The organism is Spiroplasma eriocheiris (assembly GCF_001029265.1).
Lineage (GTDB): Bacteria > Bacillota_I > Bacilli_A > Mycoplasmatales > Mycoplasmataceae > Spiroplasma > Spiroplasma eriocheiris.
In genome coordinates this window covers 346,030-403,700 of sequence record NZ_CP011856.1, presented here as the reverse complement: position 1 = coordinate 403,700, position 57,671 = coordinate 346,030, and the positions used below count along the sequence as shown (strand labels likewise).

52 protein-coding genes (2 of these 52 only partly in view) are annotated in these 57,671 nt (G+C 31.2%); 2 read left to right on the top strand and 50 right to left on the bottom strand.

Annotated features, from left to right (window positions below):
- The 27 genes from mgtA to SERIO_RS01795 form a co-directional block, all read right to left on the bottom strand.
- A protein-coding gene (gene mgtA / locus SERIO_RS01915; RefSeq protein ID WP_236682170.1) for a magnesium-translocating P-type ATPase crosses the window boundary here: on the bottom strand, positions 1-2,293 show its 5' portion. 431 nt of this gene lie to the left of the window's left edge; the window shows 2,293 of its 2,724 coding nt (coding positions 1-2,293); its start codon is at positions 2,291-2,293; its stop codon lies off the left edge, out of view.
- Positions 2,294-2,397: 104 nt separating this feature from the next.
- Positions 2,398-3,039 (bottom strand): MBL fold metallo-hydrolase, encoded by a 642-nt coding sequence (locus SERIO_RS01910; RefSeq protein ID WP_047791224.1) that lies wholly within the window; start codon positions 3,037-3,039, stop codon positions 2,398-2,400.
- A 21-nt stretch (positions 3,040-3,060) separates the two neighbouring features.
- Entirely contained in the window at positions 3,061-3,768 is a 708-nt protein-coding gene (locus tag SERIO_RS01905) for a hypothetical protein (protein ID WP_047791223.1), read from the bottom strand.
- A gap of 75 nt (positions 3,769-3,843) precedes the next feature.
- Positions 3,844-4,686 carry a Cof-type HAD-IIB family hydrolase gene (locus tag SERIO_RS01900; protein WP_047791222.1) on the bottom strand — a complete coding sequence of 281 codons (843 nt, stop codon included), beginning with the start codon at positions 4,684-4,686 and terminating at the stop codon, positions 3,844-3,846.
- Between the two features lie 76 nt (positions 4,687-4,762).
- The gene (locus tag SERIO_RS01895; protein WP_053040807.1) at positions 4,763-7,651 is read right to left on the bottom strand and encodes an Mbov_0399 family ICE element protein; all 2,889 of its coding nucleotides are present in this window, start codon (positions 7,649-7,651) and stop codon (positions 4,763-4,765) included.
- Positions 7,652-7,673: 22 nt separating this feature from the next.
- On the bottom strand, positions 7,674-10,481 hold the full coding sequence (locus tag SERIO_RS01890) for an Mbov_0397 family ICE element conjugal transfer ATPase (RefSeq protein ID WP_047791221.1): 2,808 nt from the start codon (positions 10,479-10,481) through the stop codon (positions 7,674-7,676).
- A gap of 17 nt (positions 10,482-10,498) precedes the next feature.
- Positions 10,499-10,708, bottom strand: a complete 210-nt coding sequence (locus tag SERIO_RS06500; RefSeq protein ID WP_148553407.1) for a hypothetical protein — start codon at positions 10,706-10,708, stop codon at positions 10,499-10,501.
- A gap of 12 nt (positions 10,709-10,720) precedes the next feature.
- Complete coding sequence (locus SERIO_RS01885) at positions 10,721-12,742, bottom strand: VirD4-like conjugal transfer protein, CD1115 family (protein ID WP_047791220.1); 2,022 nt, start codon at positions 12,740-12,742, stop codon at positions 10,721-10,723.
- Between the two features lie 32 nt (positions 12,743-12,774).
- Entirely contained in the window at positions 12,775-13,938 is a 1,164-nt protein-coding gene (locus tag SERIO_RS01880) for an Mbov_0396 family ICE element transmembrane protein (protein ID WP_047791219.1), read from the bottom strand.
- A 32-nt stretch (positions 13,939-13,970) separates the two neighbouring features.
- Positions 13,971-14,288 (bottom strand): Mbov_0395 family pilin-like conjugal transfer protein, encoded by a 318-nt coding sequence (locus tag SERIO_RS01875; RefSeq protein WP_047791218.1) that lies wholly within the window; start codon positions 14,286-14,288, stop codon positions 13,971-13,973.
- Positions 14,289-14,335: 47 nt separating this feature from the next.
- Positions 14,336-14,884, bottom strand: a complete 549-nt coding sequence (locus tag SERIO_RS01870) for a hypothetical protein (protein ID WP_047791217.1) — start codon at positions 14,882-14,884, stop codon at positions 14,336-14,338.
- A 105-nt stretch (positions 14,885-14,989) separates the two neighbouring features.
- Complete coding sequence (locus tag SERIO_RS01865; RefSeq protein WP_047791216.1) at positions 14,990-15,205, bottom strand: hypothetical protein; 216 nt, start codon at positions 15,203-15,205, stop codon at positions 14,990-14,992.
- Between the two features lie 373 nt (positions 15,206-15,578).
- Positions 15,579-18,113, bottom strand: a complete 2,535-nt coding sequence (locus tag SERIO_RS01860) for a vitamin B12-dependent ribonucleotide reductase (protein WP_047791215.1) — start codon at positions 18,111-18,113, stop codon at positions 15,579-15,581.
- 135 nt (positions 18,114-18,248) lie between these two features.
- Entirely contained in the window at positions 18,249-18,587 is a 339-nt protein-coding gene (locus tag SERIO_RS06820) for a phospho-sugar glycosidase domain-containing protein (protein WP_257787436.1), read from the bottom strand.
- 10 nt (positions 18,588-18,597) lie between these two features.
- On the bottom strand, positions 18,598-19,299 hold the full coding sequence (locus tag SERIO_RS01850; RefSeq protein ID WP_047791213.1) for a MupG family TIM beta-alpha barrel fold protein: 702 nt from the start codon (positions 19,297-19,299) through the stop codon (positions 18,598-18,600).
- A gap of 85 nt (positions 19,300-19,384) precedes the next feature.
- On the bottom strand, positions 19,385-20,290 hold the full coding sequence (gene murQ / locus SERIO_RS01845) for an N-acetylmuramic acid 6-phosphate etherase (protein WP_047791212.1): 906 nt from the start codon (positions 20,288-20,290) through the stop codon (positions 19,385-19,387).
- A 71-nt stretch (positions 20,291-20,361) separates the two neighbouring features.
- Positions 20,362-22,092: a PTS transporter subunit EIIC gene (locus SERIO_RS01840; RefSeq protein ID WP_047791211.1), complete on the bottom strand. Its 1,731-nt coding sequence runs from the start codon at positions 22,090-22,092 to the stop codon at positions 20,362-20,364.
- 115 nt (positions 22,093-22,207) lie between these two features.
- Positions 22,208-23,044 (bottom strand): MurR/RpiR family transcriptional regulator, encoded by an 837-nt coding sequence (locus SERIO_RS01835; protein WP_047791210.1) that lies wholly within the window; start codon positions 23,042-23,044, stop codon positions 22,208-22,210.
- A 15-nt stretch (positions 23,045-23,059) separates the two neighbouring features.
- Positions 23,060-23,266, bottom strand: coding sequence for a hypothetical protein (locus SERIO_RS01830; protein WP_047791209.1), 207 nt, complete (start codon positions 23,264-23,266; stop codon positions 23,060-23,062).
- A 149-nt stretch (positions 23,267-23,415) separates the two neighbouring features.
- The gene (locus SERIO_RS01825; protein WP_047791208.1) at positions 23,416-24,120 is read right to left on the bottom strand and encodes a hypothetical protein; all 705 of its coding nucleotides are present in this window, start codon (positions 24,118-24,120) and stop codon (positions 23,416-23,418) included.
- Positions 24,121-24,127: 7 nt separating this feature from the next.
- A complete protein-coding gene (locus SERIO_RS01820; protein WP_047791207.1) occupies positions 24,128-24,463 on the bottom strand; it encodes a hypothetical protein in 336 nt (111 codons plus the stop codon).
- A gap of 269 nt (positions 24,464-24,732) precedes the next feature.
- A complete protein-coding gene (locus tag SERIO_RS01815; protein ID WP_047791206.1) occupies positions 24,733-25,173 on the bottom strand; it encodes a hypothetical protein in 441 nt (146 codons plus the stop codon).
- A 173-nt stretch (positions 25,174-25,346) separates the two neighbouring features.
- Entirely contained in the window at positions 25,347-25,481 is a 135-nt protein-coding gene (locus SERIO_RS06815; protein WP_257787435.1) for a hypothetical protein, read from the bottom strand.
- A 104-nt stretch (positions 25,482-25,585) separates the two neighbouring features.
- The gene (locus SERIO_RS01810) at positions 25,586-26,590 is read right to left on the bottom strand and encodes an NAD(P)H-dependent glycerol-3-phosphate dehydrogenase (RefSeq protein WP_047791990.1); all 1,005 of its coding nucleotides are present in this window, start codon (positions 26,588-26,590) and stop codon (positions 25,586-25,588) included.
- Positions 26,591-26,603: 13 nt separating this feature from the next.
- Positions 26,604-27,920, bottom strand: a complete 1,317-nt coding sequence (gene der / locus SERIO_RS01805; RefSeq protein WP_047791205.1) for a ribosome biogenesis GTPase Der — start codon at positions 27,918-27,920, stop codon at positions 26,604-26,606.
- 1 nt (position 27,921) lies between these two features.
- Entirely contained in the window at positions 27,922-28,593 is a 672-nt protein-coding gene (cmk, locus tag SERIO_RS01800; protein WP_047791204.1) for a (d)CMP kinase, read from the bottom strand.
- Positions 28,594-28,611: 18 nt separating this feature from the next.
- Positions 28,612-29,313 carry a hypothetical protein gene (locus SERIO_RS01795; RefSeq protein WP_047791203.1) on the bottom strand — a complete coding sequence of 234 codons (702 nt, stop codon included), beginning with the start codon at positions 29,311-29,313 and terminating at the stop codon, positions 28,612-28,614.
- Between the two features lie 107 nt (positions 29,314-29,420).
- Here SERIO_RS01795 and SERIO_RS01790 point away from each other — a divergent pair, with 107 nt between their 5' ends.
- A complete protein-coding gene (locus tag SERIO_RS01790) occupies positions 29,421-29,672 on the top strand; it encodes a ferredoxin (protein WP_047791202.1) in 252 nt (83 codons plus the stop codon).
- Between the two features lie 28 nt (positions 29,673-29,700).
- On the opposite strand, the gene SERIO_RS01785 is transcribed toward SERIO_RS01790, so the two are convergent.
- From SERIO_RS01785 to typA, 16 genes are all read right to left on the bottom strand, one after another.
- Positions 29,701-30,081: a hypothetical protein gene (locus tag SERIO_RS01785; RefSeq protein ID WP_047791201.1), complete on the bottom strand. Its 381-nt coding sequence runs from the start codon at positions 30,079-30,081 to the stop codon at positions 29,701-29,703.
- 75 nt (positions 30,082-30,156) lie between these two features.
- Entirely contained in the window at positions 30,157-31,470 is a 1,314-nt protein-coding gene (locus SERIO_RS01780) for a hypothetical protein (protein WP_047791200.1), read from the bottom strand.
- 191 nt (positions 31,471-31,661) lie between these two features.
- The gene (locus SERIO_RS01775; RefSeq protein ID WP_047791199.1) at positions 31,662-32,309 is read right to left on the bottom strand and encodes a hypothetical protein; all 648 of its coding nucleotides are present in this window, start codon (positions 32,307-32,309) and stop codon (positions 31,662-31,664) included.
- A gap of 25 nt (positions 32,310-32,334) precedes the next feature.
- Positions 32,335-32,991, bottom strand: a complete 657-nt coding sequence (locus SERIO_RS01770; protein ID WP_047791198.1) for a helix-turn-helix domain-containing protein — start codon at positions 32,989-32,991, stop codon at positions 32,335-32,337.
- Positions 32,992-33,156: 165 nt separating this feature from the next.
- A complete protein-coding gene (locus tag SERIO_RS01765; protein ID WP_047791197.1) occupies positions 33,157-33,666 on the bottom strand; it encodes a dUTP diphosphatase in 510 nt (169 codons plus the stop codon).
- On the bottom strand, positions 33,653-35,215 hold the full coding sequence (locus tag SERIO_RS01760) for a VWA domain-containing protein (protein WP_047791196.1): 1,563 nt from the start codon (positions 35,213-35,215) through the stop codon (positions 33,653-33,655). The genes SERIO_RS01765 and SERIO_RS01760 overlap by 14 nt, the downstream gene beginning before the upstream one ends.
- A gap of 15 nt (positions 35,216-35,230) precedes the next feature.
- Positions 35,231-36,706, bottom strand: coding sequence for an AAA family ATPase (locus tag SERIO_RS01755; protein ID WP_047791195.1), 1,476 nt, complete (start codon positions 36,704-36,706; stop codon positions 35,231-35,233).
- A 12-nt stretch (positions 36,707-36,718) separates the two neighbouring features.
- Positions 36,719-37,390, bottom strand: coding sequence for a hypothetical protein (locus SERIO_RS01750; RefSeq protein ID WP_047791194.1), 672 nt, complete (start codon positions 37,388-37,390; stop codon positions 36,719-36,721).
- A gap of 18 nt (positions 37,391-37,408) precedes the next feature.
- Positions 37,409-40,390, bottom strand: a complete 2,982-nt coding sequence (locus SERIO_RS01745; RefSeq protein WP_047791193.1) for a hypothetical protein — start codon at positions 40,388-40,390, stop codon at positions 37,409-37,411.
- A 35-nt stretch (positions 40,391-40,425) separates the two neighbouring features.
- Positions 40,426-41,154 (bottom strand): hypothetical protein, encoded by a 729-nt coding sequence (locus tag SERIO_RS01740; RefSeq protein ID WP_047791192.1) that lies wholly within the window; start codon positions 41,152-41,154, stop codon positions 40,426-40,428.
- Positions 41,155-41,181: 27 nt separating this feature from the next.
- Positions 41,182-41,928, bottom strand: a complete 747-nt coding sequence (locus SERIO_RS01735) for a hypothetical protein (RefSeq protein WP_047791191.1) — start codon at positions 41,926-41,928, stop codon at positions 41,182-41,184.
- Between the two features lie 12 nt (positions 41,929-41,940).
- Positions 41,941-42,603: a hypothetical protein gene (locus SERIO_RS01730; protein WP_236682169.1), complete on the bottom strand. Its 663-nt coding sequence runs from the start codon at positions 42,601-42,603 to the stop codon at positions 41,941-41,943.
- 126 nt (positions 42,604-42,729) lie between these two features.
- Entirely contained in the window at positions 42,730-44,973 is a 2,244-nt protein-coding gene (locus SERIO_RS01725) for a hypothetical protein (RefSeq protein WP_047791190.1), read from the bottom strand.
- A gap of 65 nt (positions 44,974-45,038) precedes the next feature.
- A complete protein-coding gene (locus SERIO_RS01720; protein ID WP_047791189.1) occupies positions 45,039-47,117 on the bottom strand; it encodes a hypothetical protein in 2,079 nt (692 codons plus the stop codon).
- A 268-nt stretch (positions 47,118-47,385) separates the two neighbouring features.
- Positions 47,386-47,853, bottom strand: a complete 468-nt coding sequence (locus SERIO_RS01715) for a hypothetical protein (RefSeq protein ID WP_047791188.1) — start codon at positions 47,851-47,853, stop codon at positions 47,386-47,388.
- Between the two features lie 185 nt (positions 47,854-48,038).
- Positions 48,039-49,868 (bottom strand): translational GTPase TypA, encoded by a 1,830-nt coding sequence (gene typA, locus SERIO_RS01710; protein WP_047791187.1) that lies wholly within the window; start codon positions 49,866-49,868, stop codon positions 48,039-48,041.
- A 264-nt stretch (positions 49,869-50,132) separates the two neighbouring features.
- Here typA and SERIO_RS01705 point away from each other — a divergent pair, with 264 nt between their 5' ends.
- The gene (locus SERIO_RS01705) at positions 50,133-50,324 is read left to right on the top strand and encodes a hypothetical protein (protein WP_047791186.1); all 192 of its coding nucleotides are present in this window, start codon (positions 50,133-50,135) and stop codon (positions 50,322-50,324) included.
- 26 nt (positions 50,325-50,350) lie between these two features.
- Here the strand turns inward: SERIO_RS01705 and SERIO_RS01700 are convergent, their stop codons facing one another.
- The 7 genes from SERIO_RS01700 to lplA all read right to left on the bottom strand — a co-directional run.
- Positions 50,351-50,740, bottom strand: coding sequence for a hypothetical protein (locus tag SERIO_RS01700; RefSeq protein ID WP_053040806.1), 390 nt, complete (start codon positions 50,738-50,740; stop codon positions 50,351-50,353).
- 18 nt (positions 50,741-50,758) lie between these two features.
- A complete protein-coding gene (locus SERIO_RS01695; protein ID WP_047791185.1) occupies positions 50,759-51,844 on the bottom strand; it encodes a DUF3137 domain-containing protein in 1,086 nt (361 codons plus the stop codon).
- A 71-nt stretch (positions 51,845-51,915) separates the two neighbouring features.
- Positions 51,916-53,301 (bottom strand): dihydrolipoyl dehydrogenase, encoded by a 1,386-nt coding sequence (gene lpdA / locus SERIO_RS01690; RefSeq protein ID WP_047791184.1) that lies wholly within the window; start codon positions 53,299-53,301, stop codon positions 51,916-51,918.
- Positions 53,302-53,316: 15 nt separating this feature from the next.
- Complete coding sequence (locus SERIO_RS01685; protein ID WP_047791183.1) at positions 53,317-54,606, bottom strand: dihydrolipoamide acetyltransferase family protein; 1,290 nt, start codon at positions 54,604-54,606, stop codon at positions 53,317-53,319.
- A gap of 14 nt (positions 54,607-54,620) precedes the next feature.
- Positions 54,621-55,610, bottom strand: a complete 990-nt coding sequence (locus SERIO_RS01680) for an alpha-ketoacid dehydrogenase subunit beta (RefSeq protein WP_047791182.1) — start codon at positions 55,608-55,610, stop codon at positions 54,621-54,623.
- Positions 55,610-56,713: a pyruvate dehydrogenase (acetyl-transferring) E1 component subunit alpha gene (gene pdhA, locus SERIO_RS01675; protein ID WP_047791181.1), complete on the bottom strand. Its 1,104-nt coding sequence runs from the start codon at positions 56,711-56,713 to the stop codon at positions 55,610-55,612. The genes SERIO_RS01680 and pdhA overlap by 1 nt, the downstream gene beginning before the upstream one ends.
- A 32-nt stretch (positions 56,714-56,745) precedes the next feature.
- Positions 56,746-57,671, bottom strand: partial view of a lipoate--protein ligase gene (lplA, locus tag SERIO_RS01670; protein ID WP_047791180.1) — the 3' portion only. The gene runs 64 nt beyond the window's last position; the window shows 926 of its 990 coding nt (coding positions 65-990); the start codon falls outside the window, past its right edge; its stop codon occupies positions 56,746-56,748.

The following is a 57,671-nucleotide window of genomic DNA, read 5'->3' as shown; positions in this document are numbered from 1 at the left end:
CAAAAGAAATTAATCCTTTTGTGTTTCATCCGCGCGGTTTTTTAATAAAATCAGGATGAACATTATCAAAAACAACAGCCACTTGTGAAATATCATATAATAAATTTTGAAATAAAATTTGAATGGGGGCCATTGGCGCAAAAGCTAACCAGGCTGAAGCAATTACTAAACTTAGCATTAATCCAAAATTGGCCGCCACCGTTACTTTAATATATTTAATAATATTAGCAAAGATTCGTCGACCCTCAATTATCCCATTTTCTAACACTAATAATGATTTTTCTAAAAGAATAATATCTGCTGCTTCTTTGGCAATATCAGTGGCATTATCAACCGAAATTCCCACATCACTTTTGCGTAACGCAATCGCATCATTAATTCCATCTCCTAAGAAACCAACTTTATGTTTTTTCTTTTGTAATAATTCAATGATCCGGGCTTTTTGAAAGGGAGTTAATTTTACAAAAATATTAGTTTTATTTAACACTTCCATTAACTGTTGGTCACTCATGTTATCAATTTCTTCGCCATCTAAAATTCCATTAATTTGAAAACCAATTTGTTGACAAACAGCTAAGGTTACTTGCTGACTATCACCTGTTAAAATTTTTGTTTCTACTCCATATTTTTTTAATAATTTTAAAGTACTAATTACATCTTTTTTAATTAAATCTTTAAAACATAAAAAACCTAAAAATATTAACTGTTGTTCAGCTGCCAATGTTAAGGGCTCATTTCCTTCGTAATTTTGATAAGCAAGCGCAATAATCCGCATCCCTTGTTGATTTAGTTGTAATGCATCATCTAATAATTTAATTTTAGTATCACGATCTAGTTTTTTAACAAGTCCTTTATCAAAATAATATTCAGAAATATTAAGAATTTCTTCAAAAGCCCCCTTGGTAATTAGAACTTGTTTCTGAGTTATTTTTTCTTGCATTAAAACTGACATACGCCGACGAGTAAAATCAAATGGTAATTCTCCTTGTAGTTGATATTCCAACGGTAAATTAGTAATAAAACGGCTTGGGGGATAGTTAATAATTGCTTCATCAATTTGATTTTTCATTCCAGTTTGAAAATAACTATTTAAAAAAGCATATTTTAAAACCTGGGGGCTTTTAATCATCGCATAATTATAATAACGATCTAAAATAATTTTATCTTCGGTAAGAGTTCCGGTCTTATCCGTACATAACACATCAATCGCTCCTAAATTTTGAACTGCGTCTAGTTGTTTAATGACAACTTTTTGTTTTGCTAGTTTCTTACTCCCCTTTGTTAAGTTAGCAGCCACAATCATTGGTAACGATTCAGGAGTTAACCCGACCGCCACCGACATCGCTAAGACCAGGGCATCTAACCATGCTTGGGTGCGAATTCCATTTAAAACTAAAACAACCGGGACCATCACCAAAATCATTAAAATAATTAACCGAGTAATTTTTGCTAACCCAATATTAAAACTATTAGTAACTTTTGTTGTTTTAATTTCTTGGTTAATTGACCCTAAATAGGTGTTTTTTCCGGTTCCAATCACCACCCCAATCGCGCTCCCTGCACTAACACTTGTTCCCATAAAACAAATATTATTTAAATCAAAAATATTCGCCGCTTGGGTGAGATTATTATTACTTGTTTTATAAACAGGAGTTGATTCACCATTTAGCACAGCTTGGTTAACTAAAAAGTTATTAGCATAAATAATTTTAATATCACCAGGAATAATATCACCAGTTGATAAATAAATAAGATCGCCAACTAATAAATTATCAACAGGGATTTTTATTGAACGGTTGATTAAATCAGCAATGGTTATACTTGTAATTTGGTGAGTACCCAGATCATAATCGCGAATTACAGCAGTTGTTTTGGTCACTAAGCTAGCTAATTGTTTCGTGGTGCGAAAAGATTTATAGTCTTGGACAATTGAAATAATCGCACTTAAAAACATCATTACTGCAACAATGATGGCACTCGCTAAATCTAAATTATCTTGATAATTACCAATAATATATTTAGTAAGGTTAAAAAGACAAATAAAAATTAATAATAAGTTAAACGGATTAAGAAAAGTAAATATTATTTGTTTAAAAAAATTAAAACCTTTTGTTTTAATAGCATTGGAACTTTGAGCCTCCAAAGCAGCTGATATCATTATTGATTGATAGCCAATCGAAGGAACTGCTAAATTATTTTTTAAATCAGCAAGCGTAGTGGTATTAGCAAGGTCTTGATAAGAAGTCTTAAGATTATTATCAACAGAATTATGCATTTTTTTCTTGGTACACATCTTAACAAGTCCTTTCTAAAATCTCCTATCTACATAATAACATTAACCAATAATTTTCAAACAAAAAAATAAAAAAACAAAAGCTTTCTTTTGTTTTTTATTGATTATTTAGTAATAACTCCCTGGTCAAGGGCATCTTGCATTAGAAATGGTTTGTTATGACCAGGAAGGACATGCCATTGCGGTTCTAAATTAGTAATTCGTTTTAACTCAGTAATGAAATATTTGTCATTACATAATTTGCCGGTATAACCTTCTGATGTTTTATCTGGTAATAAACTAAAACCAGTTGTTACTAAGTTTAAATCTTTAATGCGTAACACTTGGGTTCCTGCAGTATGACCAGGAATATTAAACACCTCAATATCATAACCAATTTCATGGACAACACTATCACCTTCCAAGGCTACAAGGTTTGTTAACGGATAGTTAATTGCTAAACCAATGAATTCTCCTGTGACATCATCCACCGTTTTTTGGGATAATAATCGCAAATCAATTTTTTGCAGATAAATTTTTAAATCGGGATATTCTCGCAAGACATTATCTAAGCCTTCATAATGGTCAATATGACCATGACCAATAAATAATGCTCGTAAAGTAATATTTTTTTCTTTTAAATAGCGAAGGGCTGCGGATGTTGCGTTCGAAGCGTCAATCATAATTGCTTCATTATTATCATTGATGATTAAATAAACATTTTGATTATCATATGTCGAATCAATAAAATTCTTCATTTTTGCCATTATTACTACCCCTTTTCAACTCTATAAACTTGGATTAAATTCTTCTGTTAAATAAGAACTATCTTCTAAATAAGTAATTGTATCATCAATTAAAAATAGTGACGCGTTGATTGATTCAATACTATCAATCACCTTGGTTTCTTTAATTTTTTCTAAGTTATTCATAAATATTTTTGATAACAATGCGTGACCTTCTTCTAAAATAATTAAACTATAGCCAAATCATTTCGCAATTCCTAAGCACATCCCACCTAAAACATGAGTAATAAACTCTAGGGTTTTACTATTATCTTGATTTTTATCATAAAATGATAATTTAATAAAGTTTGTTTTAACAACTTCGTTAATAATTGTTACTAAAAAGTTACTAAAATCAGTGGCTGAAACTAAGTCATCCCCATTTTTTAATCTTTCATCATCAACTTTCACAAAGATGTTCATTACTGCTTTATAAAGTGCTTTAAAAGATACAACTTCTTTAAATTCAACAGTAGGAAAAAGATCATGATAACGCTTAAATCCCTCTTTGGTCCCATGGACAGCATATAAATATAAATTTTCAAAGACAGCCTGACTTGGGCGGTATCATTTAAAACGCAAGGTAACTTTAATGTTTTCATCCGTATCCAATTGCTTTTGTAACATTCTTTGTGTTAATTCAATAGCTGGGCGATAATTTAGTTTCGCGTCCTTTTTTGCTAAAACTTTAATCACATATGTCTTTTCCATTTGCTAAAAAATCCCCTTTGCTTTATATTCTACATTAAATTATAGCACAAACAACTGCTGAAAATAATTGATTTCTTAATTATTAAAAAGATATTTATTAATTGCTTTGGCAACCCCATCTTGATCATTACTATCAGTAAGAGCATCCGCAATCGCTTTCACGTCATCATCAGCATTAGCAACTGCAACCCCAATGGCTGCTCATTTTAACATTTCAATATCATTATGTTCATTTCCAATCGCCATTACTTGAGAACGATCAATATTATATTGTTGACAGATTTGTTGAATACCCCAGGCTTTTGTAATATTCTTATTAGTAATTTCAAAATTTGTCCGGTTATTTCTAATTTCTTGACAAATTTCAAACTTATCATTTCATTTTGCTAATAATTTCTCAACAACAGCAACTGGTCCTTCAATAAATAACTTTCCACCAATAATTTCTTGATTATTATAAGGAACTAATTCAACTTGACCATGCAAATCCTGTAGATTTGAAAAGTAACGGTTGGTAATACCATCTGCTAATTCTTTATAATAAATCTTAATTCGGTTAAAATTACTTGCTGACTGGTCAAACAAGATCATTGTCGTAAGGGGAGAATCAATAATTTCTTGACATAATAAGCCAAAATCAGAACCTCCTAACGGATTTGTAGCAATAATATCATGGGTTTGGTTATTAGCAACCACAGTGCCATTAAAAGCTACCGTAAAATCATTAATATCATTTAAGGCTAATTTATCAATAATTTCCTTAATTTGATATAATGGGCGTCCCGAAGCAATTACTAACTTAATATTATAATCAGCCAATTTTTTTAAAGTTGTTAAAGTTGTTAAACTCATCTCATGTTTAGAGTTCAACGCGGTTCCATCTAAATCAATGGCCACCAGTTTAATATTACTATCCATGTTGTCCCTCTTTTTTCTCATTTCTATAACCTATTATATATGATAATTAAAAAGTTCTGAAAAAAAACTAGAAAAGTTATTTTCTAGTTCCTTTAATTACACGTTTCCCCCCAATCCCTTTTTTCCGTTTATATTTAACATAAATAATTGTAACGATAACAATTGTTGAAGTCCCAATAATTAATGGTAAAAACCAAGCTAAATTACTAGATTTACTAATTCAAGAACCGGGATTATCTGGAAATGGGGTTGGAGTCGGCGTTGGAGTTGGGATTGGTGGCGGTCCAGGTGGAGTAGCATTGGGGTCATTAATTAAATCAAAACTAGTGCTGCCTACGGCAATTAACGAAGTATCAACTGCTTGAATAATAATGGTTAAATGAGTTTTTCCCAACGCATCAGGGTGATTATTACTAATAAACTCTGCTAAACTTTTATCATTTAATGGTTTAACCACATAATCAGTTTGGTAGACAATTTGGTATTTTCCTTCTTTTAAAACATTACTAATATATCCTAAAATTCATTTTTTAAGATCAGCAGGATTTTGTTTAGTAAAATCAAAGGTTTGATCAGCAAATTTAATTTTTGATAGATCCGTTGCTTTTGTGGGGTCATATTTTTTATTATTTCCAACCTTCATTAGATGGTGGTTAATAGCTAATGTAGAAGTTGGCAAGGCCCGAACGTCAATCGTTAACCATGCTCATCCATCAGAACCATAATTAAATAAGGGGTCTAATTGTTCATTACACTCACTTAAAATTTGACCATTAATATAAATTGCATAATCAATATTATAAACTAATTTATATTTTTTTAACCGTTCTTCAACTTCACTAACAATAGTGGCTTTTGCCGTTTCAATATTAGTAGCATTCATTTTTACCGCTCCCGCTAATTCCGCAATTGATGATAAATCAGTAAAATTATGTGGGTGCGGATCTGGAGGAATTCGTTGGGTTGCCGTATTAGAAACATACTCTTTTCAATAAGCAACTGTTTGTTCAAATGATAAATTTTGAATTGCTTTACTATCAAAATTATAATAAGTCATTAAATAATTTTTTAAATGTAAACCATGGATTGTGGTTCAAAAATCAACCGCAATATTGTCCGGTAAGGTATCTAAAAAACGTGGGTATTTATTTTCAAAGGTAGGACCAATATTTACAAATTTTTCATATTTTTGGTCATCTTCTGTTGTAATAATGTAATGCCATAAACCAGAATTTGATCAATAAAGATCTTGATTACTAATTTGACATTTTTTTTGACTTGCATTGGGGTTTGCATAAGGTTCTAATTGATTATTCTTATCTGCTCCTTCTCGTTCAATAGTTTTAACTTTAGTTGGGTCAAAATTTTCTTTAACCCCTTTGCCGGAAACTGATCCTTCGGAAATAAATCCTTCATCAAAATCAGCCTTATTTTTAATAAATTGACCTTGATTATCTAAGGGATCTAGCGCAAAAGCATAGTCAGATTTTCGTTTAACTCAAATAATTTGAGTTTTAGTCCCTGTTTTAGGATTAATTTCGGGATCATATTTTGGGTTAGGTTTTCCATCAGGGAGTGTTGGAGTAATCAATGTATTTTGATCAGGATGATTTTTAGGATCCCATGCATATCATTTTAATTGTAAAGTGGGAATTAAGTTATCAATAACTACTTTAACATTATATTGGGCACCAGGACCACTTTTTCTAATTAAAGAAATATTATAAACATTCATAGCAGGTTCTGAGCCTTTACTTTTTGACTCGGAAGGTGGAATTACTGTTCGATTATCCTTTAAAGTCATTGTAAATTTATTATCAAGAACTGGAACTTGCTCACCATTCACTGTCATTAATTCAACTGGTTTATTATTGTCATCTAGTTTAGCATCAAACTCTGTACTAACAGTAGTATGATAAATTAATGTTTTAGGATTCTTATCAGTGGCTGGAATAATTTTGGGAGTATCATCAATTAATTTTGTTGGATCATTAGGATCAACAACTTTCCCGGGAAAGAAATTTAACCGATCTGCCATTTGTTTTTCTCAATAGGCAGGGGTTAATGAAATTGAAATTGGGGTTTGAAAAGTTCATACTTGTTGTTCTTTCGTTGGTGGATAAATGAACTTAATCGTTGTGGTTGCTGTTTTAGTTTCGTCATTAAAAGCATATTGTTGAACAAATCCTTTTCAATTATCATATTCATATCCCATCGCATTTTGCAAGACAGCATCTAATTTGTTAGTTTCATTAGGAATATTATTTGCATCTTCTAAACTTCCGGAAAAATCAGAATCTAAAGTAATTGGGGCAGATAATGTTTTTGCAATTTTATTTTTAAAATCATCTAAACTAAAAGTTGAATTAATTGTCGCATTATAAACTTGAATTTGCGCATTAGCATCATGTCCAGACCACATTGCCCCAGTAAAAGCTGTTAATTGAAGATATAAATAACTGCCATCTTTTATTAAAGTAAGTTTTGTTTCTCCTTCAACTTCTGCTAAATGTAAACTTGGATCATCATAAGAAATAATATAAAAAGCACTATCTTGATAACTTAAATCACTTGTTTGGACATCATAACTTTGTACCACCTTAGGTGATAATCATCCTCCTCCTAAACTAGAATATAGGGAAAAAGTAATTTTAGGATAATAAGTTACAAATTTATCCCACGTTGCTTCATAAGCATCTCATTTTAAAAATTTAATTTCATCCGATGAATTGGTATGCTCACCCCACGCGCCTAGTCCATTAGTATGGGAAGAAATATTTGGTGAATTTATTGACGATTGAATATTTAAATGAAAGGGGTTGGGACTGGCTCCAACTTTAGTTGTTAAACTATTATCAGAAGTTTTATCTTGATAGTTATTAAGAACAGGATGTGGAAAAAAACTCGGCGCGGCACTGGTTAAAACTACAAAACCAAGGAAAGATAAAAAATATTTAGATTTCATAAGCTTCAACTCTTTTCATTAGTTATTTTAAATTACTTGTTGGTTTTGAACCAAAGTATTTTTTTAAGGAATCATCAACAAACAAAACATCATGGTTATGATTAATATTTTCAACATGTTCATTTGTGGGAACAACCCCATTAACAAAAGCTAAGGCTTCTGCTTCGGAAACATCAATCTTTAAGCAATGACGTTCATAGCCAGAAACAATAAATAACATCTGTCCTTTGCTGGCCCGCGCGATATATTCTTGCTCTTCGGTTGAGAGTCCCCCATAAGCATGGTAGACTTCTTCAACTTCTTTCAAATCACTGGGTGCCAGGTTCATTATCATTGAATACTGGGTATTATTAATCATCGCTGTTGTTTTCTTTTTTATCTCTTCGGTTCCTGTAAAATCATTCCAATTTTGTGTAGTAATAATCATCGCTCCATTATATTTTCGAATTCGTTTTACCATTTGATACATAAAATTTAAAGCAACGGGATTATCCTTATCAATCGCTAAGTGGGCTTCATCAATAACAACCACAATTTTATTATTTTTTTCAAAACGATTTCGTTTAACTTCTCCTTTAACAAAAGCTAGAATTAGATATAATTGGGCCGAAGTTACTTTTTGAATATCTTGGTCAAATAAGGTTCAGACATCATAAACAATAAAGTTAGAATTTAAGTTTAAAGTGGTTGGTCCATTTCATAATGTTGCATACTGGCCATCACCCATAAAATCATAATAAATTAGTTCCTTTAAATTACTCAAGATTGGATCATCATGGTCCGCAATAGATTGACAAATTGTTTCATACAAATCACTAAAAGTTGGAAACTCAGTGTTTTTTAACTTGCTAATTTCAGTGTTATTATTAATATTAAAACGTTGGTATGTTTTTTGGATTTGATTAATTAATAAACGACGTTCACGTTCCGTTAGTTCTTTATATAAGGTTTTAAATCACTGGTCTAGTAAGCGTAAATGGTTTGAAATTGGAGCAGCTTTTTCTTCATCTAATTCTTTTTCCACTGCATCAATAATGGTATTAATATCATCATTATCATCCCGGAAACTATTGTCTAATACTTGTAAGGGATTAATCCGTCCTACTGTCGCATCACCGGTATCAACTCATTGGCCATCATAGAATAAACATAAATCTTTATATTCTCGTTCAGGGTCAATAGCAATAACAGTTCGCCCCATATTTAGATGGAACGCAATTTCTTTTTTCGTAGTATATGATTTCCCTGATCCCGAGGTCCCAATAATAATTTTATTATGGTTTTTGCGTTTATCAGTTAATTTAAACTGGTCAAAAACAATTACGTCATTAGTACTATTTTGTCCTAAATATAATCCTTGTTCATCATCCAAACCACCATTAATAAAGGGAAATGAACTTGCTAAAGTTAAACAAGGCATTTCACGACCACTCTGTTCCATTAACGGGTCAAATCCTTTTGGTAGAAAAGCACTATAACCTTCTAATTGGCGGTAAGCTAAAGGATTAACTTTAATGTCTAATTCTTTTAAGCTTCGTTTTAACCGGGCTTCAGATTCATGTAATAATTTCATATTTAACCCATAGTTTAAAAATAAAATATCAACATTTTTAACAACTTCATTCGCTCCCGTAATTGCTTCAATTAAATCTTCATAGGCATTTATTTCATAAGCTTGTTCACTACGATCAACATTTGATTTGGTCATCATTGCTTTGGTACGCGCATTATTAACTGCCTTGTTTAAAGCCCGTTTAATCCGAGCAGAGTCAAGAGGACTAATATTTCAAATAATTGCTTGTTCATTATTAGCTAAATTAGCCCCTCAGCCATAACGAGCAAAAATTGAATAATCATAGACTCCAAAGACAGAACTATAAACATTATCAGCTTTAAAATAATTCCGTCTAATTTGAAATTCATTGAAAGCTAATAAATTTTCTAAACTATCTTGATGTTTTTCATATTCCGCTTTACTAATTTTTTCACCATAAGGATTAAATACTAGTTTAATGCTATTAACCAAGTCATAACCAGCTAGCAGGTCTACCTTAAAATTATTAAGTTCTAATTTTGCTTTGATAACTTCAATATATTCATGGAGTTTTTGGATTTTATCAGCATAAACATAAAGATAAAAGACTTTTTTAGTTTGAATTTCATTGTCAGCTGTCAAAGTGTCATTTTTCATATGACGAATATAAGATTGGTTTTCAAATAGTCGGGCATTTAAACCTTTTGGTGAATAATTATTGTTAATATTTTCCCGAATTTGACGAACTGTTTCTTCATAAAATTCAATTGTATCGGCAAACGAAATTGGTAAATCAACTTTAACAATTGAAAAACTAAAATCAAATAATTTAAAGGTTGCTTGCAGTTCCTTAATTTTTAAATCCTGAACATCGGGGTTTAGCAAGGTAATATTGTAACCCTTAATTTCAAAACCCGCAATAAAATGGTTTTTCCCATTAACTTTTTGGGTTTTAATATAATTTTCATCAACAATACAATCATATGGAACTAAAAACCCAGTATTATTTTGGACGGAGTCTTTCCGATAATGTTTTTTTTGGGCAAAAAATTTAAACATTAAAAATAAGGCATATCATCCCTTAACACCTGGCATAATTGGTAATAATAAGGGAACCGCTAAAATAGCAAATAAGATACAACAACTAATTTTAACCATTTTACTAATTGGTAATCCAATAATAAACAAAGTACTTAAACTAATTCACATAATAATAATTAGAATTTCAACTAAGCCAATCCCCCGCCAAAATTCTAATTTTGTCTTGCGGACATTCTTTGGAATTAAATTGTCCATTTTTCCACCTCCTTGGGCTATTTTGTACAAAAATATATTATTAGCAAGATGATAAAGATTCCTAAACAAGTGAAGATAAAGTAAAACGAACAACGGCGCATTAACCGGTTATGGGATGTTTCAACTTCATATTTTTTTTGAATTCGTTTTTTCCGAAATCAAACTATTAAACTGACAATCATTGCTGCTAATGATAAGAACAAACATATCGATAATCAACCAGCCATTTTAACCACCTTCTACTTAGTTAATTCATAAATTTCTTCAATTTTTTCCGTTAAACTTTTTGATATTCGAGGATCAATTTCTTCATTAATTAAAATTTCTTCAATCTCAATTGCTTTTCCTTCGACTTTAATAAGTTTTTCTTTTTCTAGTAATAATTCCATGGTTTGGTTAGTTCCTCCACCGCCACTATCACTAGAAGCGTCATCATTTTCGGCTGCTAAGATATAAACATAATCTTTCCCAAAAATTTCATCTGTCAAGGGAACAGATTCCTCATCAGCAACTTTTCCCATTGCATAACACGGAGATTTTCACATTGGCATTAATTTGGCTTTTAATGGTTTTTCTTTAGAATATACCACAACCGCATGGCCTGTTGGTAGTTGCATTAAATCAGCTGGTTTAATTAAACTAACTCCTGATAAGGAGCGAGTTCCACTTGCTTGTTTTTTTTCTAATAAAACTTGGTTGCTCCGTGATTTTGAAACAATTGTGCGTTCCCCAATAATTTCTGAATAATATTTTGCTGTTTCAATGTCCATTGTTTGTAAGAAAATATGCATACTACAGTTATTATTAATTGTCCGGGCCATATTTTCACCATATTTATCAACTAACTGGGGTTTATCTTGAATAATTAATACTCATCAGATATTTCGCCCCCCAGACACTGAAATTTTTGCCCCCATATCAGGAATTTTCGGAATATTAGCAAATTCATCTAAAATATAATAAAATGGTTTTTCTAATTTTCGGTTCGCTAAACTAGCTTGTTCAATCAAAATTTTATATGATTGAGAAATAAAAAGACTGGCAAAGATATGACGATCTGTCCGGTCATCGGGAACCACTAAGAAAACAGCAGTTGGACAATTAGTTAAAGTTTGTAAATCTAATTCATTTTTACTAATTAGAGTTCTTAAGATTGGGTCACTAAATTTTTCTAACCCTGTTTTAATACTTTGCAAAATTGAACCAGTTGTTTCCTTCGCCCCATCCAATAACCCCGAAATTGCAATCCGAGCAGGATGAGAAATATCTAATTTTTTAAAATAATTAAATAATTTATCTTTGTTATTAATAATTGGAATAACTGAAGCAAGGTTAAATTTTTTTTCATCAAAACTGTTATTTTCACGCATATCATATAAAATTGCTAACAAAATCCCTTTGACAGCTCCACTCGCTGATTCTTGTCAAAACCGATCCTTGGGATCACTTCATGGGTATAAAGTGGTACAAATATCTGATAAGTAATCTTGAGCTTTTTGTTGCCAGTAATAATATTTAGATGACTCTTGGTCAGTTCCATTACTATCTTTATACTTGCGTTCTAATTCACACCCTTTTACTCAGGCTTGATAAATTAATGTTAGGGGATTTCAACCGACTGATAATTCTGGACTTCGTAAATCTAACTTTAGAACTCGATAACCATTATCGGCAAAAACTTTAGAGTTAGTTTCAAATAGTTCTCCTTTGGGATCAGAAATAATAACTCCTGGCTTAACCTCTGATTGTGCAAATAATTGTAAGGTTGGAATAACAACCCCCTGTGTTTTCCCACTCCGAGTCCCCGCAACAACCATTGTATGGGTTTCTTTCCGAATATTAGCCATAAAATTTTTATTTTTACCGGTGAAAGAATTAGCGACAACTCCGTATTTATCACCAGCATGCATTAAATTTACCAAATCATAATTTTTATTTAAGTGTTTTACACTCAATCATTCTGCCGACCCATATGTTTTATCATGGGTTTTTCCGACAAATTCATAACGAATATGATATTTAAAAATTAATAAAAATAAGGCAAATATTAAGTATACTCCCCCAACAATTGCACCATAGATTGTTAAAAAATTATTTTGGTTAGTTGTTAAAATTTGCTCAATATCCTTAAAATTAACAGTTTTATTATGTGCTAAATCATAGAACACTGCATATCCTAGTAGCATTATAAAGATAAAAACTCATAGACCAATGCTAAGAAATAAAATCATCCATTTTCGTTTTTTAAATCACTCTTTCATCAATTGTTGTTCTCCTTTCTGAGGCAATTTTATTAATTATTATGATGATTACCATTAAGACCAGGAATAGTATTGCGGCGGCGCGTTCCGACATTAGCATTTTGTCATGTGCGACGAGCTTGGTCATTTTCTTCTCTTTGTCTACTATCACCACTGTTCATTAAGAAATCATGCCCTTTTTTAGCAGTCCGGTACATTCCCGGGATTTTTCCTAAATGGCGCGGTAAGGTTGCTGGGTTTCAAGCTGAGGTTAACCCACCAGCCATTGCCCGAAAAGTATTCAAACCAGAAGAAGCTCCCATATGTTCACCAACTAATGAATTAATAATATTTGAGAATTCATAAGTGGCCACTCCACCCCCACAAATAATTAGAATTAATAATAATTGACGAGCAAACGGTTTTGCATCTAAGCCAGAAAGATTTGTTTTCAGAATTAAATGGGTAATTGTCATAAACAAATCAAATCCAATAATTGCAGAGGAGGAGGCCAGAAATTTGGCAATAACCATATCTTTTCAAACAAAGACTTTCTTACCATCATCTAAAACCATTGTAATCATCACAATTGGGGAAATAATAAATAGGAAAAATAATTCAATAATTTTTTGAATAACCATAAAACCAACTAACATTACAATCGCGACCATAAATAATGACCCAAAAATTTCCACAGTCATATTATAATCAAGAATATTATTTGGAGGACCATAGTCACTAGGGGTATAATTGGTAGTTCCATCCCAATTGGGATCACCTAAATGTCATAAATAATCCGCAATTGAACCGTTATTTCCAAAGGAATTCTCAATTGTTTTGGTAAACTGAGCAATACAGAAATTAGCGACAAAAAAGAAAATTGGAATTAAAAACATAAAAATGATTGCTTTTCCTGAATTGAGGAGACATTGCAAAAATTTCTTTTTACTTTCGGCATGCTCTTTAAATTGAATAATCATAATCTGAATACAAAAAATAACAGCAAACACTGCAATTGCAATAATTAAAAAAATTCAAAATTGTTGGGGTAATTTGTTAAAATCAAAGTTATTTTGATTACCAAATAAAATTGTAGTGATAAAACCTCCAGATAAATAATCTAGAACATAGGTAAAAACATTAATTAATTGTAATGGTCCCATTACGAAGACTCCCCAGAGTACTTCGTAGAGGGCTTCTTTAAAAATGTTTCCCATTCTTTATCACCTGCTTTCTATTATTTTAAATGTTAACTACCAACTGAGGGTCCCGAAATTTGACTTAAGATTACACTAACAATTGTTGGTACTAACACAGCAGATAACAACCCAATAATTGGTCAAACTAGGGAGCGTACATATTCGCTACGCATTTCCGGATTATCAGCTGCTTTGGCAATGTGAAATCCAATAATTGCACATTTAACCGCACAAAATAGTCCTAGTAACCCAAAAATAATCCCTAACGCCATATTTACTCATGGTTTTACTGTTGCTAAAATATCACTCGCATTGGGCGGGGCCGGGTTATCACCTAGTAGGTTTAAGGTATGTAACAGTAAATTCATCTTTAGCACTTCTTTCTATTTTTAATTCTTGTTAAAATCATGCCCTGTTAATTAGTTGATCTTGTAAGTTGTAAGTTATTAATAAGTTTTTTCACTTCATTAATGCTAGTTAATAAAGTTTTTAGGTCATCTTGTGAAAAATCATGGGGATATTTTTTTTCTAAATTGTATTGTTGGTTTAAAGCTAATAATTCATTCTCTAAATATCATTTAACTAAAACTTTGGTTTGGTCCGAAAAAACTCCGTTATTAGTAATAAATAAGATTTGGTATTCAGCATCATTGAAAGTGACAGCATTTTGATAAAGACTAATATCCATAAAATCAATGGTTTGTTGATAATCAGCGGGAGTTGGAAACCAAGCGGGATCGGTTTTATGCTGTTCAAATTCTTTAATGCTCTTTTCAATACTATTAATTCGTTGCATTGTGTTGGTAATTAAATTTTGATAATATTTAACATCATGTGGGATCGGACTGGGTGTTGGTTGATTGCCCCCACCCCCAAACGGATCAACACCCGTACAACTAACAAGCGAATTAGTGACAGTTCCAATTAATGTTAAAGAAACCAACCAGTTAATAATTTTTTTCATTAAAAGAAAAACACCTCCAAATTAATTCGGATTTCATATCCTTATTTATTTGCAGGTGTTATATACACTCAATAGCTATGTAATTAAATATAATTATAAATTTGGTTATTCATCATCTAATACATTAATATAATGTATTTGTTTACATGATTTACATTTAATTGAAATAATATTGTTGTAATATTTGAAGAGTAGCAAGTTATCTGATTCACATCTCACTTGCTGGAAAACGGTGTCACCAAAGGGTAAAATTTCAAAGTTGTCACCGAAGAATGTTAACTGATTTGAATGAATTTCTACTACTTGATCGATAATTTTCATATAATAATTGCCTCCTTAAATTTTAATAATTTTAAGCAGGTACATAATTTTAATTTGAACTAAAACACATTAATTCAATATCATTAAAAGTTAACTAAATAAAAAATTAATAAAACTATCAACCTTTTATTCATATAACATTAATTTAATTGTCAGTACAATTAAATTCTTTAACAATATAAACCCATATGTATATAATACTTGTAGGCTCAATTTAATTATAAAATAAATTTCGGATTATTCGCTATCCAAAAATTTTATTTTTTAGGTATTAATAATGTTTGAAATTAATATTTTTATTCTGTAATTTTTCAAGTATAATCAACACGAAACAAAAAAATCATAATTTTGGTAAATTATGATTTTTTATTTATTATAGGCCACATTTTAATTGAACATTACAGTTATTACATGTCACACAACCACCAGCATCAATCATTGTTCCTTCTTTACAAATTGGACAAACATCACCAACTTCTGTTCCCACATTGCGGTCTTGGTTAATTCCCCGTAATTTAACTGCTTCTTTTAAGTTATTATCAATTTCATTTTTATCAATGTTTGAAATAACTTCTACCCCTAAATTTTCTAAGTTAAGTTGTTCTAAAGCAGGATGTTCATTATCTGTTGTTAATGACAACACCTGGCTATCGCGCGAACCATCAACATAAACAGTTCCCCCTTTAGCACCCCCATGGTATAGACGGGTATAAATTTTTTCAACATCTTTTACAGAATATCCGCGTGGAGCATTAACAGTTTTTGAAATTGAAGAGTCAACTCAACGCTGAATAATACATTGCACATCAGCATGTTCCTCAGGTGCTAATTGCATTGCTGAGACAAAAATATCTGGTAAATGATCAGCACTATAACCAGGGTTATATTTTAATCATTCATCAACAATTTTAGCATTAACCTCAATATTTTTCCCTAATCGTCCTGAACGATAGAATTTAAAACCAAAATATGGTTCTAGACCGGTTGATACTCCCACCATTGTTCCAGTTGAGCCAGTTGGAGCAATTGTTAATAAGTGCGAATTACGAATTCCATATTTTAAAATATCTTGACGAATATCTTCTGGCATTTTTTTCATATAACCTGTATTAATAAAACGCTCACGATCTTTTAAGAACGGAAAACTGCCTTTTTCTTTCGCTAATTCAATTGAAGTACGATAAGCAGTTGTCGCAATTACTTCAAAAATTTTATCAACAATTTTATTACCAGCTAGACTTCCATAACGAACACCATGGTAAATTAATAGGTCATGTAACCCCATTACTCCTAACCCAACTCGTCGTTCACCAAGAGCTTGTTTTTTATTAGCTTCTAAAAAATAGGGTGTTGCATAAATAACATTATCTTGCAAACGAGTACAGTTGCGAACAGTTGCTTGTAATTTATCATATAAAATTTCTTTTGTTTCTTTATTAACAAAATTAGCTAGGTTAATAGCTGCTAAGTTACATACTGAATATGGGGCAAGGGGTTGCTCACCACAAGGGTTTGTAGCAACTACTTTCATATCATACGCCTTTGCATTTGTCATATCATTAGCCTGATCAATAAAGAAAATACCTGGTTCAGCTGAATAATTAGCACAAAAGTTAATTAAATCTCACAAGTCACGAGCACGCATTGTGTAATATGTTTTTAATGAATAACCCATTTGCTCTCATTCATAAATATCCCCAATTTTATGTCAGTTTTCATCATAAAAATGTTTTTGTTCTGGGGTATATTTATCTAAGTCTGGGAATTTTAATTCTCAAATATCATCATTTTCAACTGCTTGCATAAACTTATGAGAAATTGTAACCGAAATATTAGCGCCTGATAAGAAAGATGGGTTTTCAACTTCTCAATTTCCACCCTCTTCTAATTTAATTTTGGCATCTTGTAAAATTTTACTATCAACTTCATTTTCTTTACTTATTGCTCATTCATATAAATTCCGTTCTGAATTTGTTAAGGGAACAAATTTAATTTTTCGCGAAGCTTCCTCGCGAATTAAACGATCTTGAGAATTATCCTTTAACCAACGTAAAATCTTGGGATTTTGCATTTTAGAAATAATAAATTCAATAATGTCTGGATGTCAGTCCGCCATCATAATCATTTGTGCTCCCCGACGACTTCCACCTTGTTCTACTAAATGGGTTAACGTACTTAAATCATTTAACCACGAAACTGCTCCTGATGAGCGACCCCCAACTGATTTGGCAATTGTGCCGCGAGGACGTAAAGTAGTTCCGTTAGTTCCAACGCCACCCCCATGGGACATAATTTCCATTACTTCTTTACGATGAACTGAAATTCCTTCCCGAGAATCTTTGATAAAGGGCATTACAAAACAGTTAAAAAAAGTAACATCACTACCACTGCCAGCCCCATATAGTACCCGTCCGGCAGGAACAATATTTAAGTTTTTTAATTCTTCAAAGAAAATCTGTAAATATTTTTCATGTTCTTTTTCATTATTTGATAACGCTTTAGCAACTCGTCAGGCAATTTGTTCATAGTAAATTTCTAACGGTTTTTCCACAGTATTAAGATTCTTACGAATAATATCTTTTTCACTACCCACTAATAAATTAGGATCAATACTATTAACATAATCTTCCTCAACTTTAATGTCACATGTTCCTGCTTCACGATCAACTTTAACAATATGTCCAAACCCCCGAGCTGGGAATCAACCATCATCTTTAATAACAGTAATCACAAGATCATTATTTTTTAATGTTTTTAAACCATTATCTTTTTGAGCATAACGATCTAAGACTACCATTCTTGAAACACCATCAAAAGTCATATGATAATCAGGTTCAATTTCCTTAATATGGGGAAAATAAGCACGAATATCAGCATTTAAACTAGCAACAAGTTCTTTTGAATACATTATTTTCTCACTCCTTCACATATAAATTCTAAGTCAAAGTGTTTGACATAATTAAGTATATCAAACTTTTTCCGGAAGTTTTTAAAATTAATCAACATTAACCAAAATATTTAATTTCTATGAGGCAGAAATTATTTAATTTTCAGCGATAAACATTATTTTGCTTGGTGGTTTTAACAAATCAATTAAAACTTGAAAATTAGTACAGTTCGCTAAATAGTTAGTTTTTTCATCAATATTAATCTTTTTTTTGGTAAAATAAATCTCTCCACGATATCTTCCGTATAAATAATTGTCAATTAATAGGGTATTATGGCCAAATATTAAGTTACGATTATTTCATGTCATTATTTTATCATTATTTTTACTAAAATTGCTACTTTCGACCAATCTTACTAAATATTGATTACTGGTTCAATCAACAAAAAACGTTTTATTTAATAAGAGTATTTTTGTCTGGTCAGAAAATCCCAATGAAGAAATTTTAAATAAAAATTCTCTTGGTGCTAGTACCAACCTTGATTAAGAGTGCAATCTCTTTATGGTTAATTTTCTTATTGGCAACAATAAAATTATTTATCCCAAAATATTTAAACCATTGCAGTTGTAAATAAAGCGGTAGGTAGCGAAACTCTTCAATTGTGGGAAAACATTCAGTCTCCGCTTGGTCGGTTTCGCTAATAGCCGATAGAAAAATTGTTAAATTAACCCCATATTTTTGTAAAATTAATGTCCGTGCTAAAAATTCCGGTTGTTCCATCCCTGTATAAGGTTTTGGATAACAATTATATCATGCTCTGATTCGTTTTGAACCGCGTAATTTAAAAATTTCTAGTACATCGTTGAGATTATTATCACTAGCTAAAATTTGAATTTTACCCGGAAAGGTATCAATAATATTAATAATTTCGCTTAATGAAAAACTGTTATCTAACCAGATGGATGTGGGGTTTAATTTTTGTAGTTGTTGATAATCAAAATTATGCTTCGATATTTCGAAACCAACTTCAAAATTTTGTTCTTGTCCATAAGAAACTAACTGGATTAACTCAGGATTATTAATAAAATTAGGGAGATCACGGGTAGGAAAAAAGAGCATAGGGATTCTGTTCTTTTTTGCTAACCTAATAGCTGCTATATTTTCTTGCAAACTAGTTTTATTTACATAAATTGAAATTCCTAACATTAAACTTGCCTCCCCTTATTTTCTTGATTAAAAAAACATCTTAAAGTTTTATTTTAAGATGTCTCCTTTTAATACAATTACTTAATTATTTAATATCATTAATAACATTCGTTACCATATTATGATATTCTTCTAATAATCTTTCACTTTCTTTAAAACTTACTTGTTTTAAAACCATGATAATAGCATGTTTACATGAATAATTTGATTCAACGAGTGCTTTTTCAATTATTTCATCAGAGGCACCAGTTATTTCACGAACAATTTTTGCAGTTCTTACCTTTAATTTTTCATTAGTAGCCATTAAATCAACCATTAAGTTTTGATATACTTTTCCCCATTTAATCATTAATGTTGTTGAAATCATGTTACATACTAATTTTGTGGCAGTTCCTGCTTTCATTCTCGTGCTGCCTGTAATAACTTCGGCCCCAGTTTCAATTGCAATTGTCTCATCAGCAATTTGACTCATCTCTGAATTTTTTGTCATACATAAACCGACTGCTAAGCCACCAACTGATTTAATATATTCTAAACCTGCTAAGACATAGGGAGTTCTTCCTGAAGCACCGATCCCAATGACAGTATCTAAAGCCGTAACATTTAACTGTTGCAGATCTTTAACTGCTTGGGCACGATCATCTTCGGCTCCTTCCGCTGGGAAGCGGATTGCTTTATCACCCCCAGCAATAATCCCCACAATGTGGTCTTCACCCACTCCATAAGTAGGAAGCATTTCGGAAGCATCAAGAATTCCAATTCGCCCTGATGTTCCCGCTCCAAGGTAGATTACCCGTCCCCCTTGATTAAACTTTGGAAATATTAAATCAATAACTTTTGCAATAACTAAAATTTTGTCTTTAATCGCTGGGGCAATTTTGGCATCTTCATTATTAATAATTGTCAGCATACCTTCAGTGGTCTCTTTGTCAATATTCATACTGTTAATATTTCGTTGCTCAGTATCAATTTTCGTTAAATCAATTTTCATGTTGTTATTCTCTCCCCATATTATTTATATTGTGTTATTTTAAATAGCTTCGATAATTTTAATAGATTTTTTTATTCCACTTTTGCTTCTTTAATTTTTAAACGCTCTGTTTTTGGTAATTTGTAATATTCTACGGTCCAGTATACAAAAATTCCAATTACAGTGATAAAAGCACAAGTTCATAAAATTTGTTGTCAAAGTTGATATTTACCGTCTTTTTTATAAAGTTGCTTCATTTCCCGACCGCCAGCTTGGACAATGCGCGAATAACCGAACATTGTTACTAAGTAGCCCCCGCCAATTGAAATTGCACAACCAATTAAGTAGATTACAACTGCTAAACCAATATTTCCTTTATCAGTTGTCATCATAAATGTCGCTAAAATACCTGATGGCCCAAACATTGAGTTTAAACCAAATGTGATATGTCCTCACATATAAACAGCTCCAATGAAGAATCCTCCAAACCCAGCACCGATTGAGGCGGTGATGAACGGACGAATTCTTGGTAATGTTACCCCATAGATCATTGGCTCTCCAATTCCGAAGACGGCCGGAATTAGCGCCCCTTGAATTTGGCGGCGTAAGAGACTACCCTTCGCCGCCATAAATCACAATGCAATTCCCGTTCCAATTTGAGCCATTCCAGCCATTCCCAAGATAGGAAATAGCCCATTAACTCCGGTTTCTTTAATCAAAATTGCATAGATTGGAACAAACCCTTGATGGATTCCAAAGGCCACCGCCACCAGGAAGATGGCGGCAAGCACAAAGGCTCCAAATGGATTGGTATATAGGTGAGCAAAGAATCAAGCAACTGCTTCATAGAGATATCCCGAAACTGGAACAATTAAGAACACATTTAATAACAATAGTACAAATAAAGTAATTGTTGGTGTTCCCACGGTGTCTAAAGCTCCGGGCATGAATTTTCGGACTCCTCTTTCAATTCATAACGCAGCGGTTGCGGTTAATAAGGCCCCTAAGATATTTCCTGATGGGTATCCAAATTCTAATAAACCTTTAGCATTAATAACTGGACGATATCCCACAGTTAATCAGTTATTAAATGGATCATTAATATGAATCCCTAAGAAATTAACTGTTTGGTCACCATTGTTAACAATAAACATTGGCACAACTAGTGAAGAGAATGATGGTGAATAAATAGCGGCTGTCATTGCCCCTAAAACTCCACTTCCTCCAAATACTTCACAAGTACGTCATCCAACAATAATAATAAAAGCATTCTTTCAAATATTTAGAATTAACCCTAAGGCATTAAATCATGAGAGAGCAGCTGCCGGGGCGTGGGCGGCGTCCATTACTCCGCCGTATGAAGATTGCATAATTCCGGCAATCCCCGATAAAATCCCAGCCCCGATAAATCCAATAATCATTGGTGAAAAGATTTTTGAAAACTTTGTAAAAAATACTTGAATATAATTTTGTTTTTGTTTCAATTCACCTTTTACTTGTTTGGCAGCATCAGCGGCACTAATAAACTCACCACTGGGATTAGCTCCCTCCGAATACTCTGAGCGTTCAATGTTAACTAGTTTCCCAAATGCTTGGGTTACATTATTAACAAAACCAGGCCCTAAAACAATTTGCAACTCCGTTGGTGAAGGTGTTAAAACACCCATAACATTGGGGGTTGCTTTTAACTTTTCAAGATCAATATTGGCATTCGCTTTAATATTTAATCGTAATCGTGTTAAACAATTAGTATATGATACAACATTATCAGCTTTTATAACATCAATCAGATCTTTGGCTGTTTGTTTTGCATCTTTTGCCATATGATAAAACTCCTCCTATAATTAAAATAATAAAACAAATAGAAAAATTCACAAGAAAAATGCCACTTTCTGGTAATTCATATCAAAATCTGTAATTTTATCTCGCAAAAATTTCTTAAAACTTATTAATAATGGTGTTGTCCAAAATAGTTTGATATTTTTCTAAGTCTGATGATAACAAATTATAATAAATAATATCCAGCGCAAAAAGCAACGCAAAGCGACTAGTTGAAGAAATCGTACGTTCAATTGATTCATTACTACTAATAGTAATTTGATAGTCAGCAATCTTACTAATTGTATTATTTGCTTTTTTACATACTAATAAAATCGGACATGCATTTTCTTGCGCAATTCTTGCTAATTTAATTAGATCCTGGGTTTCACCTGAATATGACACCACAATTGTTAAATCTTCACTGGTACTATTTTTAGCTAAGAAATAACCATTATGAAAATCATTAACACTAATCGCGTTAAAACCTAAGCGTAAGATTTTTTCCTGGAAATCTTTCGCAACATTATATGTTCCCCCCACCGCAAAAATGTTAATGCGACGAGCTGTTTTTATTTTATTAATTATTTCACTGATCTTTTCCTTATGACCTAAAGTTAAACGAAAAGTATCATGTAAACTCCGTACAATATTATGATAAATGCCATAGATAAAACCATTATTATCAGCTGATTTTAAAATATCATCTTCTGCTTTAATATTATGGTTAAAATATTTCACCACATGAATAAGTTCTTTATAACCATCTAAATTCAAGTATTTAGTAAACCGGTTAATTGTGGCCACCGAAGTATAAGTATACTCTGCCATTTCTTTAATGGTACTTTCCGGAACAACGCTTAAATTTTGAACAATATATTTCGCAATAAAAGAAAATCGATGATCATCATCTAAACTTATTTTTTTTATTTCCCGAATAATTTCATTTTCAGTCATTATAGCCCTCCAAAATTAATAGTTTTTTCTCTTATTAATTGCTTCAATAATAAACCACATGATCATTACCACAATTAACCCAATTCCGGCAATCGATAATAAGACAATAGCTGGTGTTAAATAATGAAATGCATAAACAATTCCCCCAACAGCACCAATAAGAGTAAATCCTATTAGACTACTATAAATTATTCATTTTTGAATAGTTGTAAAATTAAACATTTAAATCTCCATTTTTTCATTTAACACTTTATAAAATTATATTATAAAATCAAATATTTTCCTAATAATTTTAGTTTGTTTCCAATTTAATTCATAATCCAATAAAAAAATATTTATCATTCCTATCATTAAGAACTGATAAATATTTGTTAATTATTAACTTCTGTTATTAAAATAGTATCATTAATAATATTAATTCATAAATCGGCATATAAGTCGGCTAACTCGTTATTTTTGATCCCCAAGGGTTGGTTTTCATCAAGGGTTACATTTGCTTGGTTAAGATGCGCAATGTCGTGAATTTTTTCATAAAATTCATGACTTTGATGATAATTACAAATTTTAAAACCTAACCAGTTGGTTAAAACATCAATTGCATAAGTAATTCATTTGGTATAAACATCAAAATATAATAAATATTCAGAATTATTAGTATCTAAAATATTTAAAAAACCAGCCGCCACTAATTCATTAAAGAGAAAGATTAGTGATGAGGGGTAATAACTCGCAGTATCTGAACCAACTTTTAAATAATTAAGCATTTTTAAGCGGGCTTTCTCCAGATCCACTGATAATTTTTCAAGATTAAAAAATTTCTGATAAACAAATTCACTAGCATTTGGATATCATTTCTTATGGTCAAAAACAATTCCATTATAAATATCATCATAAATAATTTGGTAGTTTTCAGCCGTGGGTTCAAAGTATTTAACCTTTAATTTTATTGTGATTTGATCAACTGGGATCTTTTCCTTTTCATAAAGTAGTGTTTTGGTATGATTAATAACCGGATAATAAAAGATTTCTTCAACATGAGAGGCAAAACTAATAATTTGATATGTTTTAACTAACATACATTCCCTATTTAATATTTTTTTTAATTTTTAATCTTAATGCTGATAATTTTTGTTTAAGAAGTCTTCACATTAAATAACTACCTAAAAAGTTTTTCAAATATTTTAATTCAGTTTCAAGATAATAATTATTAAAAACTTTTTTAATTTGATCATTAATATCCCTAATAATTTCATTAATATCAACTGCTTGATGAAAATAAGTTTGATATAATTTTTGATATTCTGTCATCATTGAAACCGTTGAGGTATTTAAAGTCAATTCTCGGCGATTAATTACTTCTAAAAACATCTCGACTAATTTATTATTATTGATGGTAACATTATTTTGTTTTTTTCACATAATATAATTCAATTTTAAGTGCCATAATTGGATTAAGATTACTGAAAGCTACTTCCACCTTTATAATCTCATTAAGCTCTCAGACTAGTTGGTGAAATAAATTCCTTTGGATTGGTAAAGTAAACATTGTTTCCTCCTTCTAAAATGTGGTCCATTAAAATATTATTATTATTATTATTATTATTATTATTTAGTATTTTGTTAAATTAAGAACAGTAAAAAATGTAATAAATAATTTATTTCTGATAAGTTAATTAGTTTCCTCTAATCTAATTTTGTAAAACCTGGTGGTAGTTCGGATCAATACCAATTCCCCATAAGCGGTGAAGTTGAGCAATAAAATTATTTGGACTAATTTTTCAAATAAATGTTAAAAAGGCATTCTGATTTTCAACAATTGGTTGATAAAATGCTAATTTATTAATTAAGATTCTTAATTCATAAATAATAACAGTACTAATTAATGTCAACAAAATTACTAAAAATAATAACATTTTCGCATTAATAGTTTGGGCCATTAATTTTTCAAAGAATGGTAGTGATTTAATTTCAATAATTAGAAAAATTAAAATTTCATCTAACATAATATTAATGTACAATAAGAAACCACCATCAAAAAAGACTAATCCGCGGTAGTGTCCCAAATCCATTAAATTTTTTAAAATTAAACTAACAATGATCATCATTGAAAGAAAAACTAAAAATAACATAGAAAAGACATTTAAATTATCAATAAAAAATGGTAAATTTGCATATAAAATTACAATCCAGACCAGAATGATTTTATAAATAGCAGGGAACAAAATAATAAAATTAAAAAATGAAATTATTTTTAGTCAAAATATTTTATTAAAAAATCCCTTTTTAATAAAATAACGTGAAATTATTGACCATGATATTCTAGTAGTAATCAAAAATAAAATTGTAAGAATACCATAAAAAAGGTCATAGCAAAAATATTCAATTGATAAATTCAGTTGGCAAAACTGTCAACTATTTTGTTATCGATTGGTATCATATATGTTCTGTTCTCCTAAAATAACTGTCAAATATTTTGTTTGATATATTAATTATACAAAAATATTGTCATTTTACAAAAAAAAAAAAAAAAGCAACTTTATCCTAAATAATTGCTTTTTGAAAAATACTATTAATGACTGCACTTGGTCGTTTATTATTGTACAAAATATCATATAACCCATTAAATAGTGGCAATTTAAGATGATGCTTTTCGGCTTCTAAATGGATTGCCTTACAAGTCAAAACTCCTTCTACTGTCTTAGCATGAGTAGCTAACACACTTTTGGCATCATCAGCCTGCGCAATTTCAAAACCTAAGGAATAATTTCGAGACTTAACAGAAGTTGCGGTTAAAATTAAATCGGCTAATCCCGCAAAGTTTAAAAATGTTTCAATTTTAGCCCCTTTTGTTAAGGCAAAGATTTTAATTTCGTTTAAACCCATTGTAATTAATGATGCTTTGGCATTATCAGAACTATGCAAACCATTAAAAATTCCCGAAGCAATGGCAACAGCATTTTTTAACGCAACCCCGTATTCTGCACCAATCACATCTTGGTCAGCAAAAGTAACAAAATATTCATTATGAAATAATTCTCGAATTGCCTGGGCAACAGCTAAATTTTCCGAAACTGCCATCATACACGTTGGTTTACGTAATAAAACTTCTTTGGCAATACTTGGTCCGTATAATCCACCGTAAGCAATAAATAATTCTGGTTTAATCAAAGTAGGAATTGATTTTGATAAAACTTCATGGGTATCTGGGTCTAACCCTTTGGCAACATTAATAAAAACAGCTGGTTTCGTTAGAGTAGTGTTAATTTTGGCAATTACTGTTTTCAACGCCACCACCGGAACACTTAAAATAATATACTCGGCTTCTTCTAAAGCTTCCTGCAAATTGTTAGTAACCCTAATTTCTCGATTAATTTTTAAATCACCAAAAAATTTGATATTTAAATGATTATTATTAATATCAGCAATTTCAGTCTCGTCAATACCATACATAATAACTTGGTGATCATTATCTGTTAAAACATTTGCTAAAACTGTTCCATAAGCACCAGTCCCAATAATGGTAATATTACTACTAGTTTTTTTCATTGTTGTTCCTCTTTTACTTTCTTTCTCTAAATAAAATATTAATTGGTACCCCATTAAATCCAAAATAATCACGAATTTGATTTTCTAAAAATCTTTTATAAGAAAAGTGAACATACTGGGGATTATTACAAAACATAATAAACGTTGGAATTGTACTTTCCGGTTGGGTCGCATAATAGATTTTTACCCGGCCCCCATTAAAATCAGGGGGTGGATTTAATAACTGGGCTTTTACTAAAATTTCATTTAAGACACTCGTTTTAACCCGTTGTTTTAACCCCGCATAAACTTCTTCAATGGCACTAAATAAAACATTTAACCGTTTTTTTTCGAGGGCTGAAACAAAAACCATTTTAGCATAATTTAAATATTTAAAATAACCACGAATTTGTTTTTCAATCTCATTCATTGTTCGCTCTGTTTTCTGACTAATAGCATCCCACTTATTAACTACAATAATAACTGGTTTTTTTTGTTCAAATGCCAAACCACCAATATTAGTATCCTGGTCGGTTACTTTTTGGGTACCATCAATTAATAAAAGGACAATATCACTGCGTTCAATGGCGCTCACTGCCCGCAGGACACTATATTTTTCTAATTTTTCATAGACTTTCCCTTTACGGCGAATTCCGGCAGTATCAATAACCGTATATTCAGTTTTATTGCGGGTAAAAGTGGTGTCAATTGAATCAGTAGTTGTTCCAGCAATATCCGAAACAATAACGCGCTCTTCACCCAAAATAGCATTGGTTAAGGATGATTTTCCCACATTCGGTCGCCCAATAATTGAAAAATTAATCCCCTTATTTTTAATTTTAACGGGTAATTCATCTAAATAAGAAATAATTTGGTCTAATAAATCTCCAATTCCAATTCCATGGCTAGCAGAAATTGCAATTGGTTCACCAAACCCTAGTGCCATATATTCATACAATTCATTATCTTTTTCTTGTTTATCATACTTATTAATTGCTAAAATCACTGGTTTTTTTGCTTTATAAAGCATTTTCGCAATCATTTCATCATCAGGACTAATACCTTCTTTATAGGAAACAACAAAAACAATTACATCAGCTTCATTAATTGCTATTTCTGCTTGCATTTTTATTTCTTCGGCAAATAATGCTTGATGGTCAAGAGTAATCCCACCGGTATCAATTAATAAAAACTCTCTGGTTAGTCACTCACTATATGCATAAATACGATCGCGGGTTACCCCGGGAGTATCTTCCACAATTGCTAAACGATCCTTAATAATTCGGTTAAATAAAGTTGATTTTCCCACATTCGGTCGCCCAATAATTGCGACAGTTCCTTTTCGTGCCATTTTATTGTTCCTCGCTTTTAATTTTTTCATTATATAGCTTTAATAACGCCTGAATAGTTTCAGGAAATGTTAAATTACTATTATCAAGCACAATTGCATCAGGCGTTACTACTAATGGCCCGGTTGCTCTTTGCATGTCTGCTTGGTCGCGTTTTATCAGTTGTTCTTTTAGAAATTCTAAATCATTTGGAACAATATTATTAGCCTTATTTTGGTTTCATCTACGCAAAGCACGAACTTCGATACTAGCTGTTAAAAAAATTTTTAATTCGGCTGTTGGTAAAACAACAGAAGTAATATCACGACCGACCATGACGACCCCCCGGTCTTTTGCTAAACTCCGTTGTAAGTCAACCATTGCCTCGCGAACAAAAGCTAACCCTGTAATTTTATTAATATTTTTTAACACCATTTCTTGTTGTAACTGGTCAGTAACATTTTCATTGTTCACAAAAATATTATCACCCATCACTTGGTAATTAAAATTCTTTAAGGCAGTTTGTAAGGCTTGGTGGTCATTAAAATCAATATTATTAACCACACAATAATAAGTAAAAGCCCGGTAAGTTAACCCTGTATCAATAAACTGGTAGCCAATTTGTTTAGCTAATTCAGCTCCGGCGGAAGATTTCCCACTTCCCGCCGGACCATCAATTGCAATATTTATTTTCATCTTTTCACATCCCCTAATTTATAATGTTACCATCAAAACAAGCGCAACTATCATTATTATCATAACAAAAATAATAACAACTAAGGGATATTTATCACGAAGTTTTGTTTTTCTAAACAACGCTAAAATATTAGTATGCTTTTCTTCCACCAAACTGCTTGCTTCTTTTAACATTTCATTAGTGGAGCGATGATCATTTTTACGAATTTGGGCAATGGTTCCAAAATCAATGTTAGAAGAATTAATCCGGTAATTTGCTAATGATTTTTTAATTTCTTCAATCTGGTTAACATAATCAACTTTTTTATTTAAAATATCTTCTAATATTGACTGGTATTTTTCATATGTTGGTTTATTTAATAATGTTTCACTAATTAAAATATTATGCATAATATTTCCCGCCTCAGCAGTAGAATTATAAGTTATTAAATCTTCTTGCTTAGTTTCAGTTTTAATCTGGTTTAATAATTGTTGGAGGTCATATTTAAAATTAGGGGAATATGGTTGTTCATCCGGGTTTTTATCAAGAAAAACTTTTTCCCAACTAAATTCTTGTTCAAAATCAGTTTTGATACTGTTAAAATGTCCGGGATCAATTACATTTAACTTATTCATATAATTATTAACAACCTTGTTAACTTCATTAATTTCTTGGTCAAGCTCAATTTCTTTTTTAATCTCTTCTCGTAATTGGGCAAACTTTTCCATTCTCGTTTCCAATTTAATAACACCTCCTGATAAACCACTTTTTTATTTTATATAAGAATTATATAATAATATCAATAAATTTTATAATATAATGTTTATGGAAAATAAGAGGTGCAAATATGGCTGATCGTAATATTGATAAAAAAAGAACTTATGTCAATACTAACTTGTGTATTGCTTGTGGTAGTTGTGTAATGGTTGATGAGACAGAAACATTTTTTATGGATGATGATGGGTTTGCAAATACAAAAGAAAATGATGCGGAATTAGTTGATGCCCAAATTGTTTGTCCAACCCAAGCTATTTTTATTAAAACCTTAGAAGAATATCGTAATCACCACAAAAGTAGTGAAGATCCTGATAATGAATAAAAAAATAACATTTATCAATGTTATTTTTTTATTCATTAAACGGGATTGCTTTTGCTAACTCTGATAAGGGTACTGATAAATCTAAATTACTAGTTTTTTCTTTACGAATTGAACAGCCTTCACAAAAAAGATCCCAAGTCACAGTCATTTGTTCAACATCAACTTCTAGTGGTGTTGCTGTGATTTTTTGATGTTGGCATTGTTGGTCAATTCTGATTTTTGTTAGTAAGTCAGTTAATAATTTGTTTATTGCCAATAAGTCTTCGTTGGTCACGCTCTCACGGGCAATTAATTCCTCTAATCATTCTTTAGCAATTGCAATGTCTCTAATGTATTGTGGAAGTAACTGTTGGCTATTATTTTCAATAATTCCGGTTAGTTCAACTTCACATTCCTCGGTATTTTTCATAGTCGCCCCCTTGCTAAATAACAATTCTGCTCCTATGGTAATTATAACATATGACAAACAATATTTTTTAAAAACTTATCAGCAACAAAAAATAGATGATTCTTGCTCTGATTCTTGCTCTGATTCCTGAATAATAATAACATTATTAACATTTTTCTGATTGCTTTGTGCTAATTCATTCTGCTTTTCTTTTAAAATAATTTGATTTTTTTTGTCGTTTCAAATTAATCTATGTTGTGTATCAATTGTAGCGCGTATCTTATCTTGATCAATAACTAATATTTTATCCTGCCCTCCAGATTTTTCATTTGTAAGAATCAACCCATTTGAACAACAACTATTCATAATTGGTTCAACATGCGTTTGATTACTGTCAGGACAATCTTGTGATTCTGAATCAAGGAGTCTTGAATATTCCGATTGACCACTGATACTTTCACAATTAGCACCTTTAAATTTTCACATTAATTTTTGTTTTAGTCACTTTAAAGATGGGCTTGAATAAGCAATTAAATCAACAAGGTAGTTTAAAGCAATCGGAATGCTAACGCCTAAGATAGCAGCTCCATAATTAGCAACATATTTTTTATTATTAATTTCTTTAATAATTAAATCATAAGCAAACTTAAGCCCACAACTACCCCGGGTAATTCCGATTCCCGAAATAATACTTTTAATAATATTTTTACAACTGTCAGGAGCAAAAGTAGTTATCGCCTGGGCCAAGGGTGCCAATTGGGCTGCTAAAGCAAATTTAGAAATTTCATTCCCAAAAAATTTTGCTTTCAGAAATTCTCAGACACTATCATCTTCTGGTTCTTCCCCATAATTATAAATAATAGTATAAATCCCCGATGCCACCAGGGAGAGATTACTCAATACTAATAATAATTTTAAAACTGTTTGTTGGTTATATGTTAATCACTCTTTATGGTGTAATTTTCGCTCAATAAATGGTCGACCTGCATAACTAAGTGCTTCTCCGGATAACAAATAAATATTAACTTTTTTTCAAACATCATATTTAACAGGAAGTGTAAAAGAAGTAATAGCACTTATCATTTGTAACACTCCCGCTATTTCAGGACTTTTATTAATAATTTTAATTGTTCAAGAATTAATTCCAAAAATTTCATCATAATTACTGCCATCTTTTTCGGGATCATAACCAATTGAACAAACTTCTTGCTGAACTAAGTTAGGTTTTTTCAATGGAATCTTCATCGAATTAGCTAATTTTAATATCCCCTCTTTAAGAATTTCTGATGTCTCATCAACATTATATTCTTCAGAAATTAAACACTCAGCAGTTCTATTATCAGTATTAATAATTTTTGTTACTATTTTATATTCTACTTTTATTCGATTATTTTGTTCATTTTGTGGCATTTTATTCTCCTTCATATCTTATAAAAAAGTGCCTAACAAAAAATATTTGTTAGGCACTTCTAGTACTCTGTTAACAATAGTATTTTATACTTATTTTTAAATTTAAGTATACACCTTATAATAAATTATTTTGAAAAAATCACAATAATTATCATGGGAAAATAATTATTATATTTAGACAATAAAAATTCTTAATTATTTAAATATGTCCTAATAAATGTATCCTGAGCATTTTTAAGGGTTTCATAAATAAAATGATGTAAGTTTTTTATTTTATTATTAATTAAATAGTCGGCTATTTTTAGATAAAAATTTTTAATTTGTTGGGGTTGCTCAGGAATATTAATCAAACTATAAATTCGTAAAAATAAGGATAGTAAAGTTTCTTCTTCAAAAATATTATTAATTAAATCACAAGGAACTACCCGGTTTAAAAAATAAAACATTTTTGTTTCAATTTCAATAATTTGGTAAAGATTAGCAGAATCCCACCTTTGAACTTCGGCGAGGATTTGGTAGTATTCCTTTTTATTCTTGGACGTTAGTGCTTTGATTAATCGTGTATATTTCATCTCAACTATTGAAGCGCGGATTAAAAAAATATCTTCAATTTCAGCAATTGTTAATTGACGCACAAGATAATCCCCACTTTTAGTAGTTTTTAATAAAAAACTATCTGCAATCTTATCTAAAAAGAATTTAGCTTGCACTTCCGAAAGCTGGTAGGTATCAACAAGATTAAAAATACTAATTGGTTCGTTAACTTGATAAGTTTTATTAGCAATCTTTGTTAATAAATCAATGATAATTTCCCGGTCAGTTCATTTTTTCAGGGCCATGGTTAGTTCCTTTCCATTCGTAAAATTATTTTAAAATTTTGCCATAGTATTCTAAAAAAGCAGTTTCTCATATATTGATAAAACTTAATAAAAACTCGCGTAAACTTTTTTCATCTTGACTTAAAGTTAACTCTAGCACCTTTATATAAAAATTAATTAATTGTTTACCATACATTTGAATGTTATAAGCAATTACTTTGCGAGTATATAATCATAAGTTAATAGCTTTTTTTAAAATATTATCTAATAATGGTGTTTTGACAATTTGGGTAATATTATCAACAACATTATCAATTACCTGCATTATTTTAGTTAAATCATTTTTTTGATGACTAAGCTTTTTTAATTCTTGCAAACAACTATTAATTTTTTCAATTACACTCGGAGTTAAACTATGCATTAATTTAATAAACCGAATTGTGGTAATTGTATAGTTTAAATATACTAACTGTTTAATTTCTGATTCTAAATATTTCTTAATAAAATATCCTTTCTTTTGATCATAGGCAATTAAATAATCATCAGTTAAGGCTGCAAAAACATTATCAACTTCTTCCTTACTAACATCATATTTAGCACAAAAAGGAATTTTATTAAGAACGGCATTGGGACGATACCGACCCGACAAAATATCTTCTAAAATGCAATTATATAATTGCTTTCGTGTTAGGTTAGACCTCATATTTTCTCCTGTTTTTTCTATCCAAATTATGTAATATTTTCATTCTTAAGTAAAATTACGAGTAATTTTAACTCAAAAAGTATTATAGCAAAAAATAGCGTAAAACAAAAGAACAATAATATTATTTATTAAATAAAAAAAGAAAATAAAAATATTTTAGTCTTTTTAATAATTATTAGCTTGCCGAGCAAAATTAGTAGCATTTTTTTGATTATATGCAGTTAATAATTCTTGTTCTGTAAAGTTTAATTTTTCGGCAATCACAAAATAACTTGTTAAAACATTAAAATAATTAGTAACACTATGATCTTTAATAAAGTTCGTATATTCAACAAAACAATTCAAATAAATTGTTGTTAAATTAGTTGATAAACTTAAATCACTTGGTTGATAATTAAACTCATTAAAATCTACTTTTAAAGTATTCCCAATGCTAATTAAAAAATGAATACCATCAATATATTCTTCAAGTAACACTGCGCGTTCTGATGGTGGTTTTAAACTTCAATATTTAAAATCACGTTGTTCATTAATAAATTCAGCTAATTCAATTAAAAAAGCTAAAATTCGTTTTTCCAAAGTATCTCTTTCATTAATATTATGTTTTTGATAAATATGATGATCTAATTTAGTTTGGTTAACAGCCAAGTTAACTAGTTCGTTATTGCTTATCATAGTTCAGATCCACCTTTCCTTCCTTAATTAATTTTAACAAATTTTTGGCTTCGGGATGATTATTATATTTAGTTCCGACTTGGTCAGTTAACGATGCAATAATTCGTTCAGATGCAAAAGGATCACGTGGATCATAGATTCAAGCATTGTCAAAAGCACTTGCTGGTGATTCATGGCCCATTGTACCAATTACTATTGCATGAAAACGATTACGGCGTAATTTTAACTGGTTAATTTTTGCAGTTGTTCGTTCTGATAAATCAGAGGTTAAAAGATCACTAATCATTAACAAATCAGCATTAAAATATTCATTTTTTTCCATCACATTTAATGCGTGGTTAATTGCTGGCTCAATATCAGTGCTCCCACTAAAACTTTTTGATAGAAATTTAATTAAATTTGGAACGGAATTACGAACAGAAGAAAAATCATAGACATCTAAATTAGTTGAAAAATTTATCATATAACAAGGGCGTTTTTCTTGCAAGGCAATTTTAACAATTGCTAAAGATAAAGCCTTGGCAATTTGTTCAGGGTTTCCCCGCATTGATGAAGAAGTATCAATACATAAAATAATTGGCCCTTTTTCTTCGGGAACTCTCGTTTTAACAATATTTAATTTAATTTTTTCAACCGGGACCTGATCCTGCGAAATAAACTCAAAAGTAGTTAGTTTTCCTTCAATAAATTTTTTATAAAAAATGTATTTTAATACAGGATCTTTTAAAAGAACTAATTCCGCTGGAAACATATGCTCTAAATCTTTTGATTCAGTGGCCCCCACAATTTCTTCGGGAGAATTTCCAATTGGCTGCCATTCATAATCCATCACAATTTCTTCAGCTAATCTTTCCTCAATTAACTTGCTTTCCCCATGGTAGCGCCCTAATAAAGTAGCAATTTCCATAATAGCAGGGTTTTGTTTTAAAAACTCGGCAAATTTTTCAATGGCATCCATTTTTAGACTTTTTGTTAGGTTTTCTTCTGGGCTTCACATTAAACCAAAAAAGTTTCAAACTGTTTTGAGTAGCTTATTAGTTTTTTGCATAATTTCAATCCGATTATAAAGTTCTTGCAAATACTTATTTCGTAATTCTTCAATTTTCGCAAAGCGATAATCTGCAATTCGTTTAATTAAGATTCCTTCTCAACTATTAATAAAATCTTTAAATAATAATGAGGGATCATTATCTTTTTTATTGAACTCATAACGATAAAAATTTAACCGATCATAAAATGGTGATTTAACTTTAAACAAAAAATCTTGAGTTTTGGCATAGTTTTCCTTTAAAGCACTATAACCATTAACTTTAACCCAGTTTAATAAATAAATTTCTTTTTCCATTTCACTCGGTAAGGTAATCCTGCGAATTTCTTTTTTAATTTTTTCATCATAAAAAGCAGTAATTTGCTGATCAAAAGTATCAGCTAATCACTTATTGTTTTGTTTAAACAACACAAAATGAGGATTTTGCAAATCCTGATTTTTTAGTTTAGATAAGTAAGTATTCATTTTTTTATCTAAGCGATCCTCTAAATACCCTTTCATCAACAAATTCCCCCTTTAATTAGGTGTTGATTCATCAAATTTTAATTCTTGGCCATCAAAAGCATTATTAACTGCTAAATAATAAGCTTCTTTGAAGAAAATACATGGTTCAGCTAAAAGACGGTGTTTTTCATCAGGAAAAGCAGTTTCTAAACTATCAATTTCTTTTTCAACGGCTAAAATTTTTCGCTCAATTTCAGCGGCACTATTATCCCCTTTAGCATTTTTAACTTCAACAGTCATGTTAGAATTTAAAGTTAAGTTTTTTAATGTTTTATCATTTAAATAAATAACTTCTGTTTGCATAACATCATGCATATTATCTAAGTCTTCTCCATAGTATAATTCAACTAAGGTTGGTTGTTCTTTATTATGACGAGCATCAATAAAATCTTCTACCCGAATGAAACACACTGGGTATTGGGCATCTGATCAAAAAATCCGGTGAAAAGTTCCCTGCACTTTCCCATCAAAAATATCATAATATTCACTTTTTTTACTAATTGATTCTTGAATATCATCATATTGATGCGCTAATTCTTCTAGTTCCTTATCAAGACGAATTTTCTTTTGCTTAACATCAAATGTTAACGCATCTAAATAAAATTCATTAAAAATTGCTGTATATTCTTCTTCTTGCTGTTCATCATCTCAAATACAATAAGGAATGACTAACCAGTCCGGTTTATCAACTGTATCGCGGCCATTATAATAAGCCGATGCTTTCATTAAATGCGCAATTTTCTTTCAACGCCGATCCGAAATATAATATTGTCCTTCGGTGGCAACATACATCGCTTTACGAAAACGGTTAATAAAATCAAAAGTATCTTGTTCCATTTTAACCTGGTTAATTTCTTTTCGTCACACATCATATTCCTCATGGGTAATTTGTAAGGCCTCATCAACTTGGACATCTAAATTGGTAACCCCTGCAATCATATCATTAAAGTTTTCCTCTTCTTTTAAACCTTGCGCAATATAACGAATAATAAAACGGTCATATAAAGCTTCTAAACCTTGTCCTTCCGCTGGTAATTCATTCGAAGCAGAAATTAATAATTTCATCGGTACTTTAATGTCTACTCCAGCATTTCGAAAAATCTTTTCATTAATAATTGTTAATAAGGTATTTTGAATTGAAGGCCCCGCTTTTCAAATTTCATCCAAGAAGACAATTTCAGCAGTTGGTAAGTATTTATCTATTAGTCGTTTATAAACTCCCCGTTGTAAATCTTCAATTGAAATTGGACCAAAAATTTCTTCGGGAGTTGAAAACCGGTTCATTAAATATTCAAAAATTGTTCCATTTTTAAAAGCATGTTTAAGACGACGGGCGACTAATGATTTCGCAATCCCGGGTTTCCCCAATAGAAAAATTGATTCGCCACTAAGCATTGCTAACATTGCTAACTTAAAAATAACCTCTTTTTCATAAACATCTTTTTGTAATTGTTTCGTTAACTCTTCTAATCTTTGTGTTAATGTCATCCTATCTTCCCCCTACACTTCTAAACTGATTTTACGTTTTACATCATCAGATTTTACTAATAAAATACAAGCACCCACTATTCAAATTGAAGTAATTACCAACACGACAATCATAAAAACTGGAATTCAAGTATTAATATCACCACTATCATTTGATGATACTTTAATACTTGATAAAACTAATAAAACAGCACAAATAATTTCTAAGAATAAGAAATATAAAATTGCTAACATAATATAAGTAATTGCTCACCCATAAACTGCCCCGGCTGTACGACAAATCGCCATTGGAATAAAATATAATAAACCAAATAAAACTGTAATAATTAAGAATCCATATGCTAAAAAATCACGAACATAAATTCCCTTGGTAATTTCTAAGTTTGGATTAACAAAACTACCAACGGCAATCAAAATAACTTTTTGACCAATAAAATAGGCAAGAGTAATTGCTAAGATTTGGGCAAAAATAATAAATCCCCGACCAACTTGTTCCATCGTACTACTTCAGTACATACGTCGTTGGGAAAAATCATTATGTTGAGTTGGTGAAATATAACTAAATTTCTTTTGTTCTTGTTCTGATAATTCCGCAATTTCTTCTTCATATTTAGCTCGTTGCTCAGCGTTATCAAGCAACTCTAAATCAGGAAATTTACTACCATAAGTTGGTTTTTTATTCATCCTTATCACTCTTCCTTTCTATTGGGTTGGGTTTTGGAGAGTTATGTTAAATTCTACAAACCCATTTTCTAAATAATCACCAGTAAAGCTAATCTTAATATAATAATTCCCAGCCTGTAATTGGGTGGTTGGTTGTAACCAATTATTATTTAATTTTACTTCAATATTATAGGATATTCTACTAAGATTTCAATTATTTTGATTAAAATAATTGAAAATCTTGTTTTGGTACTTATTCTGTAACGTTTGAACTGTTGGGGCGGGGCTTGCCGCTAAATTAATTTCGTTAGCATTAACCGTAATCGCCGTTCTTATTTTATCTAAGCTTTCGCGAGGAACATTAATCTCTTTTTGAATGCTACCATAGAAGGGATTATCCCCACTATTATCAGCAATAATTGTTAAGGTATATAATCCGCCCACTAATTTCTCGTTCGGATTTGCCATCCGACCATTTGGCTCATATAAGATAAAATTAAACTGATTAATAATTCTTTGGTCTAAATTTAATCCACTAAGTCCTTTTCGAAATTGTTCTTGGGCTTGGGCAATAATATCATTACCATGATCATTCATCGTATAAGCTCTTAAATTAATTTGATTTCCCAAATAACTTTCTACATTGGCTTTTGCAACTGTTACATCAATTGTAGTATCGCCCCTAATTAAACTATCACCGCCTCCAGCCGTAACACGAATTGCTTGATGGCCAGGAATCAAGTGATTTTGATCATTAGGGTCAAGACCCAGAATTGTAAAATCGCTTGTTTCTAATTCTAACCCATTATCCCGAGCAGTTCGGATAATACTTTCTTGAATTCGCTTGTATAAAGCAGCATTGGTATCCATCGTTGACATTGAAAGCATCGGTAAGGATAATTCATTAAAATTAGCTTTAACAACTTGGATGTTTGCGAAAGTTGTTACTCCTTGAAAATTTAACGAGGAACCCAAAGCCTGTACTTTAACACTATAAGCTCCTACTTTTAAATTATTACCATTATTGCGACCATTAGGGGGCGTGATATCAAAATTAAAATCATTCAAAATTGGTAAATTAACTGGATATTCTCCTTTGGTTCCGTGAGGAAAGGCGCGCGCTCATTCCACCGTGGTGTTTAAAAAAGTACTTTTAATTTTATTTTCAAAAGTATATTGACTAGTTAAAGTCGAAAACCGTTCACGACTAATTTTATCTTTAACTTTATTAGCTATTCATTGGGTATTTAAATCATTTTTATCAACCCCACGAGAATCTAGTACAACTTTTGATGGTAAAGTGAAAGCCGTTTTAATATCTTTTGTTTGTGTTTTCGCATCATTTAATCAAAAAGTAGCTTTGACATTAACTTTCGGTAGAGTAAAGACACGATCTTGATAAACTTTATTAACATTCCCCCGCTCTTGCCCGTTAACAGGGGGATTTAAGGAATTAGTTGTTCCCCGAATTTCACTGGTCCCATTTGTTGAAATTGTTAATTCTTTTAAATTAACATCCCGCGGAGCATTCGGATCATTTAAATTATTTCATAAATATCTCGTCAAGTTATTTTTAGCCATCGGAATTAGCTGGGTCAAACGTAAATCAAGCGCAGCATTGGTGTCATCATATTGAATATTATCAACAAGCGTTTGAAAGTCATTCAGATACTGATAACTATCTAAATTAAGGGCCCGATTAGTATAAGTTTGTTGGTTATAGTATAAATCCGTGGGTATTCGTTTGGTATCTAAAAAGTCAATTTGCACTTGGTTATGAAAAATTTGGTGCTCAGAATTTCAAATCTGCATATTATCACTTTCAACCCCTAAGTCTTTAATATAACCCTGATAACTATTAACTTTTTCAGCTCCCATTGGTAATCCAAAATTATCTTGGGGATTTGGTTTAACAGGAGTTTTATCATAGCGAGTAAACCCCCCATTGCCACCAACATTGGAAAAAATTGGCATTTGGACATTTAAGGTATTAAAAATTTTGGCAATTGTGTCATAACCCGCCTGGTGATTATTGAATAAACTAGCTCCTAACTGGTCAAAACTATTAATTTTACGACTATCATATAAAACATTGACAGCAAAATCATCTGCTGAAGCCCCCGCTGTTTTAATTGGTGCAAATGGTCTATCATTAATACCAGTAATTTCTTGGTTAACAATAATATTTTGGTTGTGATCATCATTATTTAAACGATAATACTGTTTTAATAACTTACTTAAAAGTTGTTCATTAGTAGTATTCAAATCTAACTTGGTATCTTGAATAAACTTTTGAATTTCAGAATTATTTGCTAAATTTAACAACTGCGCAATGGTAATTAAATGTGGGATTTCATATCAATAATCAACTCGTTTTTTTAAATCAATATAATTATTAGCACCATCACTGGCCACCAGTTCCAAAGCAAAGCGCATTTTGTAACTAAACATTCCTTGCTTTGCAGCGCTCGTATCTAAATACATTAGACCATATTTATCATCCCCAGCATTATAAGGATAACTTAACACACGGGGTAGTAAGGTCAATTTCATTTGAGAACCTTTATAAATAATATTGGTTCCTGATAATTTAGCTCCTGTCCCCGCTAGTAATGCTTCTACTTTCGTTAAGTCGGCACTAATTCAATCACTCGTTTGGAAGACATTTCGAATTAAATCGGTATCTTTACTATTGGCATAATTATCAATCGTTGGTTTTTCTGACAAAGTAAAATGAACATAGGTATTAAGATTTTCGGGTTGGGCTAAATCTTTGGATAATAATCCATTAATATAATTGGTAATTTTATCTCCTAATGGAATAGCATCTCGTCACGGGTCAGTTTCATTATATGAAGAAGGCGCGACAAAAGCATAAATCATTCCGGCCGACCCTAAGGCAATCGCCACTGAACCAATTACAGCAAAAATTCTTAAATTAGTTTTTTTATTAATTCGACGGGTTTTATGCTTAATTGGTGGAGATAATACCTGTTCATTATCCTTAAAATTATCACTCATATAATTCACCTCCTCGTATTTTTTATTGGGTAATGTTATTGCTGATTATCAACATCGACATCAACCATGGCTGCTTCATTGACAACTGTTTCTTGGTTTAAAATATGGTCATTTGGATGAAGATTTTCTAATTTTAACTTTTCCTGTTCATATTTATAAGTTTCTTGTTCTATTAAAGTTAACCGTTCTTGCTCTAATCTTTTTAATTTCTCATCCTTTACCCGAAAACTTTTTTCATCTTGTAAATACTCTGCTACTTTGCGTAATTTTCATTGTTTACCAACTTCTCGTCATAATAAGGCATAACAAATGATAATTACTAGCGGACAAATAATAAACCCAATTAGGGCAATAATTAAATAATTATTATGATAATTATACTGGGTTCAAAAATAAAAAATCACCACAATACCAAAAAGATAATAAAATAAGGTAAAAACAGTAGAAGTAATAATTCATGGTTTAAAGCTTGTTGCCCGGCGTAGTCGTAAATACGGAACTCCAATGAAAGCAAAAAAGAATAAACTAATAATTAACCCAATAACTCCCGCAATAATGTATTGTGTTTCAAAGGCTTGGTGTGTAATTAAGCCGGTAATATTCTTAATATAATTAAAACTCATTGCACAACCAGCGGCTAAGAAAAAGCCCATAAACATTCCTAATACTGAAAAACCCAGAATTAAAAGTCGGGTTGCAACTTCAATCCGCGTATTTCATTGTAACGCTAGTTCTTCGCGTTTAGTGCTTACTTTTCCAATCATATTGTTGCCCCCTTTCATCACACAATATTAACGAGTACGAATTGTTCTAATTTGTTGTGCCACATTATTTTCTAGTTCCCGATAATAATGTTTTAAATTAACACTAACAATAATAGTTCCCAACAAAAAGATTACTAACGCTACTCCCCCTAAAATTGTGGCCTTTCAATTAGTTGGATTAGCAATAAATAATGAATAAACAACCGCCAAACCAATTATTCCCAGACCATTCACAGTGCCAATAATGCCCACCACAACTAACCAAATTCGCATTGTTTTAATTGTTCGACACACTAACATCGGTACTACAATAAGAATAGTTATTGCTAACCATAAAAATAATAAACTAATAATGGCAATCTGCAGATAAGGTTTTACTAAATCAAGGTTTGAACCAACAATCCCCCCGGTTTTCGATCCAATAATTGATAAAATAACACTGGTCGCTGTTTGGGCTAAGGGATAAATAAATAGAGCCACCGTAATAATCATCATTAGCGAACCAACAAGAATTGCAATTCGCCCAAAACTTTCTACTGAATCTTTAAAATAATAACGAAATGCTCCTAGATCATAATTATAAGCATGATGCTTAAACTGCATTCGTTGTTTTAATTCATAACTTCCTAAATTTCTTGTCACTTTTTCACTAACGGTACGATCCAATTTTTTAAGACTCTCCGGGCGATCATCTTCCACAAATTTTAATTCACGCACGGGAGGGGTTTCTTCCGCGGAATTATTAGATAATAATTTTTCTTCCGTGTTAACCATTAACCCACCTCCTTATTGTTCAGGATTAATAACTGCTGTAAACTGTTCACTAGCCACAATTGCTTTTCGTAATTTGCTTTTTTTATGAATGGCCGCACTTCATAATAACACACTACCTGTAAAGATTAATAGACAGCAAAGAGCAGCTAAAATAAACCCGGGAAAATTTAACCGCACGGGAATGTACAAATAAGAAACAATGCTTAATCCTAACATTACTAAACCGAATAAAAAACCTAGTGAATTTAATAAGATCCCTGTTAGTTTTACTAACCGAATATTACGGACAATTAAAATTGGGATGACAAAAACTAGACTAAAAATAACGCCCCCCACGGCAATCACTACTGTCATTCCGCGAAAAACACCATCTGCTACTCCAAATTGGTTAAAAGCGGCAGGAATTGGTAACTGCGTTGTGGCAATCATTGCTAAAGAAGCAGAAACAATAATAATCACGCCCAACATTAATCCTTGGGAAATTAAAATAAATAATCGGCCAAAAATTTCAGCGGGACTACTAAAATACATCCGCGTAAGATGTAAATCTTCTGGAAGCGAAACTGGTTGGTTAACCGGTTCTGAATTCGCTAAAAAAGATGGTTGTTGTTGATTATCTTCGCCAACCATTGTTTCTTGTAAAGTTAGTTCTTGATTTTCACTAATTTTGGCCATCAATCTCACCCATTTTATTATGCCCTATCTGCGAATTTACCTAATTCGTATTTTGATTATAGCATTTTTTACTTAAAAAAGGCAAATTTTAACTTTTTTCCAAAAAAAGAAGAGGATTTCCTCTTCTTATGGATGATGATTAATATCATAAATAATTTTAATCTTAATAATAACTGTTCCCTCATATAAACCATTATATTTTGGAATAATGTTATCTAAAGTAATATCCGAAACTGGATTATCAACTGTTGGTAATACTACCCGGCTCACAACTTCATCATCTCAGTAATTATAGTTTGAAGTTGGTAATAACAGATTTGGGTATTTTTTCTGCAATTCGTAGTTGTAAGTAATTGCATTATGTCAAATTGTTATCATTAAGTTTCTAATATATTGTCCTGGATTTTGAATATTTAAGTTATCTAAGTAGAACACTAATGGTCCATTTGCTGTTGCGTCAATTGGATCGCCACTAGGATTCATTGGAATTCTATTACTATCATATTTTAAAGTAATCTGCACAGTCATTTCGCCCTGATAGATAGTTTGGTCTTTTAATCTGAATTTTAATTCTAGTGGAATATTTGGACTTCCCCCGGGGGTAAAGTTTTTAATTGCCGCGGCAACTTTTTGTTCATAGTCACTATCCCAAGCAGATATTTTTTTTGACACTCCATATAAAGTATACGCTTCATTATTAAATGATGAGTAACCAATGATATCATTTCAAATTCTTGTAGTTAATGTTTTAATTTGACGATCAATCGTTGCGGGATCTTGGTTAAATTTATAATCCCGGGTTGAATAGTTAATTGGAACTGGTTTAGTTAACGGACTATCAATAATTCGTAACTTACCGGTAATTGTTAAATCAGCATCTTTCCCGGTTGTTTGCGCATCACCACGAGCTTTGATTGCATAATCGGTTCATCCTTTAGTTGCAACCGCTTGTTTATAAGCAGCTTCTAATCCTGATTTATCAATAGTACTATTTCCTTTACTATCGACATAATCTGTTGATTTGGTTGAAATTTCTCCTCCAAATTGACCAACCGCATTATGTCAAGTTGAAACAAATATTGAGTCAACAGTTGGATTTGAAGCAGCTGATAATAATATGGGACCAGTATTAATTGTTTTGACCACCCCATCATTCATAATAATAGCATGAATAGTTGTATCACCTTTAAAGACAGGGTTAGTATTGTTATTTTTAGCAACTAACGTAATGGCATGTTTTGTCCCAATATTTGGCCAATTATTTCTAATTACTGCATCTCAACCACTTAGATCAAAATCCTTCATTTCAGGTGTTACCGGTAAGCCAGCAATTGCCATAGCATCACTTCAAACTTTTGCTTTATCAACTTGATAACGATCTTTTTCATAAACAATAATTGGGACTGCTAAACTTATGTCTTTTGGCATTGTATAAGGATCTTTCGTTAAACTTCCTTCAACACGAAGATAATGGTTAACACTTTCATCTTTCGGAGTTGCTAAGAACTTAAAGTTGGTGCTTTGGCCACGTCCAGGTTCAACGACACTACTAAAGTCAATGTCATAATCCTTATAACTCGCAGAAACGCGGGGATCAGTACTAAATTCCGGACTATTTTTAACATTTTGCCAAATAAATTGGTATAAAGTATCTTTATCCCCAACATCATTTTTAAGTTCTAGGGGTAAGTTAATATAATAGCTAATAATATTTAATTTAATTGTAATTGTTCCCTTGTATTTTTTGATACCACTATCAAACTTCCCATTATATTTAGCAATTAATTGTTCACTTAATGGTTGGTTAAATTTAGTTGGTAATGCTAAACCTGATAAATCATAGCCACTAATATTATCGGGAGTGTTAGCAGTAAACTGTGTTTTAGCTTCATCTCAAATCTCATTTTGAAGTGTTGTTAAATCATCATATTTAGTAACATCTTTTAACGTAACTGAGAGGTCAACGTCTTGGGTAATATCAACGGGACTACTATTAATAAGAGTAAAATAAATTGTAATTGAGCCAATATAACTAATTTCTGGTTTATCTTTTAAGGTAAAGACAATATAACCTGCTTCTTGATCACCATTATTAGGAGGTAAGGTATTATTTTCCTGGTCCGTAATATCTCCCATGTGGAGATCAAGTCCTTGTTCAATTCGCCCCTCTTTTTTAGCCGCGGCTAAAATATCAGCATTAATGTCTTTTGTTTCCGAAGAAACATAAACGCTATTGGTTAAAGTAAATTCAGTTGAAACATTCTTTTTCCCATCAATAATATCGGAGTGGGAATTACCACACGCAACCAACGTTGGGACTAACGAAGTTGCTAACATGGTTGCCGTTAAGATTGCTAATAACCTTTTCATTTTCTCACCTCACTTATGTTAAAAATGCCATTTTTAGTATATACATTATACCGTAATTAATAAAATTATACTACATAATCTAAGTTAAAACGGAAAACAATCTGTTGAAACTGCTTTTCAACCCCACTAGGGTTTTTTAATTTTAAAATTAAATCGAAGGCGGTATTTTGATAATATTTTGCGCTATCTCCGCTTACTAAATCAGTGGCCCAGGCATTAAAATTATTTTTAATATGGTATTGATTTAAAACATTATATTCAATAGTATAATCATTACTTAGCGAACTTTCGTATTGAGCTTTAGTATAACCATTTAAAACATTATAGACGCCGGCTGTATAGTTATTAATATCTTCGGCAAATTTTCAGGTATTGTTAGTAAATTCCTTTAAAATTAAGCTCTGCAATTGGTGCGGATCACTAACTAAACGGGGATCAATTTTAATAACATTATTTTGATTTGAAGCTGTGCCATAAACCCCTGTTGTATTTCAATAATTACTAAATAAGTAATTTCGTTGGGCTAAATTAGTAAAATCTAACATTCCCGGTGAACTTACTGTGCCTTTTAAATTAAGAATATGATGCAATTGGGGATGATCAATTGTAATAAATTCCGAACTGTTAATAAATGGCAAATTAATTTCTAAATCCTTTGCTTCTTGAATAGTTCGTTTTTTAACATTTAAATAATCACTGGTTTCACTATTGGCATATGTTTGAAAAGGAAGGATATTTCATTTAAATAGCCATTGATATTTGGGGTCTGCGGGATTAGTTAAAATATCAGTTTTCATCTTATCAACTAAATCAGCAAACTGAATTTCCCCATTTAATAATTCCCGTATTTGACTATTAATATTATTTTCTAAAATATTTTGAATTGTTTCTCCTTCTGGTAAGAACATAAAGTAAAACTCTTCTGGTTTATTAATATCCAATGTTTTTGGGGTTAATAAATCATAAAGTGGTTTTCAATCATCAGGAACAATATCTTTTGGTAAAACTAAATTAGGATTTTTTGTGGTTGCTAAAACATTTTTTAAAAACACAAATAACTGCGGAACATATTTAGTATTAATTTTAATATCTTTACCAAGAGTCGGTGATGAATTGCTAACTGCTAAATTAGTAGTTTTAAAATGATGGTTGGAATCATTAATAATCGCATTCATATCAAATAAATATTGATAATCATCAATAACTGGTAGTGGTAAAGAAGGATCCAGGCGGTCTTGTTCAGAAACACTAGAAATAACAAAGTTACTATAAGGGTTATAATCACCAACAAATTCCTTATTATCCCCTTTATTTTCTAAATATAAATTATCAAAATATTTTTGATATTGGTCATATACTTCATCATCTAATTTTAGACCATTAGTTTCACCCTTGACAACTAATCCATTTGCTTGTTTTCCTAAAATATTTTTTTGGTTTGTTCAAACAATTGGCTTATCTTCATCTTTTTTCATACTTTCAGCCATTTTAAACTGGATAAAATTAGATAAAAACCCTTCTATTCCAATAAAAACGGTTGGCATAATAATCAAGTTTTTTTGAATTTCTCCATTATATTTAATTTTTAAATATAAGATATTATTAACTAAATTTAAATTATTTCGTTGAACATCTTTTAATGACAACTCATGTTGCGCATAAGCATCAGTATAAATTTTAAAAATGGCAATTTTATTCGGGTCTTTATAAATATTTTTATAAAGGAAATTGCGAGAAATATATGTTTTTGGTGCTTGGTTAAAAATATAATTATAAGCATATTCTAATCGTAAAGAAGTTGCCCGAACATTAATACGCTCAACAACTCCCGTTGTTGGGTTCGCTGGTACATTATATTCTTCAAAAGTCTTTTGCCCTTTAAAATTGTCCCGAAGGGGAGTATTAGTAAAATCAACTTGGAAATAATCACCCTCATTAATATCCGGTAGTTTTCCATTTGTTTTAATTCCATTATAACTCAGGATATTTTGTAAAAATTGAACACCAAAATAAGCTCCGGGAATTAGAGCACCAATATATAATGTCGCACAAAAAGCAGCAATCACTGATTTTTTACGGCTCGCAACACTAACTGTTTTTGTAATTTTATTAAGTGCCTTTCAACTTCCTGGTTTTTTTGCCATTAATTCAAACACCTTTCTAATCCTAAATAACCCCTTATTTAAGATTAATAATACCAAAAATATGATTAATAATCATATTTTTTAATATTAAATAAAAACCCTTCAGACTATTTCCTATATAATCTGCTTTCATTATAGCAAAATTTTGCAAAATTACAATTTAATGTTTTATCTATTTTTAAAAGGAAGTTAAATATTAAATAAAAAAGCTTTTAATCAAGATTAAAAGCCTATCAATTAGAACTTATAGATTATGATAACACCGAAGTTAAATTACTCGCGAAGTCATTCCAATAATTTTTAAAATATCTTTAATTTTAGCTGCTAGGTCTAAAGAAATGTAATATTCTACTAATAATGAAAATAAAATGTGTAAATGATCATGGTATTTATTTTCAACTAGTTTAATTGCTTTACTTAAGATTTTATCCATTTCTTGTTTTGGATTAAGGGTAATTTGGAAATATCGTTTATTTAAGCGAACTAGTTCGCCCATCATATTTTCGTTTTTAATTTTGAGGTTATCAAAAGTATCAGATAAAAAATTATCAATTTTAACAGTTAGTGCTTTATTATGTTGTAAGTTTCCTTGTTTTGTGCGAAAACCAATAAAGTTTTTAGATAAATAAAATAAGGCATTTTTATTAGTAGTGCTAATTTCTTCTAAAGCTTCAATTTCATTCATTTCTTTTAAAATATTTTGATAATCATAGTTTTCTTGTTTTTTCAGTTCCATATATGGTTGCTCCTTTTTATTATTTAATTAAAAATGGTAAGTAAATTAAATGTATAAATTAAATATTAATAAAAAAACAAATAGCACTAACATAATTGGTAAGAATTAGTTAGGTACTATTTGTACTCTGTTAACTTATTTAATTTACTTTATTATTATAATATATTTATCTTCATTAGCAAAGATTATTTAATAATTTTTTTGCTATTTAATTTGCGTTCAGCTTCCGTTAAATATAATTTTCGTAAGCGAATATCAGTTGGGGTTACTTCAACAAGTTCATCTAACTCAATAAATTCTAATGATTCTTCTAAAGTATAAACTGTCGGGGGAGTTAGCCGAACTGCTTCATCACTTCCAGCCGCTCTGGTATTTGTTAACTGTTTTGCTTTACAAGGATTAACATATAAATCATTGCTCCGTGAATGTAGCCCTACTATCATTCCTTCGTAAACTTTTGTTTGGGGTCCCACAAACAGAATTCCCCGTTCTTCTAAAGGTCGTAACGCATAAGCAAGGGTAACTCCCGCAGTCATACTTACTAATACGCCATTTGGACGCTTAGCAATTTCTCCCTTATAAGGTTCATAGCCTTCGGCACTACGAATCATAATCCCTTCCCCATGGGTAATATTGGTAAATTCTCGACGAAAACCAATTAACCCGCGGGTCGGAATTGAAAAAGTTACTTTGTCCCGAATTCCATCAGAATCCATATCAATCATAATTCCCTTGCGGACATTTAACTTATTAATTACACTACCACTATAATCTGTAGGAACACTAATAATAACTTTTTCCATTGGTTCTAAAATATTTCCCTCTGGTGTTGTTTTAAAAACAACTTGTGGTTTCGAAACTGCTAATTCATAACCTTCACGACGCATATTTTCAATTAGAATAGCTAAATGTAATTCACCACGACCATAAACTTTAAAACCATCCGCGCTAGAATCACTCATTGGTTCTACTCGTAGACCGACATTAATTTCTAATTCCTTGTCTAAACGATCTTTAATATTTCTGGTTGTGACATATTTTCCAACTTTCCCAGCAAATGGGGATTTATTAACAAGAAAATTCATTGACATTGTTGGTTTTTCAATAATGATTGGTGGCATTGGTCGAATATTATCCTTATCACAAACTGTATCTCCAATTAAGATATTAGTAATTCCCGCCACCACGACAATATCTCCAGCAAATGCTTCTTTAACAGCCACTCTTTTTAAACCTTGGTATGTAAATAACTCGGTAATTTTTCCCTTACGGGGATTACCAGCATTATCAACAATAGCAACTTCCTGCCCGACTTTAATAGTTCCCTCAAATAAGCGACCAATTCCTAACCGACCAATAAATGAATCATAGTCTAAAGAACTAATTTGCAGACGGGTTGGATTTTGACTTAATTCTTGTGGATATTCTCCAACATGATTAATGATACATTCAAATAACGGGGTTAAATCTTTCCCCTCATCTTCTAGTTCATATTTAACAATTCCTTCTTTAGATATCCCATGTAAAGTAGGAAAGTTCAGCTGGTCATCATTAGCATTCAAATCCATAAATAATTCTAAGACTTCATCAACAACCTCTTTTGCCCGTTGATCTTTTTTATCAATTTTATTAACTAACAATATTGGGCGTAACCCTAGTTCTAATGATTTTGATAAAACAAACCGTGTTTGGGGCATTGGCCCTTCCGAACTATCAACCAATAAAATAACAGTGTCAACAGTCTTCATAATTCTTTCAACTTCTGAAGAAAAATCAGCATGGCCCGGTGTATCAACAATGTTAATCTTAATATCTTTATAGACAACTGAACATGTTTTTGAATAAATAGTAATTCCGCGTTCACGCTCTAAATCATTACTATCCATAACTTGGGCACTAACTTCTTCATTACTTCGAAAAACCCCTGATTGGGCTAAAAAAGCATCCACGAGGGTTGACTTTCCAGCATCAACATGGGCAATAACAGCAATATTAATAATTTTTTGATGTGACATTTAAATTCCCCTTTAAAATTTTAAATAATAGTATTTTTTATAACTCCGTATAAAATATTAACATATTACTAGCAAATTACCTATTTTTTTCGTAACTTCGTGGCTTATTTTTACTTAAAAATTTTATAATACATAATTAACAATAAAATCTTTAAAATCCTAAATTTTAAGGAGTTCCAAAATATTACCGACCACAATTATTTAATTTTATAACATTATTACACAATATCTTAGTATAATAAAATTATTAAAGGATGTGAGAATATGGCAATTGATGTTAGTAAAATTGAAAAATTATCAACAAGTGATTTAATTAAAGCATTAAATGATAAAAATAAAGAGTTCCAAACATTACAAAGTAAAAAAAATCGGAGTGTGGCAGAAAATTTAAAATTAAAAACTATTGAAAATGAACTTCGAGTTATTAACGGGGAATTTATTAAACGGGGAATTTAAAAAGACAAACATTTGTTTGTCTTTTCTTATCCCTTTAATATATTAATCGCCAGGTTATCCGCAACTGGATGGTCAGGATTAATACAGCTAACACTTGCTATGCAAGAAATAATTGCTTTCTGATGGGGTTTTAATTTACAAATCACTTTAATCTTTGGTGTTTTATGAAAATTTAAATGTTGCGCTATCATAATAAATTTATTTAAGAGTTCTTGCGCAGTAATTTTCAGTTTAAAAGAAGCTCAGTCATTTTCGACATAAGAATTTTGATAATTCATTCGAAAATTTTCTACTTGCAGATCACCATCATATAACATTAAATCTTCCTCAATTGGTTGGGTTAAATATTGTTCATTTAAATCAGAAAATAAAATTTGTAAATAATCAATTTTTAAAACATTAATTTCAATTGCCATTTTTATTCTTCCTTTCTCTTAATCAACCAGACCATAAGCTGCTAGTCATTCTAACCCATAATTTAAAGTAAAAAAATCAGTTGCAATCTTATCACTAATATTTTTAGCAATCTTATCTAAATCATCGGCATAATTAATCTTAGTTAAACCTAGTTTATTATTAATAGCATTTTCCGATAGTAATAAGGTTATTTCGTTATTTTCAATAATCATCGGAACTAAACGATGATATTTATTGGCTAAATCAATTAAGTTAACCATTACTTTTGGTGTTAATAGTTTCCGTACCAACACTGGATCATTACTATAAACATCAAAGATTTTTTCAAATTCACTAGATTCTAACTGATCATTTTTATGCCGAGATAAATATTGCTCTAATTTTCCTTGGTTAGGGATAACCCGACCATTAACTCCGGTTTCTTTTACTAATTGGTAAGTTAAATACATAAAACAATCTTGTTTATTAAAATCAGCCACCATCCGGGTTGCCACGGCGGCAGCAACATCAAGCGCTAAGGCGTCACGTTCTTGGGTTAATGTTCCCAATGATAATAAGTGGTTTTTAAGTTCTAAATTAAAAACTAAATCATCATTGCGGTTAAAAACTCGTGGATTAGTAAAGGCCACACTTTCAGCCATAGTATGAAAGACTGTTTTATTTCGTTGCAATTGGGGAGCGGATGGAATTGGTTTTAAATCAAAACTGGGTTTCATATTATTAAAAGTAACTTCAGGATTATAATCATGTTTAAAAGCAAATTCATAGTATTTTAACCAATTAAGCTGATTCATAATATTCATTAAATAATTTTTATTTCTGCGATAAAAACTAAATAAGAAAATACTTGCCCCAATAAATAAAAATCCGGTTATAAAATAAATAATAATTGGTGTTGTCCAACTATTAATTTTGTTCAGAGCACTTAAAATAATCGCACTAACTACTACTCCGATAATTCAAATTGCTAATAATAACCATCCCAGAACATAGTAAAAACTTTTGGCAAACCGTGGTTTTATTTTTTGATTAGGAAAAGTTGTTGCCACTAAATGATTAAGGTCTTGTTTAATATAATCTTTGGTCTTATTAGTTATGTTCATATAATGCCCACCTTTATAGGTATTATAACGAAATTAAAAGATTTAAAAAAGAGAATTTTTAAAATTCTCTATTAAATCCCAATTGGGTGACCCTCAAGACCATGAGCAACTTCCATAATAATTTCGGATAACGTTGGGTGAGGATGAACGGCTTTTGCCAAATCATAAATTGTTCCTTCAATTTCCATACATAAGGTAATTTCAGAAATCATATCCGTTGCTGTTGCACAAATGATATGAGCTCCTAAAATTTCACCATATTTAGGTTCACAAAGAATTTTAACAAAACCATCTGTTTCACCATCCGCAAGCGCTTTTCCGTTTGCTTTTAAAGGAAATTTAAAAGCTTTATACTGAATATTTTGTTTAATTGCTTGTTCTTCAGTTAAACCAACCATTGCTACTTCAGGGTGTGAATAAATACATGATGGAATTTTATTGTATTCAATTTTATCTTGATAACCCTTAATATTATTGATTGCAACAATTCCTTGTGCCGAAGCAACATGGGCTAGCATTGCTTTCCCAACAACATCCCCAATTGCATAAACACCAGAGAGATTAGTTTGACATTGGTCATTTATTTCAATATTTTTACGTTCACCAATTTTTAAACCAATGTTTTCAAATCCGGTTAACACAGGAACCCGACCAACTGATACTAAACAATAATCAGTTGCTAACTTAACTTCTTGGCCATCCTTGTTATTATAAATGATTGTTTTCCCTTTAATCTCTTTAATTTTAACACTAGTTTCAATTTTAACTTTGTTTTTAATTAATAGCTTAGTCATTTCTTCGCGAACATCTTTATCTAACATTTCTAAAATTGTATCTAGACCTTGTAAAATAGTTACTTCGGTTCCTAACCGACGATATAGACAAGCAAATTCAACTCCAATAACTCCACCCCCAATTACGGCTAATTTTTTCGGAATTTGGGGTAATGATAATGCTTCAGTTGAACTAATCACAAAACCATCAGCAGTTGCCTTATCAAAACCTGGAAGTGGTAAACTTCTAGAAACACTTCCTGTTGCAATAATTAAATTATCACAAGTATATTTGTTCCCATCCACTTCAATTGTATTTTTATCCAACGCCTTTGCTTCCCCTTTAACTAAGGTAACCTTATTTTTTTTCAATAAGTATTCAACCCCTTTTGTTAACTGGTCAACAACTTTGGCTTTTCGTTCTTGCATTTTAACTCAGTTGGGCGCAACATCAGTTAAGTTTTTAATATCAATTCCATACATATCCGCATGTTGAATCATATCATAAACCTTTGCCCCTTTTAAAAGGGCTTTGGTCGGAATACATCCGACATTCAAACAAACTCCCCCGTAGTATTCTTTTTCAACAATTAAAGTTTTTAATCCTTCTTGGGATGCTTTAATCGCACATACATAACCTCCCGGGCCAGCACCAACAATAATTATATCAAATTTATTATCCATTTTTTAAGCTCCTTACTATAATAACAATAAAGCTGGGGATTCTAATAATTCGTTTAAACGCATTAAGAATCGTCCCCCATCAGCACCATCAATTAAACGGTGATCAATTGATAATGATAATGGTAAAATTGATTTTATGACAATATTGTTTTCTTTATCAACAGTTGGTTTTTTTTCAATTGTTCCAACTCCTAAAATTGCGGCTTCGGGGTAGTTAATAACAGGGGTCGCAATTTCAACACCAGCGGATCCAAAGTTAGTAATTGTAAAGGTTCCATCGCTCATTTCATCCATTTTAAGCTTACCATCACGGGTACGTTCAGCTAAATCATTAACAGCATGGGCAATTTGTAAAATATGTAACTGGTCGGCCCCTTTGATAACAGGTACCATTAATCCGCGAGGGGTATCAACAGCCATTCCAATATTATAATATTGTTTATAAACTACTTCTTCTGTTTGTTGATCATAAGAAGAATTTAGCATTGCAAATTCTTGTAAGGCAATTGCACAAGCTTTAATGAAGAATGGCATAAAGGTTAACTTGATGCCTTGTTTTTCAGCTTGTGGTTTTAATTGACTACGTAATTCAATTAATTTCGTAACATCAACATTTTTGATTAATGTTGTTTCCGGAATTACTGTTTTTGATAATGTCATTTGTTTAGCAATTGCTTTTCTAATTGGACTCATTGGTACCCGGTTAACTTGGCCAGTTGTTTTAATATTTGGCATTGTAATATTTGATGCCATCATTGTTGGTCCCGTGGCAACCGGTCCTCCACTATGGTGACTCGCATTTTGAATATCACTTTTTTTAATTCGGCCGTTTGGTCCGGTTCCCTGAATTTTAGTCAAATCAACTTTTAAGTCACTCGCCATTCGGCGGGCAACAGGAGTTGCTAATACTTTACTATTAACAGTTTGACTATTATTAGTTGCCGGTAACGAACGAGCAGCAATCACAGTATTTGAAATTGGAACTGCTCCAACCACCCCGGCTGCTTTTTCTTCTTCAGCTGGTTTTGTATCTGCTGGCGGTGCTGACGATGGACTAGCACTATCACCGCTTCCGTCATCAATTTCAATCACAACATCCCCCACAAAAATTGTATCGCCAACTTTCATGTTAATTTTTGTAATGGTTCCATCAACTGGGGAAGGAATTTCAGCATTTACTTTATCGGTTTCCACGGAAAACATTGTTTGACCATCTTTAATTTTGTCGCCAACTTGAACATTGATTTCACCAACTACTCCTTCGGTTAGTCCTTCACCAATATCGGCAAATTTAAATTTTAACATCCAAAATTCCTCCTTTAAATTTCATAAGTCATAATTTCTTTAACTTTTGTAACAATTTTTTCCACTGATGGTTGATAATAATGCTCACCACGGTCAAACGGAATCACAATATCATAACCAGTTAATCTAGCACATGGTGCTTCTAAGTATTCAAAACATTTTTCATTAACTGTTGCAATAATTTCAGCGGCCACACTAAATGAGCGGACAGCTTCGTGAACAACTAATAAGCGCCCTGTTTTTTTAACTGATTCAATAACCATTTGGCGATCTCATGGTTGAATTGTTCGTAAATCAATTAACTCAATGCTTGTCTGATCACCAGCAGCTTTTAATTCTTCAATTGCTTTTTGACAATCAACTGTTTGGGTTCCATAAGTAACAATTGTCAAATCAGTTCCCTCTTGAATTTTATATCCTTCCCCAATTGGTAAAGTATAATATTCATCTGGAATTTCTTGTTTAAATGCCCGATAAATTTTTGTTGGTTCTAAGAAAATTACGGGGTCTGGTGATTCAATTGCTGCTAATAATAATCCTTTTGTATCAAAAGGAGTGGAAGGAATAATAACTTTTAACCCGGGGTTATGAGCAAACATTGCTTCCATTGCTTCAGAGTGGTGTTCTAGCGCACGGATTCCCCCACCCATTGGCATTCTAATAACTAACGGACAAGTAAAACGACCACGACTACGGTTGCGCATACGAGCAATATGAGTAAATAATTGTTGAATTGCGGGATAAGAAAATCCTTCAAATTGCATTTCAACAACCGGTAATAACCCATTAATAGCCATTCCAACAGCACTTCCTGCTAAAGTCGCTTCCGCGATTGGCGCATCAAAACAACGTTTTTCACCATATTTTGCTTGTAAGCCCATTGTGGCACGAAAGACCCCACCTTCAAACCCGGCATCTTCACCATAAATAACAACATTTTGGTGTTTTTCCATTGCTAAGTCTAAAGCATGTGTTAACGCTTGAATATTATTAAAAGTAGCCATTAGTGGTGTCCTCCTTTACTTGGGTGCGCAGCAAAGTATGCTTTTGCTTCTTCATATTGTTCTTGTAAGAATTCTGGCATTTCTGCATAAGTATATTTAAAAATGTCTTCTAGTTCAACAACATTATTTTGTTCAACTCAAGCAAATTCATTTTTAATAAACTCCTCTTGTTCTTTATCTAGTTTTTCTTGATCTTGTTCTGATCATAATTTTTTACCAATTAAATATGCTTTCATTCTTATTAGCGGATCTTTGGTTAAAGCATCTTGGTATTGTTCTTCATCACGATAAACTTTTGGATCATCCGCCGAAGAATGGGCCCCTAAACGGTAAGTATTACATTCAATAAATGATGGACCTTCCCCTTTTCGCGCAAGCGCAATTGCTTCTTGCACAGCTCCGTATACGGCAAAGAAGTCATTACCATCGACAATGACATTTCGAATTCCAACCCCAATTGCTTTTACTGCAAAGTTAATTGCTTTAGTTGCTTTTTTACGCGGAGTCGAAATCGCATATTGGTTATTTTCGACAATATAAATAGCTGGCACTTCATGGAGTTTTCCAAAGTTCATAGCTTCGTAGAATTCACCTTCCGAAGAACCACCATCACCAGTTGTTGTAATTACAACTGCATCAGTTCCCTTATATTTTTCCGCAAAGGCTAGACCAGTTGCATGTGAATATTGGGTCGCAATTGGAATATTAACTGGCAACACATTAATTCCCTCTGGAGTTTTTGCTCCCAATTCATTTCCACACCAATATAACATAATGTTACGCATTGGAATTCCCGCTGCTAATCAAGCAGCATTGTTCCGATAAGCTGGAGAAAATCAATCTTTACCTTTAATTAATTGCATTGCATAAGCAACTTCTGAAGCTTCTTGGCCAGTTGAACTTAAAAATGATAACATTTTTCCTTGACGTTGAATTTTATTTTGAAATTCATCTTGTTTTCTTGATAAACACATTAGTTTGTAAGCTTCAACAACGTCTTTATCCTTGATTTTGGGCATTAAATCAGGATTAATAATTTTCCCAGTTTTATCCATAATTTGAACCATTTCATTTTTCAATGAATCAAACTTATCAAAGTACATTTTTTCTTTTGCCTCCTTTTAACTTAAGTAATTTAATTAATTACAACATCAATAATTTCATCAGTTGTAAAGTTTTGTCCAAAAATTGCTTGAATATCAAATTGTTCTAAAACATTTTTAATATCCGCACGCGTATATTTACAATTTATTAACGCTGCTTCTAATTGTTCAGTTCCGTGGGAACCTAAAAAATCACCAAAGATTTTAATTTTTGTAATTTTACCTTGTTCAACATTTAACCGTACATCAACCGTTCCTTTACCTTCATAACGAATTTTGTGTTGATAAGTAAACTCTGGTGAATTTCCATAGTTTCAATCCCATGTCCGGTATTTTTCATCAGCTAATTTATTTACTTCAGCAATTACCTGAGCTGGTAAATCTAATACTTGTGCTCCCTTGTCGGAAACTAATTGTTGAATAATAAAATCACGAAATTGTTCAATTGTAATATCTATTTTTAATAATGGACGAATATTAGTAACACGGGCAGGGATTGATTTAATTCCTTTCGAAATAATTTTACTTTGATCAACATTTAAATATTTTGGTAATTTTGCTAAATCAACATCAAATAAAATTGTGCCATGATGCAACAAACGATTTTGATAGGTTAATTGGGCGTTACCCGATATTTTTTTGCCATCAATTTCAATATCATTTTTACCCGCAAATTTTGCTGATAATCCTAACTTTTGTAATACTTCAATAATAGGTTGTAAAATTGTTTGATAATTTTTTGCTAGTGGACTATTTTTATCAACAATAAAGGAAAAACATAAGTTTCCTTTATCTTGATAAACAGCACCCCCGCCAGAAGATCTTCGAATAATATTAACCTGATCTTCTTCAACTGCTTTAAGATTAATCTCTTCTAACGTATTTTGGTTTTTACCAACAACAACAGTATTGTTATTTTGTCAAAGATAGAAAATCTCATCCCCAAAATCATGTTTCA